General features: G+C 71.0%; 45 protein-coding genes and 2 tRNA genes (1 of these 47 running past the window's edge). 15 read left to right on the plus strand and 32 right to left on the minus strand.

Features of this window, described 5'->3' with window-relative positions:
• Nucleotides 1-41: 41 nt before the first annotated feature.
• From ACFV6V_RS20925 to ACFV6V_RS20935, 3 genes are read right to left on the minus strand one after another with little or no spacing between them, the layout of a single operon-like run.
• Nucleotides 42-1268: a cytochrome P450 gene (locus ACFV6V_RS20925; RefSeq protein WP_385567039.1), complete on the minus strand. Its 1227-nt coding sequence runs from the start codon at nt 1266-1268 to the stop codon at nt 42-44.
• A gap of 28 nt (nt 1269-1296) precedes the next feature.
• Nucleotides 1297-2439: an epoxide hydrolase family protein gene (locus ACFV6V_RS20930; protein WP_385567042.1), complete on the minus strand. Its 1143-nt coding sequence runs from the start codon at nt 2437-2439 to the stop codon at nt 1297-1299.
• On the minus strand, nt 2436-3206 hold the full coding sequence (locus ACFV6V_RS20935) for an SDR family NAD(P)-dependent oxidoreductase (protein ID WP_385567044.1): 771 nt from the start codon (nt 3204-3206) through the stop codon (nt 2436-2438). Before ACFV6V_RS20935 ends, ACFV6V_RS20930 begins: the two co-directional genes overlap by 4 nt.
• 175 nt (nt 3207-3381) lie before the next feature.
• Between ACFV6V_RS20935 and ACFV6V_RS20940 the strand changes: the two genes are divergently transcribed.
• The 6 genes from ACFV6V_RS20940 to ACFV6V_RS20965 all read left to right on the plus strand — a co-directional run bounded on the left by ACFV6V_RS20940 (nt 3382) and on the right by ACFV6V_RS20965 (nt 9514).
• Nucleotides 3382-4680, plus strand: a complete 1299-nt coding sequence (locus tag ACFV6V_RS20940; RefSeq protein WP_385567046.1) for a CaiB/BaiF CoA transferase family protein — start codon at nt 3382-3384, stop codon at nt 4678-4680.
• A gap of 45 nt (nt 4681-4725) precedes the next feature.
• Nucleotides 4726-6348 carry a citramalate synthase gene (gene cimA, locus ACFV6V_RS20945; protein ID WP_385567048.1) on the plus strand — a complete coding sequence of 541 codons (1623 nt, stop codon included), beginning with the start codon at nt 4726-4728 and terminating at the stop codon, nt 6346-6348.
• Nucleotides 6349-6372: 24 nt separating this feature from the next.
• Nucleotides 6373-7404: a ketoacyl-ACP synthase III family protein gene (locus ACFV6V_RS20950; RefSeq protein WP_385567051.1), complete on the plus strand. Its 1032-nt coding sequence runs from the start codon at nt 6373-6375 to the stop codon at nt 7402-7404.
• Between the two features lie 122 nt (nt 7405-7526).
• Entirely contained in the window at nt 7527-8510 is a 984-nt protein-coding gene (locus ACFV6V_RS20955) for an aromatase/cyclase (RefSeq protein ID WP_385567054.1), read from the plus strand.
• The gene (locus ACFV6V_RS20960) at nt 8497-9087 is read left to right on the plus strand and encodes an antibiotic biosynthesis monooxygenase family protein (RefSeq protein WP_385567056.1); all 591 of its coding nucleotides are present in this window, start codon (nt 8497-8499) and stop codon (nt 9085-9087) included. Before ACFV6V_RS20955 ends, ACFV6V_RS20960 begins: the two co-directional genes overlap by 14 nt.
• A gap of 10 nt (nt 9088-9097) precedes the next feature.
• A complete protein-coding gene (locus tag ACFV6V_RS20965) occupies nt 9098-9514 on the plus strand; it encodes a Fur family transcriptional regulator (RefSeq protein WP_385567058.1) in 417 nt (138 codons plus the stop codon).
• A gap of 130 nt (nt 9515-9644) precedes the next feature.
• Here ACFV6V_RS20965 and ACFV6V_RS20970 read toward each other — a convergent pair.
• From ACFV6V_RS20970 to ACFV6V_RS20985, 4 genes are all read right to left on the minus strand, one after another.
• Nucleotides 9645-9718 (minus strand) — tRNA-Met (locus ACFV6V_RS20970).
• A 72-nt stretch (nt 9719-9790) separates the two neighbouring features.
• Nucleotides 9791-11989 (minus strand): tetratricopeptide repeat protein, encoded by a 2199-nt coding sequence (locus tag ACFV6V_RS20975; RefSeq protein ID WP_385567060.1) that lies wholly within the window; start codon nt 11987-11989, stop codon nt 9791-9793.
• A gap of 238 nt (nt 11990-12227) precedes the next feature.
• Nucleotides 12228-12301 (minus strand) — tRNA-Met (locus tag ACFV6V_RS20980).
• Between the two features lie 106 nt (nt 12302-12407).
• On the minus strand, nt 12408-15374 hold the full coding sequence (locus ACFV6V_RS20985; RefSeq protein WP_385567183.1) for a UPF0182 family protein: 2967 nt from the start codon (nt 15372-15374) through the stop codon (nt 12408-12410).
• Between the two features lie 171 nt (nt 15375-15545).
• Here ACFV6V_RS20985 and ACFV6V_RS20990 point away from each other — a divergent pair, with 171 nt between their 5' ends.
• The gene (locus ACFV6V_RS20990) at nt 15546-16142 is read left to right on the plus strand and encodes a PPA1309 family protein (protein ID WP_385567063.1); all 597 of its coding nucleotides are present in this window, start codon (nt 15546-15548) and stop codon (nt 16140-16142) included.
• Between the two features lie 118 nt (nt 16143-16260).
• On the opposite strand, the gene ACFV6V_RS20995 is transcribed toward ACFV6V_RS20990, so the two are convergent.
• The 4 genes from ACFV6V_RS20995 to ACFV6V_RS21010 all read right to left on the minus strand — a co-directional run bounded on the left by ACFV6V_RS20995 (nt 16261) and on the right by ACFV6V_RS21010 (nt 19664).
• Complete coding sequence (locus tag ACFV6V_RS20995; RefSeq protein ID WP_385567066.1) at nt 16261-17349, minus strand: PDZ domain-containing protein; 1089 nt, start codon at nt 17347-17349, stop codon at nt 16261-16263.
• Nucleotides 17350-17481: 132 nt separating this feature from the next.
• A complete protein-coding gene (locus ACFV6V_RS21000; RefSeq protein ID WP_361278963.1) occupies nt 17482-17652 on the minus strand; it encodes a hypothetical protein in 171 nt (56 codons plus the stop codon).
• 341 nt (nt 17653-17993) lie between these two features.
• The gene (locus ACFV6V_RS21005) at nt 17994-18452 is read right to left on the minus strand and encodes a molybdenum cofactor biosynthesis protein MoaE (RefSeq protein ID WP_385567069.1); all 459 of its coding nucleotides are present in this window, start codon (nt 18450-18452) and stop codon (nt 17994-17996) included.
• Nucleotides 18453-18530: 78 nt separating this feature from the next.
• Nucleotides 18531-19664, minus strand: coding sequence for an SDR family oxidoreductase (locus ACFV6V_RS21010; RefSeq protein WP_385567071.1), 1134 nt, complete (start codon nt 19662-19664; stop codon nt 18531-18533).
• A 268-nt stretch (nt 19665-19932) separates the two neighbouring features.
• Between ACFV6V_RS21010 and ACFV6V_RS21015 the strand changes: the two genes are divergently transcribed.
• Both ACFV6V_RS21015 and ACFV6V_RS21020 read left to right on the plus strand, forming a co-directional pair.
• The gene (locus ACFV6V_RS21015) at nt 19933-21381 is read left to right on the plus strand and encodes a zinc-dependent metalloprotease (RefSeq protein ID WP_385567074.1); all 1449 of its coding nucleotides are present in this window, start codon (nt 19933-19935) and stop codon (nt 21379-21381) included.
• Nucleotides 21378-21929, plus strand: coding sequence for an NUDIX hydrolase (locus tag ACFV6V_RS21020; protein WP_385567076.1), 552 nt, complete (start codon nt 21378-21380; stop codon nt 21927-21929). Before ACFV6V_RS21015 ends, ACFV6V_RS21020 begins: the two co-directional genes overlap by 4 nt.
• Before the next feature lie 72 nt (nt 21930-22001).
• On the opposite strand, the gene ACFV6V_RS21025 is transcribed toward ACFV6V_RS21020, so the two are convergent.
• The 4 genes from ACFV6V_RS21025 to ACFV6V_RS21040 all read right to left on the minus strand — a co-directional run bounded on the left by ACFV6V_RS21025 (nt 22002) and on the right by ACFV6V_RS21040 (nt 25867).
• Nucleotides 22002-22757, minus strand: a complete 756-nt coding sequence (locus ACFV6V_RS21025) for an AIM24 family protein (RefSeq protein ID WP_385567078.1) — start codon at nt 22755-22757, stop codon at nt 22002-22004.
• A 19-nt stretch (nt 22758-22776) separates the two neighbouring features.
• Complete coding sequence (locus ACFV6V_RS21030) at nt 22777-23457, minus strand: AIM24 family protein (protein WP_385567081.1); 681 nt, start codon at nt 23455-23457, stop codon at nt 22777-22779.
• A 13-nt stretch (nt 23458-23470) separates the two neighbouring features.
• Nucleotides 23471-25051 carry a TerD family protein gene (locus tag ACFV6V_RS21035; protein ID WP_385567082.1) on the minus strand — a complete coding sequence of 527 codons (1581 nt, stop codon included), beginning with the start codon at nt 25049-25051 and terminating at the stop codon, nt 23471-23473.
• A 177-nt stretch (nt 25052-25228) separates the two neighbouring features.
• Nucleotides 25229-25867 carry a M48 family metallopeptidase gene (locus tag ACFV6V_RS21040; protein WP_385567085.1) on the minus strand — a complete coding sequence of 213 codons (639 nt, stop codon included), beginning with the start codon at nt 25865-25867 and terminating at the stop codon, nt 25229-25231.
• A 254-nt stretch (nt 25868-26121) separates the two neighbouring features.
• Between ACFV6V_RS21040 and ACFV6V_RS21045 the strand changes: the two genes are divergently transcribed.
• Nucleotides 26122-27279, plus strand: a complete 1158-nt coding sequence (locus tag ACFV6V_RS21045; protein WP_385567087.1) for a ThiF family adenylyltransferase — start codon at nt 26122-26124, stop codon at nt 27277-27279.
• 42 nt (nt 27280-27321) lie between these two features.
• Complete coding sequence (locus ACFV6V_RS21050) at nt 27322-28758, plus strand: ABC1 kinase family protein (protein WP_385567089.1); 1437 nt, start codon at nt 27322-27324, stop codon at nt 28756-28758.
• 27 nt (nt 28759-28785) lie between these two features.
• Here the strand turns inward: ACFV6V_RS21050 and ACFV6V_RS21055 are convergent, their stop codons facing one another.
• The 5 genes from ACFV6V_RS21055 to ACFV6V_RS21075 all read right to left on the minus strand — a co-directional run bounded on the left by ACFV6V_RS21055 (nt 28786) and on the right by ACFV6V_RS21075 (nt 32661).
• Nucleotides 28786-28983 (minus strand): hypothetical protein, encoded by a 198-nt coding sequence (locus ACFV6V_RS21055; RefSeq protein ID WP_361278939.1) that lies wholly within the window; start codon nt 28981-28983, stop codon nt 28786-28788.
• Nucleotides 28984-29115: 132 nt separating this feature from the next.
• A complete protein-coding gene (locus ACFV6V_RS21060) occupies nt 29116-29439 on the minus strand; it encodes a hypothetical protein (RefSeq protein ID WP_385567092.1) in 324 nt (107 codons plus the stop codon).
• The gene (locus tag ACFV6V_RS21065) at nt 29436-29804 is read right to left on the minus strand and encodes a WhiB family transcriptional regulator (RefSeq protein WP_385567094.1); all 369 of its coding nucleotides are present in this window, start codon (nt 29802-29804) and stop codon (nt 29436-29438) included. Before ACFV6V_RS21065 ends, ACFV6V_RS21060 begins: the two co-directional genes overlap by 4 nt.
• A gap of 170 nt (nt 29805-29974) precedes the next feature.
• Nucleotides 29975-30304: a hypothetical protein gene (locus ACFV6V_RS21070; RefSeq protein ID WP_385567096.1), complete on the minus strand. Its 330-nt coding sequence runs from the start codon at nt 30302-30304 to the stop codon at nt 29975-29977.
• 176 nt (nt 30305-30480) lie between these two features.
• A complete protein-coding gene (locus ACFV6V_RS21075) occupies nt 30481-32661 on the minus strand; it encodes an ATP-dependent DNA helicase UvrD2 (protein WP_385567098.1) in 2181 nt (726 codons plus the stop codon).
• Between the two features lie 171 nt (nt 32662-32832).
• On the opposite strand from ACFV6V_RS21075, the gene ACFV6V_RS21080 reads away from it, so the two are divergent.
• Complete coding sequence (locus tag ACFV6V_RS21080) at nt 32833-33090, plus strand: mycoredoxin (protein WP_361278929.1); 258 nt, start codon at nt 32833-32835, stop codon at nt 33088-33090.
• A gap of 83 nt (nt 33091-33173) precedes the next feature.
• On the opposite strand, the gene nudC is transcribed toward ACFV6V_RS21080, so the two are convergent.
• The 5 genes from nudC to ACFV6V_RS21105 form a co-directional block, all read right to left on the minus strand.
• The gene (gene nudC, locus ACFV6V_RS21085) at nt 33174-34121 is read right to left on the minus strand and encodes an NAD(+) diphosphatase (RefSeq protein WP_361278927.1); all 948 of its coding nucleotides are present in this window, start codon (nt 34119-34121) and stop codon (nt 33174-33176) included.
• Nucleotides 34122-34170: 49 nt separating this feature from the next.
• Complete coding sequence (locus ACFV6V_RS21090; protein ID WP_385567102.1) at nt 34171-35592, minus strand: dipeptidase; 1422 nt, start codon at nt 35590-35592, stop codon at nt 34171-34173.
• Nucleotides 35593-35602: 10 nt separating this feature from the next.
• Nucleotides 35603-39199, minus strand: coding sequence for a UvrD-helicase domain-containing protein (locus ACFV6V_RS21095; protein ID WP_385567105.1), 3597 nt, complete (start codon nt 39197-39199; stop codon nt 35603-35605).
• 79 nt (nt 39200-39278) lie between these two features.
• Nucleotides 39279-42776: an ATP-dependent helicase gene (locus ACFV6V_RS21100; protein WP_385567107.1), complete on the minus strand. Its 3498-nt coding sequence runs from the start codon at nt 42774-42776 to the stop codon at nt 39279-39281.
• A gap of 200 nt (nt 42777-42976) precedes the next feature.
• On the minus strand, nt 42977-43333 hold the full coding sequence (locus tag ACFV6V_RS21105) for an MGMT family protein (protein WP_385567110.1): 357 nt from the start codon (nt 43331-43333) through the stop codon (nt 42977-42979).
• A 140-nt stretch (nt 43334-43473) separates the two neighbouring features.
• On the opposite strand from ACFV6V_RS21105, the gene ACFV6V_RS21110 reads away from it, so the two are divergent.
• The 3 genes from ACFV6V_RS21110 (at nt 43474) to ACFV6V_RS21120 (ending at nt 49780) form a co-directional block, all read left to right on the plus strand.
• Nucleotides 43474-46386: a lysylphosphatidylglycerol synthase domain-containing protein gene (locus tag ACFV6V_RS21110; protein WP_385567113.1), complete on the plus strand. Its 2913-nt coding sequence runs from the start codon at nt 43474-43476 to the stop codon at nt 46384-46386.
• A gap of 108 nt (nt 46387-46494) precedes the next feature.
• Nucleotides 46495-48054, plus strand: a complete 1560-nt coding sequence (locus ACFV6V_RS21115; protein ID WP_385567116.1) for an alpha/beta hydrolase — start codon at nt 46495-46497, stop codon at nt 48052-48054.
• 181 nt (nt 48055-48235) lie between these two features.
• Nucleotides 48236-49780 carry an alpha/beta hydrolase gene (locus ACFV6V_RS21120; protein WP_385567118.1) on the plus strand — a complete coding sequence of 515 codons (1545 nt, stop codon included), beginning with the start codon at nt 48236-48238 and terminating at the stop codon, nt 49778-49780.
• A gap of 110 nt (nt 49781-49890) precedes the next feature.
• Here the strand turns inward: ACFV6V_RS21120 and moeZ are convergent, their stop codons facing one another.
• The 7 genes from moeZ to ACFV6V_RS21155 form a co-directional block, all read right to left on the minus strand.
• Entirely contained in the window at nt 49891-51069 is a 1179-nt protein-coding gene (gene moeZ, locus ACFV6V_RS21125; RefSeq protein ID WP_385567121.1) for an adenylyltransferase/sulfurtransferase MoeZ, read from the minus strand.
• Between the two features lie 75 nt (nt 51070-51144).
• Nucleotides 51145-51891 carry a spherulation-specific family 4 protein gene (locus ACFV6V_RS21130; protein WP_385567124.1) on the minus strand — a complete coding sequence of 249 codons (747 nt, stop codon included), beginning with the start codon at nt 51889-51891 and terminating at the stop codon, nt 51145-51147.
• Nucleotides 51879-52850 (minus strand): NAD-dependent epimerase/dehydratase family protein, encoded by a 972-nt coding sequence (locus ACFV6V_RS21135; protein ID WP_385567126.1) that lies wholly within the window; start codon nt 52848-52850, stop codon nt 51879-51881. The genes ACFV6V_RS21130 and ACFV6V_RS21135 overlap by 13 nt, the downstream gene beginning before the upstream one ends.
• Before the next feature lie 188 nt (nt 52851-53038).
• A complete protein-coding gene (locus ACFV6V_RS21140; protein ID WP_385567129.1) occupies nt 53039-54214 on the minus strand; it encodes a hypothetical protein in 1176 nt (391 codons plus the stop codon).
• A complete protein-coding gene (gene pelF, locus ACFV6V_RS21145) occupies nt 54207-55862 on the minus strand; it encodes a GT4 family glycosyltransferase PelF (protein WP_385567132.1) in 1656 nt (551 codons plus the stop codon). The genes ACFV6V_RS21140 and pelF overlap by 8 nt, the downstream gene beginning before the upstream one ends.
• Before the next feature lie 194 nt (nt 55863-56056).
• Complete coding sequence (locus ACFV6V_RS21150) at nt 56057-57481, minus strand: DUF3152 domain-containing protein (RefSeq protein ID WP_385567135.1); 1425 nt, start codon at nt 57479-57481, stop codon at nt 56057-56059.
• A gap of 8 nt (nt 57482-57489) precedes the next feature.
• A protein-coding gene (locus tag ACFV6V_RS21155) for an alpha/beta fold hydrolase (protein WP_385567137.1) crosses the window boundary here: on the minus strand, nt 57490-57671 show its 3' portion. 781 nt of this gene lie beyond the right edge of the window; 182 of the gene's 963 nt are visible here — the last part of the coding sequence; its start codon lies off the right edge, out of view; its stop codon occupies nt 57490-57492.

Consider the following 57671-nt stretch of genomic DNA (forward strand, 5'->3'; position numbering starts at 1 on the left):
GCCCTGAAGGGCGGGGCCCGCTTCGTGCGCGGTGCCGGGGATCACCAGCCCTCTACGGGCAGCTCCCACAGCCCGTAGATGACCGCGCCCTCCTTGCGCTCGATCTCCAGGAACGGCTTGGCCAGCTTCAGACCCGGGATCCGGTCGAACAGCCGGCCCCACACGATCTCGAGCTCAAGGCGGGCCAGGTCCGCCCCGATGCAGTGGTGCACCCCGTGGCCGAAGCCCAGGTGCTTGCGGCTGCCGCGGCTGATGATCAGCTTCTCCGGCTCGGGGAACACCTCAGGGTCGCGGTTGGCCGCGAGCCCCAGGCACAGGATGCCGTCGCCCTTCCGGATCACCTTGCCGCCGATCTCGATGTCCTCCAGGGCGACCCGGGGCACGGCCGTGTCCCCGATGGTCGCGATCCGGACGAGCTCCTCGACGGCCGGCTTGACCAGGGACCTGTCGTTCCTGAGCAGTTCGAGCTGGTCGGGGTTCTCCAGCAGGCAGGCGGTACCCAGCGAGATCTGGCTGGCGGTGGTCTCGTGGCCGCCGTTCATCAGCAGCCGGACCATGTTGAACAGATCGCGGTCGGTGTACTCCTCGCCCGACTCCTCGTAGTCCGCCATCGCCCGGCTCAGCAGGTCGTCCCCCGGCTCCCGCTTCTTGAGCTGGATCAGTTCCTCGACATACGCGTTGACCTCGACGATCGCGGCCTGGCGCTCCTCGGTGGAGCTGTGGCCGCCGAGCAGGGCCGTGCCGTGCTCGATGAAGAAGTCGTGCCGGTCCTGTGGGATGCCGAGCAGCTCGCAGATCACGGTCATCGGCACGGCCAGCGAGAACACCCGGTGCATGTCCACGGGTGGTTCCATCGCCAGCATCTTGTCGATGTGCTCGTCGACGATCTCCTCGATGCGCGGACGCAGCCGCTGCACCTGCCGGTTGGTGAAGGTCAGCGCGGCCTTGCGGCGGGTGGAGGAGTGCTCCTTGCCGTCGTAGCCGATGAACGAGGTCTCGGTGCGGTACTCAGGCGGGGCGATGAAGTAGAAGGGGAAGTTCGCGTGCTTGCGGGAGGCGCTGACCCGTGGGTCGGTGAGCAGCTTGCGGATCGTCTCGTAGCCGGTGATGGTCCATATCCGCAGCCCGGAGCCGGTCAGCGTGACCTGGGAGACGTCCTCCTCGACCATCTCCGTGTACTGCGGCGGCGGAGTGAACGGGCATCCGCGGGTGTACGGGAAGGTCGGGGACTGCTGTTCCGGGCCGGACTCGGCGGCGTGTGTGGTCACGGTGGGTCCTTCCTGAAAGGGCGGTGGGTCAGCGCAAGGGGCCGAAGAACGCGCGCATTTCGGCCATCAGCAGTTCGGGCTGTTCGAGTGCGGGAAAGTGCCCGCCGCGGTCATGGTCGGTGAAACGGCGCAGATCGGTGAAGCGCCCCTCGATCCACGGGCGCGGCATCCGCCCGTCCTTGGGGAAGTTGGAGACCGCCGCGGGGATCCCCACCGGCCCGAGCGCCACCTTGTTCTGGCTCTCCCAGTAGATCCGGGCCGACGAGGCGGCGGTGCCGGCCAGCCAGCCCACCGTGACGGCGTCGAGCAGCCGGTCGCGCGGGATGACCTTCTCCAGGTCGCCGTCGTGGTCGCTCCACGCCCAGTACTTCTCCGTCATCCAGGCCAGCTGGCCCGCCGGTGAGTCGGTCAGCCCGTAGCCGAGGGTCTGCGGGCGGGTGGTCTGGATGACCGAGTAGCCGCCCTCGTTCTGCTGGAACTCCTTCATCGCGGCGAGGCCCGCCATGTCCCGCTCGGAGAGCTCCGCGTGCTGCTCGGGCGGCCGGGCGAACGGCATCGTCAGATGGACACCGATGAGCCGGCGGGTGTCGGCGGGCCGAGCGGTGTCGCGTTCGCCCAGGATGGCCGTCACGAACGAGCCCCAGTCGACACCGTGCGCGGCGTAGCGCTCGTAGCCGAGCCGGGACATCAACTCGTCCCAGGCGGCGGCGATGTGCTCGGCGGTCCAGCCGGAGGATGCGGGACGGTCGCTGAATCCGTAGCCGGGCAGCGAGGGGCACACGACGTGGAAGGCGTCGGCCGGGTCCTCGGGATCGGTCAACGGGCCGATGAGGTCGAGGAACTCGACGACCGAGCCGGGCCAGCCGTGGCTGATCAGCAGGGGTACGGCGTTCTCGTGCCGGGAGCGTACGTGCAGGAAGTGGATGCCGAGCCCGTCGATCTCGGTGCGGTACTGGGGAAGGGCGTTCAGCCGGGCCTCGGTGGCCCGCCAGTCGTAGCGGTCCGCCCAGTACGCGCACAGCTCCTGCACGTACCCGAGCGGCGCGCCCTGCGACCAGTCGGACACCGTCTCCCGTTCCGGCCAGCGGGTGCGGGACAGCCGCAGCCGCAGGTCCTCGAGCTCGGACTCGGGGGTCTCGACACGGAAGGGAGTGATTCCGGTGCCGCTCACGACTGGTCACCGCCGACATCCATACCGCCGTCGATGGTGATGATCTGACCGGTCACCAGGTCGCTGGACGGGTCCGCGAGACGGGTGATCCAGGAGCTGACGTCCTCGGCCTCGGCCACCCGCCCGAGCGGGATGCCGTGCGCGACCCCGGCGAACAGCCCCTCCACCTGCTCCGGGCTCAGCCCGTTGGCCGCGTACGCGTCGGTGCGCACGAAGCCGGGTGCGACCGCGTTGACCCGGATGCCCTGACCGGACAGCTCCGCCGCCCAGCTCCTGGTGAAGCTGTGCAGCGCGGCCTTGCTCGCCGAGTAGACGGAGCTGCCGGGGCCCGGGTTGTGGCCGCCCCGGCTGGAGACCAGCACGATGCTGCCGCCGGGGGAGCGCAGCAGCGGCAGCAGCCGATGGGTGAGCACCAGCGGACCCAGGACGTTGATGTCGAAGACCTCACGGGCCACGGCCGCATCGAGCGCGGCGAGCGGGCTGAACCGGAACACCCCGGCGTTGTGCACCAGGACGTCCAGGCTGCCGCCCGCGACGGCCACCGCGTCCGCCACGGCATGCGCGCCCTCGTCGGTGGTGACGTCGGCGGCCACCGGGACCACGGCCGGGCTGAGGGCGGCGGTGGCGTCGAGGCGGTCCTTGCGGCGTCCGGTGACGATCACGGTCCGGGCACCGAGGCCCGCGAAGGCGAGGGCGGTCGCGCGGCCGATGCCGGTGCCGCCTCCGGTGATGACGACGGTGCGGCCGTCGAACGGCTGGTCGGTCATGACGGATTGCCTCTTTCCTCAGGATCCTCGGGGTGGTGGGGGCAGTGGGGGCACGGGTGCGCGGCGGTACGTGCGCCGGGGACACAGATGTGCGAAGTGTCGCCGCTGCCGCTCGGGCCGCCCTTGAGGGCCCGGCTTGAGGCGTTCTGTAGGGTCCGTCCCTACGGTGCCCCGCATGCTGATCACGCATCGTGCGAACGGGCAGCCCGAGCGGCAGCGGCCCGGTGGGCTGCCTGACGAGCGGCCCCGTGGACCGTTGAGCGGACTGCGGGTCATCGAGCTGGCCGGGATCGGCCCCGCCCCCTTCGCCTGCATGCTGCTCGCCGACATGGGCGCCGATGTCGTACGGATCGACCGCGCCGACGGACAGCGGTCGTTCGGCGACTGGCACCGGTATCTGGACCGGGGGCGGCGCTCGCTCGCCCTCGACCTCAAGCACCCCAGGGGCGCCGAGGCCGTGCTGCGGCTCGCGGAGCGCAGCGACGTGCTCGTGGAGGGCTTCCGACCGGGCGTCACCGAGCGCCTCGGGATCGGCCCCGAGCAGTGCGCGGAGCGCAATCCGGCGCTGGTGTACGCGCGGATGACGGGCTGGGGCCAGGACGGTCCGCTGGCGCAGGCCCCCGGCCATGACATCAACTACATCGCGCTGAGCGGTGCGCTGGACGCCATCGGACCCGCGGACGGCCCACCCGTGCCGCCCGTCAACCTGCTCGGCGATTTCGCGGGCGGGGCTCTGTATCTCGTCGCGGGGATACTCGCGGCCGTGCACGAGAGCCGGGGTTCGGGACGCGGTCAGGTGGTCGACACCGCGATCACCGACGGAACGGCATCCCTGCTCGGCATGCTGCTCGGCATGGCCGACGCGGGGGAGTGGGGGCACGGGCGCGGCGGCAACCTGCTGGACGGCGGGGCCCCGTACTACGGGGTCTACCGCTGCGCCGACGGGCGGTATGTGGCGGTGGGGGCGCTGGAGGAGCGTTTCTACCGGGCGCTCACCGACGGGCTGGGCTTCGGCGGGGCGGACGGTGAGCGGCTGCCCGATCGCACGGACCGGGCGAACTGGCCGGCGTTGCGAGCAGAGTTCGGGAAACGTTTCGCCACACGCGACCGGGACGCCTGGGCCGCCGTCTTCGACGGCACCGAGGCGTGCGTCAGCCCGGTCCTGACCGCGGCGGAGGCGGCGCGCCACCCCCATCACCGGGCCCGCGGCACCTACGTCCCGACCGCCGACGGCTCCCAGCCCGCCCCCGCGCCCCGCTTCGGCCGCACGCCCGCCACCCTGCCGCCGCCGGCGCCCCGCCCCGGCGCCGACAGCAGGCACGTACTCGCCGAGTGCGGCTGGTCCCCGGCAGAGGTCGAGCAGCTGCTGCGCACCGGCGCGGCCGCGGACGATCCCGAGGCCGGTCGCGGCACCGGGCGTCGACCACCGCTCCAGGTCTTCCCGAGCACCGCGCCGGACGGTGGGCCGACATAAGCCGCCGTGTGACGGGCATGGGCGGCGCGAGTGAGGAGGGGCGGGATGGCCGAGGAGAGCCTTCAGCTCTACGACACGACCCTGCGCGACGGCAGTCAGCAGGAGGGCATGGTCCTGACGGTCGATGAGAAGCTGGCCGTCGCCCGCCACCTGGACGTCCTCGGTGTGGGCTTCATCGAGGGCGGCTGGCCCGGCGCGGTGCCCAGGGACACCGAGTTCTTCCATCGGGCACAGACCGAACTCCATCTCAAGAACGCCCAGTTGGTGGCCTTCGGCGCCACCCGCAGGGCCGGTGTCCCGGTCTCCCTCGATCCACAGGTGCGCGCCCTGCTGTCGGCCGGCACGCCGGCGATCACTCTCGTCGGCAAGAGCCACACCGGGCATGTGCAACGCGCCCTGCGCACCACACTCGCCGAGAACCTCGCCATGATCGGCAGCACGGTGCGCCACCTCGTGCACGCCGGCCGGCGGGTCTTCCTCGACGCCGAGCACTACTTCGACGGATACCACCTCAACCGCGACTACGCCTTCGCCGTGGTGCGCACCGCCGCCGAGGCCGGGGCGGAGGCCGTGGTGCTGTGCGACACCAACGGCGGCTGCCTGCCCGACGAGGTCGCCGAGATCGTGGCCGAGACCATCGCGATGACGGGTGTCGCCGTCGGCATCCACTGCCATGACGACACCGGCTGCGCCGTCGCCAACACCATGGCCGCCGTGGACGCCGGAGCCATGCACATCCAGGGCACCGCGCACGGCTACGGCGAACGCTGCGGGAACGCCAACCTGTTCACCGTCATCGGCAACCTCGTCCTGAAGAAGCAGCACAAGGCGGTGGACCCGGAACTGCTCGCGGGGATGACCGCCACCAGCAACGCCATCACCGAACTCACCGGCATACCGTCCCGCCCGTCCGCCCCCTACGTCGGCGCGTCCGCCTTCACCCACAAGGCGGGCCTGCACGCATCCGCCCTGCGCATCGACCCCGACCTGTACCAGCACATCGACCCGGCCGGTGTCGGCAACGCCATGCGCACCCTGGTCTCCGACATGGGCGGCCGGTCATCCGTCGAACTCAAGGCGCGCGAACTCGGCTACGACGTGGCCGCGGGCTCCGACGAAGTGGCCCGCGCCGCCGCCCGTATCAAGGAAATGGAGAGCGACGGCTACAGCTTCGAATCCGCCGACGCCTCCTTCGAACTGCTGCTGCGCGAGGAACTGGCGGGCGGGCCCGTCGAGCCGCCGTTCCAGGTCGACTCCTGGCAGGTGTCCGTAGCCCGCGAGGGCGACCACGAGGTACGCACCGAGGCCGCGGTACGGCTGCGGATCGACGGCGTCCCGCTGGCCGCCACCGGGTACGGCAACGGCCCGGTCAACGCCCTGGACCGGGCCCTGCACCAGGCACTCGACCCGTTCTTCCCGCAGCTCGCCCGACTGGAGCTGGTGGACTACCGGGTACGGGTGCTGACCGGCGAGACCGGCAGCGGCGCCCGGGCCCGCGTCCTGATCTCGTACCGCGACGGCGAACGCCGCTGGGGCACCGTCGGGGTGGACCAGAACACGGTCACGGCGAGCTGGCGCGCCCTGCTCGACGCCGTCCACTACGTGCTCCTCGATGACGTACGCCCCGGTGGTGGAGCAGTGCCGCTCGCCGCCGCCTGGGCGGGCTGACAACCTCGAACTCCGGGAGTAGCTGTGCGCGTGGAAGACATCTACATACGGGGGACGTCCGTACGGCTCCCCGGCGTGGCGTCCGTCGCCGACGCCGTCGCACAAGGCGCCTGCCCACCCAAGGTGGCCTCGTCCACCGGCATGGTGTCCGTGGCGTACTCGCCCGACGAGTCCGCCGCCGAGATGGCCGCCGCGGCGGCCCGTACGGCGGTGGAACGCGCCGGCTGCGCCCCCGAGGACATCGACCTGCTGCTGCACGCCGACACCTACCACCAGGGCCAGGACCTGTGGCCGGTCGCCTCGTACATCCAACGGGAGGCACTCGGCAACACCTGCCCGGCCCTGGAGATCCGGCAGATGTCCAACGGGGGCCTGGCCGCGATCGACCTGGCCACCGCCTACCTCAGCGCGGGCCACGGCAGTTGCGAGGCCCTGCTGACCACCGCCGACCGATTCTGCGAACCGGGAATCGACCGCTGGCGCACCGACCCCGGCACCCCCTACGCGGACGGGGCCACCGCCCTGGTGCTCTCCCGCCGCGGCGGCTTCGGGCGGCTGCTGTCGCTCGCCCTGCTCGCCGACCCCGACCTCGAACCCCTGCACCGGGGCGACGAGCCCTTCACCCGTGCTCCGTTCGGCCACCGCATTCCCGTGGACTTCGACGAGGCCAAGCGGGCCTTCATCGGCCGGGTCGGTATGTCGTACGCCATCACCCGTGCCCACAACGGCCAGCAGACGGTCATCAAGCAGGCGCTCGCCGACGCAGGCATGGAGCTGGCCGACGCACGCTGGGTGATCCTGCCCCACTTCGGCCGGCGCAGGCTCCAGTCCATCTACTACCAGCCGTTCGGCATCGACCCCGACCGCACCACCTGGGACTGGAGCCGCACCGTCGGACACCTCGGCGCGGGCGACCAGTTCGCCAGCCTGGACCACCTCGTGGTGTCCGGGCGGGCCAGGCCCGGCGACCGCTGTGTCCTGATCAGCGTCGGCGCCGGATACAGCTGGGGCTGCGCCGTCCTGGAGATCACCGGACAGCCCGCCTGGGCGGCCTGAGTACCGCAGACCACGCCGACCACCGCTGACCCACGATCCACTCCCGCTCGAGCCCGCTTCGAGCCCCCCTCTGTCACTCTGAACCGGCCGCTCTCACGGCCGCACTGAAGGGAAGGTACGCCGTGGCGACCGTTACGCCCGACACGTCGGCACCGCACGTCACCGAGCACTCCGTCACCGTCTCCGCCCCCGTCTCCACCGTCTACGACCTGATCGCGGACGTCTCGGCCTGGCCGCAGGTCTTCGGCCCCACGGTCCATGTCGAGGTCATCGAGGAGGCACCCGAGAGCGGCGGCGAGCAGCTGCTGCGGATCTGGGCCATCGCCAACGAGCAGGTCCGCACCTGGACCTCGCGGCGGGTGCTCGACCCCGAGGCCCGCAGCATCACCTTCCAGCAGGTCGTCCCGGCCGCCCCGGTGGCCTCCATGGGCGGCGCCTGGCGCCTCGAGCCCGTGGACGACGGCACCACGCGCGTGGTGCTGCTGCACGACTACCGCGCCGTCGGCGACGACCCCGCCGCCGAGGAGCTGATCGAGCAGGCCGTCGACCGCAACAGCCGCTCCGAGCTCGCCGCGCTCAAGAACGTCGCCGAGCTGGGCGCGGCGCGCGACGAACTGCACTTCACCTTCTCCGACTCGGAATCCGTCGCGGGCGCAGCCGGCGATGTCTACGCCTTCCTGGACCGGGCCGACCTGTGGCCCGAGAGGCTGCCGCACGTGGCACGCCTCGACCTCACCGAGGACGAGCCGGGTATCCAGCACATGGACATGGACACCCGCAGCCTCGACGGCTCCCTGCACAACACCACCTCCGTGCGGGTCTGCTTCGAGGACCGCCAGATGATCGTCTACAAGCAGCTCCGGGTGCCCGTGGCCATGAGCGGCCACACCGGCCGCTGGGTGATCGAGTCCCTCGGAGACGGCACGGTGAAGGCCACCTCCTGGCACACCGTGACCCTCGACCCCGAGGGCGTACGCAGCGCGCTCGGCCCAGAGGCCACCCTCGCCGAGGCCCGTGCGCTGGTCCGCAAGGCACTCGGCACCAACAGCTCCACCACCCTGCGCCACGCCAAGCAGTTCGCGGAGGACACGCGTGCCGGAACGTGATCCGAACGGACCGGTCACCGTCATCAACCGGTTCGATGTCAAGGGCGACGTCGCGGAGTTCGAGCGGGAGTTCCGGCGCCACGCGCAGTTCCTGCGGCGCCGTCCCGGCTTCGACTTCCTGGTGACCGTCCAACTGGTCGACCGGCCGCGGGTGTACGTACACCTCGGCCACTGGCGCAGGCTGAGCGGCTTCCTGGACACCGTGCACGACGACACCTTCGTCGCGCACGTCCAGCGGCTCGGCCCGCTGGTGCACACCGAGGCCGACCAGGCCCTCAGCGTCGGGCGGACGCTGAAGGAGAACGCGGCCGTGGGCGACGCCGCCGTGGTCCTCATCTCCGCCCATGTGCACCACGACCCGGCCGGGTTCGAGAAGCGGTACGCCGCGCTCGGCGAGGCCTGCGCGGCGATCGGCGGGTTCGGCGGCAGCGACCTGCTCCGCTCGACGGTCCGGCCGCTGTCCTACACGGGGGTCCACTGGTGGCGGGGGGGGGGCCCCCCCGGGGGGGCCCGGCCCTCTCCTGACTGTGCTCGATCCTACAATGGACATCGTCTAAGTACCGCCACTGACTGTTAGGCTGATACGTATGAGTGACCTGTTGGAACGACTGCGCGGACGCGGTTGGCGTATGACCGCGCAGCGGCGCGTCGTGGCCGAGGTCCTCGACGGTGAGCACGTCCATCTGACCGCCGACGAGGTGCACGCGCGCGCTGTCGACCGGCTTCCCGAGATCTCGCGGGCGACCGTGTACAACACGCTGGGTGAGCTCGTCTCGCTCGGCGAGGTCCTCGAGGTGTCCACGGACCGGCGGGCCAAACGCTACGACCCGAACGCGCACCACCCGCACCAGCACCTGGTCTGCTCGCGGTGCGGCACGATCCGCGACGTCCACCCGACGGACAACCCGCTCACCGCTCTCCCCGACACGGAGCGCTTCGGCTTCACCATTTCCGACGTCGAGGTCACCTACCGCGGCCTCTGCCCGAACTGCGCCGCGGCGTAGCACCGCCAGTCCCCGCCCGCCCGGCTCCCGCCCCCGTCCGGACGCCCTGGACAGGGCGAGCAGGCAACCACATGCGCCGGAACACACCGAAGACCCAGAAGCAGATGCTTCTGGGCCTTCGGTCTATCAGTAGCGGGGACAGGATTTGAACCTGCGACCTCTGGGTTATGAGCCCAGCGAGCTACCGAGCTGCTCCACCCCGCGTCGGTGAACCCAACAGTACGGGATACCGACGACCAGCGCAAAATCCCTTTCACCCGGCCCCGAGCCCGCCCCTCAGGCCGTCAGCTCCTGACGCAGGGCGTCCCGCAGCCGGGCGGCCCGCTCGGCGACCTCAGCAGGGCCCAGCGCCACCGCCCGGCCGCACCAGTGCTGTGCCTCCACCAGCTCACCGCGCCGCGCACAGAGCAGCGCCAACCGCAGTGCAGCCCGCCCGTGGCCGGCGTCGGCGGCGCGCTGCCACCACAGCGCAGCCTCCTGCTCCTCGCCCTCACGGGCGAGCAGCAGCCCGAGGTTGAACGCCCCGTTCCGGCTACCCGAGTCGGCCGCCTCCCGGTACCACCGCACCGCGTCGGACAGGTCACCCCGGGCGGCGGCCAGCATGCCGACCCGCACCTGCGCCCGCCGGTGCCCTTGCTCGGCGGCCCGCTCGTACCACTCCTCGCACTCGGTCTTCTCGGCGACCGGCTCCCCGAGCACCGGCGCGCCGGGCGGCGGCTGGCGCGCGTCGAGTACGGTCGCGAGCCGGAACGCGGCCTCCGGACTACCGCTGCCCGCCGCGCAGCGCAGATAGCGCTCCGCCTCACCGTGCTCACCGTCGCGCAGCCGGGCCATCCCCACCTGGAGCGCCGCCTCGGTGTGCCCGGCCGCTGCCGCGCGTTCGTACCAGCACAGGGCGGTGCGGTCGTCGTCCCGCCCGGCGTACAGGATGCCGAGGTTGAAGGCGGCGTCCACGCTGCCCGCTTCCGCGGCCTTGGAGAACCACGGCTCAGCACCCGTCGGGTCGCCCGCCTGGAGGAGCAGGACCGCGAGCGCGTTGGCCGCCTCACGGTGCCCGGCGTACGCCGCGCGCCGGTACCACTGCTCTGCCTGGGACGTGCGGTCCTGGGCCGCGCAGAGCAGACCCAGGTTGTACGCGCCGTTGACGTCGCCCGCGTCCATCGCGGCGCGGTACCAGCGTTCGGCGGTCTGCTGCTCACCCCGTGCAGCGTGCAGTGCACCGAGCGCATTGGCAGCGTTGCCATCGCCGTCCTTGGCGGCCCGCAGCCACCACACGGCGGCGCTGTCCTCGTCGCCCGCGTCCCGCAGCAGGAACCCCAGCGCACAGGCGGCGCGGGGCTCTCCGTCCTTGGCGGAGGTGAGGTACCAGCGTCCGGCCTCCTTCAGCTCGCCCCGCCGCTCGAGGATGGCCCCGAGCTGGAGTGCCGCTCGCCGGTGTCCGCGCGCGGCGGCCTGGCGGTGCCACTGCTCGGCTTCACGCCAGAGCTCTTCGGCGGTGCGGCCCCCGGCCGGGGACTCGTCCGCCGGAGCGGTGTCACCGGAGGCACCACGGTCAGGATCCCGGGGCTCGCAGCCCGCGGCGGCGAACCGTGTGCCGGTGCTGCCGCCCACGGACACCATCGCGTCGTCTCCGTCCCCGTATCGCGGGTGGTCCTGTGCCGTGCCGAGGACCAGTCCCGCAGCCGCCGGCCCGTCGCCTGCCCGGACCGCGACACGGGCGCAGCGCTCGAGCGCGCATGCCAGCCGGTACGCCGCCTCACGGTGCCCCTGCTCGGCCGCCGCGCGCAGCCAGCGCTCCGCGCCCGGTTCGCTGCGGTGTTCCAGCAGATCGGCGAGGGCGTAGGCGCCGAGGGCGTGGCCCTGCTCGGCGGACTGGCGCAGCCAGTACTCGGCCGCGGGGTCGTCGCCGCGCTCGCGGTAGTGCCGGCCCAGCGCATGTGCGGCGGCGGCGGAACCCGCGACGGCGGCGATACGCCACCAGCCCGCCGCCTCGTCCGGGTATCCGCGCTGATGGAGCAACACACCCAGGTTGTTCGCGGCAGCGCGGTCCCCCTCGGCGGTCGCTGCCCGTAGCTGCGGCTCGGCAGCATCGAGGTCGCCGCGGCGCAGCAGCATGGCTCCGAGGACGCTCATGGAGGCGATGTCCCCGGCCTCTGCGGCACGGCGATGCCGGGCCTCGGTCTCCGCCTCGGCCGCCTCGGCCGCCTCGACGGTGTCACCCGCGTCTGCCGCGTCTTCGGCATCGGCGGCGTCTGCCGTGTCTGCGGCGTCAAGACTGACGAGCGAGGCGGGGTCGGCGGGTGCGGCGGGCCCGGCCTGGTCAGGGTGCGTGGGGGCGTCAAATATCGCGGCAAGCCGAAGAGCGCTCCCTGCCACCACAGCATCGACTCCGACCGCTGCCATCGCGGTCCCGGTATGCCCCTGCGCAAACCGCCCTGTTCCCAACAGAGTTGCCCTGTCCCCCATAAATCCCATCGTCGCACCACCCGCAACCCGCGTACACCTGGTATATCGCAGCCAGTGAGGTCACTTCAGCGTTTTGTCGACATGCCCACAGAGAGACAAGTCAAACACGTCGCACCCCAACTCGGGCCCCTCGGCACGCGCTTCTCCCCCCGCGTGTTTCCTACACGCGCCAACTCGCATGAAAAGGCAGGAACATGCATGCATGAAGAAGGCCCGGATCCTGATGGATCCGGGCCCTCGACTTCAGTAGCGGGGACAGGATTTGAACCTGCGACCTCTGGGTTATGAGCCCAGCGAGCTACCGAGCTGCTCCACCCCGCGCCGTTGTGCGACTACCGTACCACGCCGCGTGGTGTGCCCTGGTCGGCGGCCGTGCGGGGCCTTCGACCCCCGACCAGGGCATGGTGCCGGTGTCCGTTCAGCCCCGCTAAGGAGCCTGTGACGGGGCTGCCGAAGGCGCTGTGGAAGCAGCTGGCGGGGGTGCTGACGACGCGGGCGGTGACTGCGGCGGCTGCGCCCCGGACGACTGGGCCGCGGCAGCGCGCTCCAGCGCCGACTGAAGGTCCGCCTGGGCGCGGCCGTACGCCGTCCAGTCGTTCTTCTTGAGCGCCGCCTGGCCCTCCTCGTACGCCTTCTGGGCGTCCGCGATGGCCTGCTTCAGCGCCGCGTCACCGGTGGCCGGCGGCTTGGTCGTGTCGCCGGGCGGCGGCGGAGTCGTCGGCGGCTGCTCGACGCCGCCTTCGACGCCGAACACGGCGTTGAGCGCCTCCGCCAGGCTGTCCTTGAAGACGGGCTTCCCCCCGTACGAAACCGCGACCTTCTTCAGCAGCGGGTAGTTCGCGCTGCCGCCGCGTGCGTAGACCGGCTCGATGTAGAGGAAGCCGCCGTCCAGCGGGACCGTCAGCAGATTGCCGTACTCGATGTCCGAGTCCGTGCCTCTGAGGTCGCGCACGAACGTGGCGACCTCCGGTACGCCGTTCAGCTCGGACTGGACCTGCTGAGGGCCCTGCACGGTCGAGGTGACTCTCAACAGCCTTATCGACCCGTACTTGTCACTCGTCGCATCCGCGTCCACCGCCATGAACGCACCCAGGTTGGGCCGTCCGCTCGGAGTGAAGGTCGTGGTGAGCGAGAACTTCTGGTCCGTTTCCCCGGGCATCTTGAGGCTCAGGTAGTACGGGGGGACCGTCCGGGCGTTCTTGTTGGTCGGGTCGTCCGGCACCTGCCAGGCGTCGCTGCCGCTGTAGAACTGGTCGGGGTCGGTCACGTGGTACCGGGTCAGCAGCTCGCGCTGGACCTTGAACATGTCCTGCGGATAGCGCAGATGGGCCTTGAGCGCCGGGGCGATGTCGCTCTTCGGCTTCACCGTGTCCGGGAAGGCCTTCATCCAGGTCTTGAGGACCGGGTCCTCGGTGTCCCACTGGTAGAGGTCGACGGTGCCGTCGTACGCGTCGACGGTCGCCTTCACCGAGTTGCGGATGTAGTTGACCTGGTTCTGCTGCGCGACCACGGCCCGCTGGCTGTCGGTCAAGGAGTCGGCCGTGGTGTCGCCCAGCGTCGTACGCGAGGCATAGGGGTAGCCGTTGGTGGTGGTGTAGGCGTCGACGATCCACTTGATGCGGCCGTCGACCACCGCCGGATAGGCGTCGCCGTCGATGGTGAGCCAGGGAGCCACCGCCTCGACGCGCTCCTTGGGCGTGCGGTTGTACAGGATCCTCGAACCCTCGCCGATCGCTCCCGAGTAGAGGATCTGCGGCTCACTGAACGCCACGGCGTACGCGGCGCGGTTGAACGCGTTGGAGAGGTCGACCCCGCTCTTGCCCTTGTAGCTGGTGGTCGCCTCACCCTCGCCCTTGCGCTCGTAGTCGAGCTCCTTCTGCGGGCCGCCGACGATCGAGTACTGCGCGGTCTTCTCGCCGTAGTAGATCCGCTGCTCGTACGTCCCGAACTGGCCGGTCGTGGGCAGTCCGGACTCGGTGAAGTCGGGCGAGCCGACCGTCCCCTGGTCCTCGTTGGTGATCGTGTTGGTGCCCTTGGCCGCGATCGCGCCGTAACCATGGGTGTAGGTGAAGTGGTCGTTGATCCAGTTGTGCTTCGGAATGCCCTGGACGTTGAGCTCGCGCAGACCGATCACCGTGTCCTGCGGCTTGCCGTCCGTACCCCGGTACCGGTCGACATCCAGCGTGGCCGGGAACTGGTAGTACTTACGCTCCTGCTGGAGCTGCTGGAAGGCCGGCGAGACGACATTGGAGTCGACGAGCCGGTAGCTGGCGGCGGTCGCCGCCTGCTCCCGCTGCTGCGCCTTGCGCTTGGGGTCGCCCTTGCCTGCGTAGTCCTCGGCCTTGGTCCGGTCGATGCCGTACGCCTTGCGCGTGGCCTCGATGTTCTTCTGGATGTACGCGGCTTCCTTGGCCTGCTCGTTCGGCTGGACCTGGAACTTCTGGACGATCGCCGGGTAGAGGCCACCGATCAGGATCGCCGACAGCACCATGAGCCCGAAGCCGATCACGGGGAGCTGCCAGGTGCGGCGCCACAAGGTCGCGAAGAACAGCGCGGCGCAGATCACGGCGATGCAGAAGAGGATCGTCTTCGCCGGAAGATAGGCGTTGGCGTCGACGTAGCGCAGCCCCGTCCAGTTGCCGGCCGCCTTGAAGTCACTGGACTTGACCGCCAGACCGTACCGGTCGAGCCAGTACGCGACGGCCTTCAGCGCGACGAAGAACCCGATCAGCACCGACAGATGACCAGTGGCCGCCGCGGTGGCCCGCGCACCGGGGCTGGTGATGCGCAGCCCGCCGTACAGGTAGTGGGTGAGGGCGGCGGCGATCACCGAGAGCACGGCCGCGGCGAAGCCGAAACCGAGCAGGAAGCGGTACCACGGCAGATCGAACGCGAAGAAGGACACGTCGAGCCCGAACTGCGGGTCCTTCTGCCCGAACGGGACGCCGTTGACCCACATCAGCCAGGTGCGCCACTGCGTGGAGGCGGAGGCTCCGGCGATCAGCCCGACCAGCGCGGTGATCGCGAGCAGCACCCACTTCCTGTAGGGAGCGATCCCCATCCGGTACCGGTCGAGGCTCTGCTGCTCCAGCGACATCGCGCTGAGCGGCGGGCGCAGGCGATAGGCCAGCCAGATGTTCGCTCCGACCGCCACGGCCATCAGCAGACCGAAGACCGCGAAGAGACCGACCTTGGTCCAGAGGGTGGTCGTGAACACGGACGAGTACTTCACCGAGCGGTACCAGAGCCAGTCGGTCCAGAACCCGGAGAACATGACAAAGGCCATGGCCAGCACGGCCAGCACGCCGAGTGTCATCAGCAGGGTGCGGACGCGCCGGGACGGCCGACCGACTCTGATCCGTGGCCCGCTTGGGCCTCCGCCGCGGTCCGGCATCTGGAAAGCCAACGTGCGCCCCTCGAAGTTCGCGGTTGTGTGAAACGTACAAGCATATCCGCGTGGCGCGGATGTACCTCGGGCCCTGGCGATCGTAGAGCCCACTCATGGAACTTACTGAGGCTTTACCTAGTTCCCGACGGCGGGGGCGGAGGAGGCAGGATATTGGCCATGTCCAACGTTTCCTCTTCATCGTCCCCCTCATCTCCTGACGATCAGCCGTCCCGGGCGGCCACCCCGCTGGCCGGGAACCCCCTGACCCGGGCGGTGCTCGAGATCGACGAGTACGCGTCCGGCCTCGGCTGGGACCAGCCCGCGCGGCTGTTCGCGCTGGTCGACACCGCCAAACTGCGCACCCAGGAACCGGGTCTCGCCGACCAGCTCGGGCTGGCCGAAGGCGAGACGTCCGGTGCGCTCACCCCGGTCGAGCAGGACGAGATCCCGCCCGGGACCCCGCTGGACGAGTTCCTCGGGACGATCGCCTGGCCCGGCGCCGTCGCGGGCTGCGCGCTGACGGTGGAGCGGCTGATGCTGCCGCCGTCGGCGGAGGCGTCCGTACCGAAGGGCCTCGACGAGGCCGGCCTGACCGCCTGGGTGGCCGCGCATCCGGACCGCCAGGAGGTACGGATGACTGTGGCGGTGCTCCGCAACGGCGCGCGGGAGTCGGCGCTGCGGCTGCGCGAGAAGGACTCGCCGAGGGAGGTCGTCACCGGCGCGGACCTGGTGCCGGGGTTGGCCGAGGCCCTGTCGGCGACGTTCGAGGCATAACTGCGCCACGGGGGACGGCGGGGGATGGCGCCGGGGGTGCGCTCCGCGTGGGCGCACCCGCTGCCCTGCCGAACCCGCTGGTCTCCTGGCCCGGCGGACGGCCGCCGCTTACGGGCGGTCAGCCCTTCGAGCAGCTCGGCAGGCTCTTGGTGTCCCCGCTGCGGATCTTCTCCAGGGACTTCACGGCGTCGCCGATGGCCTTGACCTTGACCAGGGTGAGCCCGGCCGGGATGTCGGAAGCCGCGGCGGCGCAGTTGGCTTCGGGCGTCAGGAAGTACTCGGCGCCCGCGTCCCGTGCGCCGACCAGCTTCATCTCGATCCCGCCGATCGGGCCGACCGTCCCCTTCTCGTCGATCGTGCCGGTGCCCGCGACGAACTTGCCGCCGGTCAGATCCTCCGGAGTGAGCTTGTCGACAATGCCGAGGGAGAACATCAGCCCCGCGCTGGGGCCGCCCACGTCGGCGAGCTTGATGTCGATGGTGAAGGGGAAGGTGTGGTCGGTTCCCGCAGTGATACCGACGACTGCCCGGTCGCCTTCATCGGACTTCACCGTGTTCACCGGCACGTCCTGGGTGGCCGACGGCTCCTTGCCCGCCTTCTCCGCAGCCGCCGCCTCCTTCGCGGGCACGATCGTGAAGACGGTCTTCTGCCCGGGGCGGTGCTTGGTGACTGCTTTGGCCACCTCGTCCGGTGCCTTGACCGCCGCACCGTCCACGGCCCTGATCACATCCCCCGCGTGCAGGGTGCCCTCAGCCGGGCTTCCCTTGCGGATGGATGAGACCACCACCCGGGTGCTCACCGGAACACCCAGCTGCTTCAGTGCCGCGACCTTGGCGCTCTCCTGGGACTGGCTGAACTCCTCGGCGTTCTCCTGGTTGGACTGCTCCTCGGTCTTGCCGTCCGGGTAGAGGGTGTCGTGCGGCACCACCACGTTGTCGTGGGCCAGCCAGCCGTAGATGACTTCAGCGAGGTTCATCCGGTAGGCCGCGCCGGTGACCCTGACCGTCGTCATGTTGAGGTTGCCGGAGGTGGGGTAGCTCTTGCGCCCGGAGATCTGCAGCACTGGCTCGCCGCCCGCCTCGCCCAGCGTGTTCACCGTCGGGCCGGGCGTCATCTCGGCGTAGGGCGGTGCCAGGTACACGCCGACGCAGAGCAGCACGATGAGGACGAGGGTGGAGGCGAGCATCGTCGCTGTGCGGCGTGGCATGGAACGACAGTACGGGACTGGTCCGCCAGTGCACTCGCCGGGCCAGTCCGTACGGGCGCGAGAAGCCGGCACGCGCCCCCCTGCGAGGGCACGCGCCGGCCAAAGCCTCTGAGCGACGTCAGCGCGGGAACATCAGGCAGCGTCCGAACCGGAATGGGACTTCTCCATCGCGTTCCGGAACCGCGCATAACCGTCCAGCTCGGCGATGTCCCCGGTGGCTCGGCTGCGCGAGGCCCAGCTTCCCCAGATCGCCGCACCGACGGCGGCGAAGAGCGGAATCAGCAACCAGGCAAGTGCCGCCATTCCTACCTCCCGACCCTTGGGCTGGAACAACCACTGCTACAGCTAGCCGATCAGCAGATTAACCATCCGTCTGTTCAACGCTGGTGGCAGGGTGACAGTTACGCAAATCGGTTTCCCTGCCCGGCGACCGGGTTGCCGCCAGTCCTTCCACGGGTACCCGTGACGCACACCTGCACGCGCCCTAAAGAGGTGCCTAAGGGTGCATATAACGCACCAGCACCCACCCAGGGGCGCTACGCGCCCACCCGCCCTCCCGTCGCCCGGCCACCACCCCTCGAACGGGGGCGCTACGCGCCCACCCGCCCTCCCGTCGCCCGGCCACCACCCCTCGAACGGGGGCGCTACGCGCCCACCCATTCCTCCGTCCCGTCCGAGAAGCTCTGGTGCTTCCAGATGGGGACCTCGTGCTTCAGGTCGTCGATCAGCTTCCGGCAGGCTTCGAACGCCTCGCCGCGGTGCGGGCACGAGACGGCGACCACGACGGCGAGGTCACCGACCTCGAGATCACCCACTCGGTGGATGGCCGCCAGAGCCCGGACCGGATACTCGGCGACGATCTTCTCCGCGATACGCCGCATCTCCACCTCGGCCGTGGGATGGCACGAATAGCCCAGCGCATCGACATCGGCGCCGCCGTCGTGATTGCGCACGGTGCCCACGAAAAGCGCTGTACCGCCTGCCGCGGCGTCGCCGACCGCGCGGAAGACCTCGTCCACGGAGAGCGGGGACTCGCGGATCTCCAGCAGCCGGATCGGATCCGCTGCCGCCTGCTCGCCGGGGTGATCGCTCATGTGTGCCATGACTCCATCGTGCCGCACCGCCCCGACCTCCCGGAACCGCGCTTTCGCCCGGGCGCGGACGGCGGCTTTTGGAGTCTCCTACAGTCCGCGCCGCTTACGTGCCCGCCGTACCAGGGCGGCCGTACCCAGCAGCGCGACGGTCGCACCCGCCGCACCCGCCGCCGCCGTCGCATCCTTGCGGCCCAGGCGGCGACCCGCGACGGTGTGCTGGCCCTCGACCTCTTGCAGCAACGCGGCGAGCACCTCCTCGTTGGTCCACTCGGGCCGCCATCCGGCGTCGTGCAGTCTGCCCACGCTGACCACCCAGGGGTGCATCGTGTACGCGAGGTCCCCCGCGGGGGACGGAGTGAGGCCGATCCGGTGCAGCCGGGCCGCCGCGCCGAGCGCGACCGCGGACGGCAGCTCCATCCGGCGGATGCCGCTGAGCTCCTCGACCTCCTCCTGCTCGAGCCAGCCGTCGCAGCCGACCGCGAACTCGCCGTCGACCTTCTCCAGGGCCGCGTACTCCAGGGCGCTCACCAGGTCCTCGACATGGCAGAACTGCCAGGTCGGCCGGGATCCGGCGACGACGAGCAGCCGCGGTGACTCGAAGTAGCGGGTGAGGGCCGTGTCCGTGCCGCCCACCAGCACCGCGGGCCTGACCACCGTGACGTTCAGTCCGGGGTGGGCACGCGGAGCACGGCGGCCCAGGCGCTCGATCTCCAGCAGGTCGCCGACCCCGGTGGCCTCGGCCGTCGCCCGCAGCTCGGCGTCCTCGGACAGCGGGATGTCGTTGTCGGGCAGAGCCCCGTAGACCATCGCCGAGGTGCACAAAACGACCCGGTGGACACCCGCGGCAGCGGCGGCGGTGAGCACGGTCTGCGTACCGCGCACGTTGTACGCGGAACGGGCCGCGGGGTCCGTCTCCAGATCCAGATCGAGCGCCAGGTGCACGACGACGTCGGCGCCGCGCAGCTTCTCGGCGATCGCCGGGTCCCGGACGTCGAGGATGTGCCAGTGGGCCTCCGGGATCTCACCGCGCCGCTCGTCGATGGCGATGACCTGCTTGATCTCGTCGGATGCGACGAGGCGCCTCGCCAGCAGGTCGCCGATACCCGAAGCGGCGCCGGTCACCGCGACCACGGGGCCGCGCCCCGCGGCGGGGCTGAGGGGGTTTCGCGCTGCGCGAACCTGCGGATCTGCTGCACGAACCTGCGGATCTGGGGAACTCACCAGGCGTCTCCAGCGGTTGTCTTCAGTACGTGCGCGAAAGCCGCGCACGCACCAGGTGGCGTCCATCCTGCCGCAGGCCGCGGGTCGGCGGAGCACCCAGCCCTCGTCCGGTCCGGATCAGCCACGGTCAGGTCCGGAACCGCCGTGGTCTTACGAGAGCAGTCGGCCGATGACGCCACCGCGGCCAGGCGGGCCACGCTTAGGCTGGTGGTGTAGTCGGGCAGCCGCCGCCGGCAGAAGCCGACGGCCCTACGAGCCGAGGAAACCTGTGAGTGACTCTCCATTCGGATTCGGCCTTCCGCCGGAGGAGCCGGAGAACGGCGACGAGGGCAAGAAGAAGGACCCCGCTGGAGGTGGGCAGGGTTCCGGTGGCGGCCAAGGCGGCCCGGCCAACCCCTTCGGGTTCGGGTTCCCGGGAGCGGGTGCCGGAGGGCCTGGCGGAGCGGACAATCCGTTTGCCGCGATGTTCGGCTCGCTGAACCCCAACGACCTCGGCGCGGCCTTCCAGCAGCTCGGCCAGATGTTGAGCTACGAGGGCGGCCCGGTGAACTGGGACATGGCCAAGCAGATCGCCCGCCAGACGGTCTCCCAGGGCACCCAGGACGGCACCAAGGACGCGAGCGTGGGCCCGGCCGAGCGATCGGCGGTCGAGGAGGCCATGCGGCTCGCCGACCTGTGGCTCGACGGATCGACGTCGCTGCCGTCCGGTGCCACGAGCGCCGTGGCGTGGAGCCGCGCGGAGTGGGTCGAGGCGACGCTGCCCGCGTGGCAGCAGCTCGTCGACCCGGTGGCCGAGCGCGTCGGTACCGCCATGGGCGATGTGCTCCCCGATGAGATGCAGGCGATGGCGGGTCCCCTGATCGGCATGATGCGCTCCATGGGCGGCGCCATGTTCGGCCAGCAGATCGGGCAGGCCATCGGCGTGCTGGCGGGAGAGGTCGTGGGTTCGACGGACATCGGGCTGCCGCTCGGTCCCGCGGGCAAGGCCGCGCTGCTCCCGCTGAACGTGGAAGCGTTCGGCAAGGACCTGGGGGTCTCCAAGGACGAGATCCGGCTCTATCTGGCCCTGCGCGAGGCCGCTCACCAGCGGCTTTTCGCCCACGTGCCGTGGCTGCGTTCACATCTGTTCGGCGCGGTCGAGGGCTATGCGCGGGGCATCAAGGTCGACACGACCAAGCTGGAGGACGTGGTCGGGCAGTTCGACCCGACGCATCCCGAGCAGTTGCAGGAGGCGCTCCAGCAGGGGATGTTCCAGCCCGAGGACACCCCGGAGCAGAAGGCGGCCCTGGCCCGGCTGGAGACGGCGCTGGCGCTGGTCGAGGGCTGGGTGGACGCCGTGGTGCACGACGCCGCCAAGAACCGGCTGACCTCGGCGGACGCCCTTCGCGAGACCCTGCGACGGCGGCGCGCCTCCGGCGGTCCGGCCGAGCAGACCTTCGCGACGCTCATCGGTCTCGAACTGAGGCCTCGGCGGCTGCGGGACGCCTCACGGCTGTGGGCGTCGCTGACCGACGCACGCGGGCTGGACGGGCGCGACGGTCTGTGGGAGCACCCGGACATGCTGCCGACGGCTTCCGACCTCGATGACCCCGACGGCTTCGTCCACCATGAGCAGCTCGACTTCTCCGAGTGGGACAAGATGCTCGGCGAGGCCGCAGAGGGCCGCCGCGAAGGCAATGGCGACAGCGACAGCGGTAAGGACGACACCGACAAGTGAGCCTGTACGACGACGCCGTACGCGTACTGAAGGACTACCCACACAGCGGGGACAGCGCCGATCGGGGCACCGGCCAGGAGTCCCTGTGCCAGGAGTACCTCGACCATCTGACCGGGCACCCGGACGGGATGTGGAAGGCCTGCGGGGCGGGACACCTGACGGCCAGTGCGCTGGTGGTCGACCCGTACCGCGGCCGGGTGCTGCTGACCCTGCACAAGAAGCTGGGCATGTGGCTCCAGATGGGGGGCCACTGCGAGCCGGGCGACGCCACCCTCGAGGAAGCGGCACTGCGTGAGGCGGCCGAGGAGTCGGGTATCCCCGGTCTTGAGCTGCTGTCCGGCGGTCCGGTGCGGCTGGACCGGCATCCGATTCCCGCGCCCTGTCACTGGCACTTCGACGTGCAGTACGCCGCCGTGGCACAGCCGGACGCCGTAGCGGCGATCAGCGACGAGTCACTGGACCTGCGCTGGTTCGGGTACGACGAGGTGGCGGGTGTCGCCGACGAGTCGGTCGTACGGCTGCTGGAGCACACCCGGGCCAGGCTGTAGACACTGCCCGGGAGGGGCGAGCGGCCTCGGGATTCCTCCCAAGGCTGCTGCCCACCCCTCCCCCGAGGCACCTCAGCTCCAGACGTTGCCCTGGTTCTGAGCGTGGGACCCTTGCTGGCCCATGCCGTACTGCGCGCGCATCCCCTGCCCGATCTGGGCGTTCTGCGGCGGCAGCAGCTCGCTTGGCTGCACGAGGGCGAAACCCTGGCCGAGGAAGCTGAGCTCCCAGCCCTCGCCCGTGTTGCCCCGGCGCCGCCAGACACCCGTTGAATGGGTCTGGGCCTGCATCTGGACCCGCAGCGACGACGACCAGGCGACGATCGCATCCGCGTCCGCGTTGACGTACTTGTCCGGGGTGACCTGCATCATCAGCGGCTGTCCCGAGGTCATGAGGGCGACCTTGCCCCGCCCGGAGATGTTGAGCTGGTACTTCCCGGAGCCGGAGATCCCGTACTGACTGTCCACGGCAATGACCTCGGTGTGCAGACCGGAGTCGAGCGCCAGCACATAGGCGCTGTCGACGGTCATGCCCTCCTGGTCGACGTCCACGACATGGATGTACTGGGCGAGGTTGGCGAAGTAGACCGTGCCCTGGCCGGAACAGCGCATCAGGTCAAGGCCCTCGCCTGTGCGGGCACGGGCGCGCCGCTGTCCCCCCGACTGGTACTCGCCGTCGAAGTCGATGAGCCCCTGGTAGGCGACCATGGCGCCCTTGCGGGCGAGGACGTCGTCGTGCCCGGTGAGCGCCACCCTCAGGAGCTGCGGGTTCTGGACGGCGTACCGTTCCTGGGACTGCTGTTCGGCGTAGCTGAAAAGTGGGCTCTGCATGGTGTGTTCTCGCTCCCCCTCAGCCCCGGACCCGCAGGCGGTCGGTGCTGTCCTCACTCGGCTGTACGACGACGATGCCCTGGCCCGAGAAGGCCATCTGATATGCCTCGCCGCTGCCCCGGCCGATCAGGGACGAGGCCTTGAAGCTGCGCTTGCCCTTCACCTTCAGGTTCGGCGACCAGGCGACGAGGGCGTCCGGGTCCACGTAGGTCTCGTCGTCTCCGCGCCCGCAGTCCACCACGATGGGCGTGCCCCGCGAGGTCAGGGCGACCCAGCCGGTGCCGGCCACCGTGACGTTCCACAGGCCCTGCCCGGCGAACTTGGCGAGGCCCTTGACGCGTTCGACACCCCACTGAAGGTGTGCGTCGAAGGCGAGGAGATTGGTGCCGTTGACCGAGAGCGAGTCGTTGTTGAGGTTGATGACGACGACATCGGCGCCGTAGTCGGCCAGATAGAGCAGTCCGTCGCCGGAGCACTTCATGATGGGCGCCCCCTCGCCGGTCACCCATTGCGAGGCGACCTGACGGACAGCGGGCGGGTTGGGCTCGTACTGGATGAAACCCTCGTACGCGACCATCGAGCCGGCGCGGGCGAACAGGTCCTGGCCCGAGGCCATGGCGACCTTGAGCATCGTGCGGCCGTGGTTCTCCATCCTGGCCACCACGGGGGTCGGGGCGTAGCCCGCGAGTTGCTGGTTCATTCTCCGGGCTCCCTCAGACCTCGTAGGGCTGGACGACGATGAAGTTGCCGGGGGCGCCCCGGAACTGCAGGTTCACGGTTTCTCCGCTGTGGCCCGGGTAGGCGTTGCGGCGCAGCCTGACCTGGCTGGACAGGATCACCTGGGAGGCTGCCGACCAGGCCACGATGGCATTGGAGTCGGCGAAGGTGGTCGGGGTGACCGGGAGTACCACCGGGATGCCGCGGGTCTTCACGACGACCGTGCCGGTGCCCTGGAACATCATGGTGAACAGTGCCCCACCCGGGATGCCGTGGCCCTCGATGCGGCGCACCTCGTGCTGGAGCGACTCGTCGAAGGCGAGGACGTTCTCGGCGGAGACGCAGATTCCGTCGCCCTGGAGCTCGATCGGGTGCAGATGTGCGCCCTCTTCGGCGAAGAAGACCTGGCCCCTGCCGGTGCAGCGCATGAGCTGCATCTCCTGGCCGGTCGCGTTGCCGACGATCCGCCCGGCGAATCCGGCACCCTTGTAGCTGAAGTCGATCTTGCCCTGGTACATCACCATGCTGCCCTGCCGAGCGAGCACGGGCGCGCCGCCCATCGCCAGGTCGACCCGCATGAGCTGCTGGTTCTGCGGGGTCCAGCGCTGGCCCGTGGGCAGTTCCTTGTAGGGCTGGAGCGCCGCCTGGAGACCGGCACCGCCCTGAGGCGCGCCTTGCGGGACGCCCTGAGGCACGCCGGGCTGGCCGAACGGGGCCGGCTGCTGGCCGAACGGCGGCTGCGGCGGCTGGTGCTGAGGCTGCTGGCCGTACGGAGACGGCTGGACCTGAGGCGGGACCGTGCCCGTGGGCGGGGTCATGGGCGCGGCGATCGTGGGTGCCGAGTGGATCTGCGGCTGGGCAGGGGCGGGGGCCGGGGCCTGCGTCTGGGGCGCGCCGAACGCCGGCGCGGGCTGTGGGGCCATGGGGGCCTGCGGCGCCTGGGGCGCTGGCGGAGCGCCGAAGGACGGCGCCTGCACGGGCGGGGCCGTCTGCGCGGGCGGGGCGAAGCCGGGCACAGCCTGCTGCGGCTGCTGCGCGGCGGGCTCCTCCTCGGCCACCTCGCCGCCGAAGTTCTTCAGCAGCGCGTCCAGTCCACCGTCGAAGCCCTGGCCCACGGCGGCGAACCGCCAGACGTCCTTCAGGTAGAAGTCGCCGAGCATCAGAGCGCGTTCGGAGGAGAACTCCGAGCCGGTGAAGGCGTATCTGACGACTTCCTCGCCGCCCGCCACGATCCGGATGTGTCCAGGGCCGATCTGCGACATCTGCCCGGCACCGTCGACCGTCGCGGTGAACGACAGCTTGTGGATGTTCGCCGGAATACGGTCCAGCGTGACCCGGAACGACTCGGTGTCGCCGGCTTGGGCGCCGAGCAGCTGAATGGACTCCTCGGGCGACTTGGGCTGGTTGAAGAAGATGAAATACCGGTCGTCCGAGAGCTGCTCATGGGCATCGAGACCGAAGCAGCTGATGTCGAAGGACAGGCCGGGCGCCGCGATCTGCACTCCTACGTACAGATCCGTCCCCGGAGTCAGATCACTGATCTTGGCCTTGTGGCCCCGTTGGAATTCCCTTGCCATGCGTAACGACCGTCCCCCATCCCGACGACTTGTGTCTATGCCGCGCCAGGCTAACCGCTAGGGACGACATTGAACGGAGCCGGGACACATTCGGTACAGGATCGGTGAGGCTCGCGCATGGATCCCTGCTGGTGATCCGGCGTCAGGCAACAGCGGTCAACGGTCAGTCGTCGGCTGTCAGCCGTCAGTGAGCTGACCGTCTGGATCGACCGGGTCGGTGGGATCATCGGGATCGGCGGGCGGGCTCGGAAGCCGGCCCGCAGCCGCTACGCCCTCGAGGTAGCCGCGGGCCCGCTCGGTACGCGGATAGGCCTCGAGGAGCTTCCAGAAACGAGGCCCGTGGCCAGGCACGAGCAGGTGCGCCAACTCGTGGACGAGTACGTAGTCGACGACGTACTCGGGCATGCCCTGGAGCCGGTGGGACAGCCGGATGCTGCCTTCCGCAGGGGTGCAGGAGCCCCAGCGGGTGTTCTGGTTGGTCACCCAGCGGACGGACGCGGGTCTGGCCCGCCCGCCGAAGTACTGCGCGGACAGCCGCCGGGCCCGCTCCGCGAGCTCCGCGTCGCCGAGGGTCCGCTTGCTTTCCTGGGCGGCGAGCTTGTCGAGCATGACCGTCACCCAGCGCTGCTCCTCCGCCTCCGACATCCGGGCAGGGATGAGCACGATCGTCCGGTCGCCCTCGCGGTAGGCGGAGACCGTTCTCCTGCGCCGGGCGCTCCTGCGGACCTCGACAGCGCTCGTCACGGTGGACCGGGACGCATATCGGGGCACACTGCGCTGCCGGCTTTCGGCGCTGTGCGGTGGGTCGGCGGACACGCCCCGACGTTACCCGCTGCGAGTCGCGTAAGTCCCGCCCGCGGGTCGTATGGACCTTGATCCATTCGGCGGTCTTCGACGGCGCGCACGATTTGAACGACTAATACGCACCACCTGTGGATAACTTTCCGCACCCATCGCCGGGCTCCTGCATTCTGATGCCCGGAAGACTCGTCCGGAAAGCCGGACGGGTGGACGGCGGGTGGACGCGGTCCTGACATTGCGGTCCGTTTGCCGCAGAGGACGGGGGAGTTATGCATCCGATGGTGAAGCGGGGACTTCGGCGCGCCTGGCGGGATCTGCGGTATGTGCAGTTCGGTGCCACGTCCGCACATGCGGTGGTCGTCGGACCGGTGGACACGGCGACCGGGAGTCTGATCTCGCTGCTCGACGGCACGCGCGGGCTGCCCAGGCTGCGAGACGAGGCCAAGGCGATGGGGCTCCCCGCGAGTCAGGTGGACGCGCTTCTGGCACGGTTGGCCACAGCGGGACTGGTCGATGACACGACAGGGGGCGGACCGGAGGCCGACGCCCTGCGCGAGCGGGCAGGTGCCGCGCTGGACCGGCTGCGGCCCGATCTCGCCTCGCTCTCGGTCGTCCATCCGGAACCGGGTGCGGCGATGGCCCGGTTGGCCGCCCGGGGCGCCATGCGTGTCCAGGTGCGCGGCGCCGGACGGGTCGGGGCGGCGATCGCGGCAATGCTGTCCGCCTCCGGTGTGGGCCGGGTGGACGTCCTGGACTCGGGACACGCGGCGCCCTGGGACGTGGCACCCGGCGGCCTGGCAGCCGATGCGGTCGGCGAGCGCCGGGACACCGCGGCGGGCCGACTGGTGCGGCAGTGCGCCACGGTGAGGCTGCCGCGCGGGGCGCGTCGTCCCCCACCCGCCGGCCCGCCGCGGGACGAGCCACCGCTCTCCTTGGTGGTCATCGCGCCGCGGGACGGTCTCGCTGCGTACGCCCCGGATCCCGCCGTCGCCGAACAGTGGCTCGGCACCGGCACCCCGCATCTCTACGCGGGGGTGCTGGAGGCCACTGGGGTTGTTGGGCCGCTGGTGCTACCGGGTGGCAGCGCCTGCGCGGGATGCATGCAAGGAGCGAGGACCGACCGTGATCCCGCATGGTCGCGGATGCTTGCGCAGTGGCGTTCGGGCCGTGACGCGTCCCTGGCCGGACCCTGCGATCTCGCGCTCGCCACCGCGGTGGCGGGGCTCGCCACGGCACATGCGCTGGCGTTCCTCGACGGAGATCTACCGGCGAGCACCGGGGCTCGCTGGGAGGTGTCGCTGCCTCTCTTGGAGTGGCGGTCGGAGTGGTTCAGAGGCCATCCGGACTGCTCGTGCGGCGCGGTTGGGCACACTGTGGGGGAGCGCGCACAGGGGGCCGGGGAACCGCACGACACAATGACCGGGTAACCACCGCACGCGGCACGGCAGTCTGGGATCTGGAGGGGCGCAATGTCTGATCTTCCCCGGAAGGCGGTCACCCGCACCGCCAAGTTGGCCGCTCTGCCCCTGGGCATCGCCGGTCGCGCGACATGGGGGCTGGGCAAGCGGCTCGGCGGCAAGTCCGCGGAGATCGTGGCCAGGGAGCTGCAACAGCGCACGGCGGAGCAGCTGTTCAAAGTGCTGGGCGAGCTCAAGGGCGGCGCCATGAAGGTCGGGCAGGCGCTGTCCGTCTTCGAGTCCGCGCTGCCCGAGGAGGTCGCGGGCCCCTATCGGGCCGCCCTGACCAAACTCCAGGATGCCGCTCCCCCGATGCCGGCACGCACGGTCCACCAGGTGCTGGCAGAGCGTCTCGGCGAGGACTGGCGAGATTCGTTCCGGGAGTTCGACGACAGTCCGGCCGCCGCGGCGTCGATCGGCCAGGTCCATCGCGCCGTCTGGCATGACGGGCGCGAAGTCGCGGTGAAGGTGCAGTACCCGGGGGCCGGTGAGGCGCTGCTCTCGGATCTGACCCAGTTGAGCAGGTTCGCCCGTCTGCTGGGTCCGCTGATTCCGGGGATGGACATCAAGCCGCTGATCACCGAGCTTCGGGACCGCATCTCGGAGGAGCTGGACTACGGGCTGGAGGCCCGGGCACAGCAGAAGCACGCCGCGGAGTTCAGCGGCGATCCGGACGTGGTGGTCCCGGATGTGGTCCACCAGGGTGACCAGGTACTGGTGACCGAATGGATCGGTGGCATACCGCTTGCCCAGGTGATCAGCGCCGGCCCCCAGGAGCAGCGCGACCGTGCGGGCCAGTTGCTTGCCCGCTTCCTGTTCTCGGGACCGGCTCGCACGGGTCTATTGCATGCGGATCCGCATCCGGGGAACTTCCGGCTGCTCCCGGCGGACGATCGGGACGATGACGACCAGGGGCCCGGCGCATGGCGACTGGGAGTGCTGGACTTCGGTACGGTCGACCGGCTCCCGGGCGGGCTGCCCGCCACCATAGGCGAGTCGCTGCGGATGACCCTCGAGGGTGAGGCCGAGGCCGTCTACGAGTTGCTCCGCGAGGAAGGCTTCGTCAAGGAGTCAATCGATCTGGACCCCGACGCGGTCCTCGACTATCTGCTGCCGATCATCGAGCCGGCCGAGTCCGACACATTCACCTTCACCCGCGCCTGGATGCGCAGCCAGGCGGCCCGGATCGCCGATCCGCGTTCCCCCGCACACCAGTTGGGCAAGCAGCTCAATCTCCCGCCCGCGTATCTGCTGATCCACCGGGTGACGCTGAGCACCATCGGAGTGCTGTGCCAGCTGAACGCGACCGTGCGGTTGCGAGACGAACTGGAGGAGTGGCTGCCTGGCTTCCTGCCGGATGACGCGGTGATGGCCGGGCACGAGGACGGAGGCAGGGCCGGTGAGCTGAGTGCGGTGACCGACGGGGATGAACTGGTCGCGGGAGCCTGAGGTAGGCAGGGATGGTCCCGACCACCGTCACCACCACGATGAGTCGAGCCGCCCCTCGATGGCTCTGATATTGGCCCGGGCGCAGTCCTCGCAGAAGTAGCGGCGACGGCCGTTCTCCACGGAGCAGATCCAGGTCGGCGGGGTGCCCTCGGCGACCTTGCCGCACCGGGAACACACGACGTTCTCGGCACCCGGCTGGACTGGGTGATGAGTGTGCTGGTCCACCACGTGACGATAACCCCGGACGGCCCGGTCGGCGGGGACAACGCACCGGAGGGGCAACGCACCGCGGGGGCCGGCCCTGTCGGACCGGCCCCCGCGGGGGAGCTCATGCTCGGGTGGCTACCGGGCTGGAGGTCAGTGCATGACCGCCATGGCCAGCGCGCGGCGGGCGCGCAGTGACACGCGCTCGGCACGGCGCTGCATCCGCCGGGCGGCGATCAGGCGCACGGCCTGACGTTCCGCATCGGCTTCCCGCAGGCGGTCGTGCATATGCGCACGAGCCAGGGCTTCTGGGATGAGTTGCATCTCACGGGTCCTGTTCTGGCGCGAGACATTCGCGCCGGTGGAGCTGAAGGCTGGGGTCACGGAGCCGGACGGCTCGCTGGTGGAAGAGGTCATCGGGGCCTGCTTCTGGGGATCGTGCGTGAGGGGACGGTCGATGGTGCCGGCGGCGTTCATACGGCGACCGGGTTCTTGCGCGGACGGCCACGGGGCCGCTTGCGGGCCACGACCACGCCCTGGACGAAGAGCTCGCCGCCCCAGACGCCCCACGGCTCACGCCGCTCCTTGGCGCCCGCGAGGCAGGCCGCCATAAGCGGGCAGGTCCGGCACAGCGACTTGGCGTACTCGACATCGGCCGGCGACTCGGCGAAGAAGACTTCCGGGTCGTAGGAACGGCAGGGGACGGGTACGCCGAGGTTCTCGATGGCGTCATCGAGCGCGGTCAGCGCGGTGAGGGGGGTCAAGGTGGGGTCCTCCGTGAGGCCGGGCGGGGGGATCGTTTCGGAAGGCGGTACGGACGGGGCGTGCGCTTCGAGTTGCACGGTGGTGTATTCCTCGTCTGTTCGTTCCGGTCTGTGGACCGGGCTTCGGCTGGTACCGGGTCTTGCTGGTCCCGAGGCTCCTTCGCTCTGCTTCCTCATCGGGGAAAACAGAAGGGCCGCGGATCCCTGGTGGGGTTCCGCGGCCCTGAAGGCGCCGGCCTGATCCTGGATCAGGCTGGATCACTCCAGGGTTCGAGCCCACGGAAGGCCCACATCGTGTGGTGCTGCTTCGTCTGCTTCATTCCGGCACTGGCGGCCGCAAAGGCATAGGTCTTGACCTCTGTCTTTGCTACTCCCGCTGCCAGTGCCTTGGTCGGTCGCTCATTGCGCTCCCGGACGGGCAGAGCCGCGCGCAGGGAGGCCGGAAGTTCGGCTGCGAAGCCGGACAGACCGGTGCCAATGAACGCCGAGCCGGAGAGGCCGAGCGAGCAGACGGAGACGACCGAGCGATCGGTCATTTTGGCGGTGGTGCGGATGGAGCTGGCGTAGATGCTGATCACTGGAATCGCCTCCTCTCGGCGTCTCTGGGACCGGCCGGGGCCGATCGCGCGTATATGGGATAGGTACAGCTAAGTACAGCACGAGGACAGGGCTTCAGAGAAGCCGCTGTTCTCGTGGTTAAGAACCTATGGGGATGACCATGGCGGGCGCAAACTATTTTTTCGACGAGTTTGCATCAGTCCTCCTCGCCCTCGTCCTCAACTCCCTGACCTGCACAGATGGTCAGGACATCGGCTCCGAAACGCTCCAGCTTGCGGCCGCCGACACCGGAGATCGCGGCCAGCTCGCCCTCGCTGCCGGGGACGGCCTCCGCGATCGCCATCAGGGTCTTGTCCGTGAAGACGCAGTACGCGGGCTGGCCGAGCTCCCTGGCCTGCCCGGAGCGCCACTCCCGCAGCCGCTCGTACAGCGCCTCGTCCATGTCCGACGGACACTCCTCACAGCGCATCAGCTTCATCTCACCGGCGTCGGTCAGCGTCTTGCCACAGACCCGGCACAGCGCCGGTCCGCGCCGCCTGCGCCGGGCGGCGGAGCCGCCGCCCCGCTCGATGCCCCCCGCACCGCCCGCCCCACCGCCACCGGGCGCCGACGAGCCGGGGCGCAGCCCGGCGAGGAAGCGGGTGGGACGACGTGAGGCCCGGCCACCGGGCGACCGGGACAGCGCCCAGGAGAGCGACAGATGGAGCCGCGCACGGGTGACACCCACATAGAGCAGCCGGCGTTCTTCCTCGATCTGCTCGTCGGTCTTGGCGTAGGTGATGGGCATCATGCCCTCCGTCAGACCGACCAGGAACACGGCGTCCCACTCGAGGCCCTTGGCCGAGTGGAGCGAGGCAAGGGTGACGCCCTGCACGGTCGGGGCATGCTGGGCGGCGGCCCGCTCATCGAGCTCCGCGACCAGATCGGACAGGGTCGCCTCCGGCTTCGCCCGGGCGAAGTCCTCGGCCAGCCGGACCAGCGCGGCCAGGGACTCCCAGCGGTCGCGAACGGCGCCGGAGCCGGCCGGGGGCTCGGTGGTCCAGCCCTTGGTGGACAGCACCGCCCGCACCTGGGAGACCAGGCCCTCGGCGTCGTCCAGCAGGGAATCGTTCCCCCCTGCCCTGGCGGCGCCGCGCAGGGCGACCCCGGCCTCCCGGACCTCGGCCCGCTCGAAGAACCGCTCGGCGCCCCGCAGCTGGTAGGGCACCCCGGCGTCGGAGAGGGCCTGCTCATAGACCTCTGACTGGGCGTTGACCCGGAACAGCACGGCGATCTCGCCCGCGGGGACTCCCGCGGCGATCAGCTCACGGATTCGGCGGGCGGTGCCCTCGGCCTCCGCCGGCTCGTCCCCGTACTCCGTGTACGCGGGCTCGGGGCCCGGATCACGCTGCGAGACGAGCTCGAGGCGGTGCTCGGCGGCACGTCCGCTGGCCTGCCGCAACAGACCGTTGGCCAGGTGCACCACCTGGGGGGTCGAGCGGTAGTCGCGGACCAGCTTGACCACCGTGGCGTGCGGGTGGCGGGTCCGGAAGTTCAGCAGGTGGTCCGGGGTGGCTCCGGTGAAGGAGTAGATCGTCTGGCTGGCGTCGCCGACGACACAGAGGCTGTCCCGGTCGCCCAGCCACAGGTCCAGCAACCGCTGCTGGAGCGGCGACACGTCCTGGTACTCGTCCACCACGAAGTGCTGGTACTGACGGCGGACCTGGTCGGCGATGTCATGGCGGTCCTGCAGAATGCCCACCGTCAGCAGCAGGACGTCCTCGAAGTCGATGGCGGAGCGGTCCCGCTTCAGCTGCTCGTACATGGCATAGATCTGGCCGACCTCGGCCGGGTCGCGGGGGGCGTCCCTGAGCGACTTGGCGACGGCCGCCGGGTAGTCGGCGGGCACCGTCTGGGTGACCTTGGCCCACTCGATCTCGCTGGTCACATCCCGGAGCTCATTGCGGTCCAGCCTGATCCGGCAGCGCGCCGCCGCCTCGGCGACGAGCTGGACCTTGCGCTCGAGCAGCCTGGGCAGCTCCCCCCCGACGACTTTCGGCCAGAAGTACTGGAGCTGGCGCAGGGCGGCCGAGTGGAAGGTGCGGGCCTGCACTCCCCCTGCCCCGAGCTGACGCAGCCGGCCCCGCATCTCCCCCGCGGCGCGATTGGTGAAGGTGACCGCCAGCACACTCGACGGCTGGAGTATCCCCGCCCGCACCCCGTAGGCGATGCGATGGGTGATCGCCCGTGTCTTGCCCGTGCCGGCACCGGCCAGCACGCACACCGGCCCGGCCAGGGCGGTCGCGACCTCGCGCTGCTCGGGGTCGAGCCCGTCGAGCACCGCGTCCGCCGACTCGGGGACCTGAGGGAAGAGTGTGGAGTGCGTTGCTGCTGTCACGCCGCCATGCTGCCAGGTCCGGGGAGATCACCGGGACGGTTGTCCACAGGCGGAGCCGACCAGTCGTACGAATCAGGTGTGAGGCGCCTGACGGACGCGACGGGAATGACGGCGGCATGTCGTACGTTCGAGTAGCCGGACGGCCCACGACCTGGAGCAGCGGGAGAAGACATGCAGGGATCTCTGACGATGTACAGCACGACCTGGTGCGGGTACTGCCGTCGGCTGAAGAGCCAGCTCGACCGGGAAGGCATCTCATACGTCGAGGTCAACATCGAGGAGGACCCGGAGTCGGCGGCGTTCGTGGAGAAGGCGAACGGCGGCAACCAGACCGTCCCCACCGTTCTCGTGGTCCCGCCGAGCGGCGGGGAGAACGTCGTCATGACGAACCCGAGTCTGGCCCAGGTCAAGCAGGCTCTCGCGAGCTGAACGGCTGCGCCCTCGCGCACCACGCCCCTCCGGCACATCGTGATCGGAGGGGCGTTCTTGTGTGCCGGTGCCCTGTACGCCCCTCAGCCGGCCGCTCCGGGCTTCGGCAGGGGCTTGCCGTACCACATCTCGACGAGGTGGGACGCGATCGAGATGCCGTACGGAGGCAGCACCTCCCCCGACTCGAAGGCGGCACACAGCTCCTCCCTGGAGAACCAGCGGGCCTCATGGATTTCCTCGCCGTCGACCCTGATCTCCGACGAGGTGGCACGGGCCATGAAGCCCAGCATCAGGCTCGAAGGGAAGGGCCAGGGCTGGCTGGCGACGTACTCGACCTCGCCGATCGTGACGCCTGCCTCCTCGTGGACCTCGCGCGCCACCGCCTGCTCGATCGACTCGCCCGGCTCGACGAACCCGGCCAGGGTCGAGAAGCGTCCCTCCGGCCAGTGCACCTGCCGCCCCAGCAGGGCGCGGTCCTCCTCGTCAGTGACCAGCATGATCACGGCCGGGTCGGTTCGCGGGTAGTGCTCGGCACCACAGGCCGGGCAGCGGCGGACATGCCCCGCTGCCGCGATGATCGTGCGCTCCCCGCAGCGCGAGCAGAAACGGTGCAGGCGCTGCCAGTTCTCCAGCGCCACGGCGTGCACCATCAGGCCCGCGTCGCGCGGCGACAGCAGCAGTCCGGCCTCACGCAGTCCCGCGGGACGCGCCGACTGGTCGATACGTCCGGGCAGGGCGTCCTTCTGGAGGGCGAAGTAGCTGACGCCGTCCTGGTCGGTGCCGAGGAAGTACCGGTGGGTCTCGGTGACGGGGGCTTCGAAGGCTGGGGTCATCACCAGTTCGGTGCCGCCGTCGGGTCTGTCGTCGACGAGTACCTGGCCGCCGGAGACCACGAAGACCCGGGTGGAGGGATGGCTCCACGCCGCCGCCAGCCAGGCCTCATCCAGGCGGTGATGGGCGGCGCGGTCGATACCGCTCGGCGCGGTCAGACCGATCGGCCGGCCGCCGACAACGTGATGGAAGGTGCTCACGGTACGTTCCACTCCCCCTGGTCGTTCGGGTCGTTCGGTGTACTGACGTTCAGCGGTGGGCGGTGGCCAGCTCTCCCCACAGGTAAGCGCTGGCCTCCACGCCCTTGAGCAGCAGATCGAGCTCGACCTTCTCGTTGGGCGCGTGCCATCCGTCGGACGGCACGGAGATGCCCAGAAAGAGGACGGGCGCAGCGAGCACGTCCTGGAGATCGGCCGCCGGGCCCGAGCCCCCCTCCCGCGTGAAGCGGATCTTCTCGCCGTCGAAGGCCCGGCTCATGGAGCGGACGACCGCCTGGAGGGCGGGGTGGTCCAGCGGGGTCAGGCAGGGGCGGGTCGAGGCGCCGAAGGTGATCTCGTGGCGGATGCCGGCCGGGATCCGGGAGGCGACCCAGTCCCGCACCGCCTCCTCCACGCGGTCCGGATCCTGGCCCGCGACAAGCCGGAAGGACAGCTTCAGCATGGCGGACGACGGGATGATCGTCTTTCCACCGGGGCCCTGGTAGCCGCCTCCGATGCCGTTGACCTCGGCGGTCGGCCTGGCCCAGACGCGCTCCAGGGTGGAATAGCCGGCCTCGCCGAGCGTCGCGCGGGACCTGGCCGTGCGCAGCCACTCGTCCTCGTCGAACGGCAGCTCGGCGAACAGCTCGCGCTCGGCGTCGGTCAGCTCCGCGATGCCGTCGTAGAAGCCGGGGACGGCCACCCGCTCGTGCTCGTCGTGGAGCGCCGCGACCAGCCGGGCGGCGACCGTGGCCGGGTTGGGCACCGCACCGCCGAAGGAACCGGAGTGGATGTCCTGCCCGGGGCCGTACAGCTCGATCTCACAGTCGGCGAGACCGCGCATCCCGGTGCACACCGTGGGGGTGGTCTCCGACCACATCCCGGTGTCGGAGACGATCACCACATCGGCGGCAAGACGGTCCCGGTGCCGCTCCACGAGGGCGCGGAAGTGCGGGGAGCCCGACTCCTCCTCGCCTTCGACGAGCAGTTTGAGATGGACGGCCGGGGCGGTGCGGCCCGTGGCGGCGAGATGGGCGCGCACACCCAGGGTGTGGAAGAAGACCTGGCCCTTGTCGTCGGCCGCGCCGCGCGCGTACATCCGGCCGTCCTTGACGACCGGCTCGAACGGATCGGTGTGCCAGCCGTCCTCGCGGGCCGCCGGCTGCACGTCATGGTGGCCGTAGACCAGCACGGTCGGCGCATTCGGATCATCGGACGGCCACTCGGCGAACACGGCAGGGGCGCCCGGGGCGGCCTCCGGCGTGGCCGGCGGTACCTCCCACACCTCGGCGGCCGGGAAGCCGGTCTCCTTGAGCTTGGCGGCGAGCCACTCGGCACTGCGCCGTACGTCCCCGTCGTGCTCGGGCTGCGCCGAGACCGACGGGATGCGCAGCCACTCGGCAAGGTCGTCGAGGAAGGCCTCGCGGTGCCGGTGTATGTGGGTGCGGACGACGTTGTCCTGGGTCTCGCTCATGCCCCTGAGCCTATCCGGCGCCCGGGGCGGGCTCGTCTGCGCGGTGGTGCGCCGGTTCCTCCGCTGCCGACCGGCCTGCGAGCAGCCGTTCGAGCCCGCTGCGGTCGGGCAGCGCATCGGGGCGTACGACCTCACCGGTGCGGACATAGACGAAGGACGCGGCCACGGACTCCGGTGCGAGACCGTGCTGCTCCGCCCAGCCGAGCCGGTACACGGCGAGCTGCAACGGATCGGCGTCGTGCTCCCGGCCGGTCTTCCAGTCCACGATCTCGAACGCCCCGGTGGCGGCGTCGCGGTAGACGGCGTCGATGCGCCCCCTGACGATCCGGCCCGCAAGGGTGAGCTGTACCGGCACCTCCACGCGATACGGGGTGCGGCGGGCGTAGGGGGTGCGCTCGAAGGCCTCCTTGAGCACGGCGAGGTCCCGCTCATCGGCGATCTCCGCCCCGTCCGGATCGTCCGGGTCGCGGCCAGGAAGCTCATCGGGCCCGAGCATGGGGAGCGGCAGCTCCTCGAACCGCGACTGCACCCAGGCGTGGAACCGGGTGCCCCTGCGGGCCGCCCGCTGGGGCCGGCGCGGCATGGGGCGGGCGAGCTCCTGGGCGAAGCCGTCCGGATCGGCGGCGAGGTGCAGCAGTTGGGAAGCCGAGAGGGAAGGGGGGACGGGGACCTCTCGCACCGTGGCACGGGCGCGGCGGAGTTCGCCGGTGAGCGCTTCGAGGTCGCGGTCCCAGGAGGCGATGGTGCGAGCGTCCTCGATGGTGAGGGGCTCAGAGGCCGGGGCACCGGGGCTGCGCTGGCCGGGGAGCCGGGCGTGTGCGTGGTCCTCCAAGTCGTGGTCGTCCCCGTCCCACTGCGCCGGATCGGGGTCCTCTTCCGTTCCCGCGTCCGCGTCGTCGCTCGCGTAGTCGTGTGTGTCGACGCAGTCCTGCGGCCATGGCTCGTCGTCGGGCTCCATGGGTTCCTCGGGCCAGAAGTCCTCGTGGTCCTCGTGGTCCTCGTGAGGGCCATGACCGGAAGGACCCTCGTCGGAGGCCGCGGTCCCGTCTGCCCTCACCGACATCGCCGACAGATGGCTCAGTACCGTGTCGGCGGCCCGGCGCCGGCGGCGCATCGCCTCGGGATCCAGGGGAAGCGGCCAGGCCCGCTGATCGGTCTCCCCGGCCTCGCGGTGCAGGGCCGGGTTCTCCGCGTCCTCGTCCGGCTCGTCCGTCCAGACCTCGATCTCTCCGTAGCCGGCCGCGCAGTGGTCGTACAGCGCGTGCAGAAAGGCGGATGGGCCACGGCGCCGCTTCTGGGTCGGGCCCCACCAGTGGCCGGAGCCGAGCAGCAGGGAGCGGGGGCGGGTGAAGGTCACATAGCCGAGGCGCAGCTCCTCGATGTGCTGGTGGTCCTTCATGTCCGCTTTGAATGCCTTGAGGCCATGGGCGTCCCACGCCGCCATGTCCGGAAGGGTGTCGGCGTCGCCCCGCAGCGCATGCGGCAGGACCTTGGCCTGGGCGGTCCAGGACTCACGGGAGCGGGTGCTCGGGAACTGGTCGGCGACGAGCCCCGGCACGGCGACCACATCCCACTCCAGTCCCTTGGCCTTGTGGGCGGTGAGGACCTTCACCGTGTTCTCGCCGCCTGGCAGTGCGTTGTCCAGGCCCTTCTCGTACTGCTCCGCGGTGCGCAGGAAGCCCAGAAACGCGAGCAGGCTCGCCTCGCCGTCCAGCGAGGCGAAGGAGGCGGCTGTGTCGAGGAAGTTGGAGAGGGTCTCGCGCCGGCGGGCCGCAAGGGCGTGCGGGGACGCGGAGAGCTCGACCTCCAGACCGGTGGTGGCGAGGACACGGTGCAGCACTTCCATCAGCGGGTCGGCGAGAGAACGCCTCAGCTCCCGCAGTTCCTGGGCGAGGTGGGCGAAGCGAACACGGGCCTCACCCGAGAACGGCAGCCCGTCGTCGGGCTCGCCGGACTCCAGGAAGGTGTCGAGTGCGTCCGCGAGCGAGACCACTTCGGCGGGGTCGGTGCCCTCGACGGCCTCGGCGAGCCGCTGGTCCACGTCGGCGGCGGAGGCGTCGTCATCGCGTGCGCGGTGGACGAGGATACGGGCGCGGCGGCCGAGCAGGGCGAGGTCACGGAGCCCGATGCGCCAGCGAGGGCCGGTCAGGATCCGGACCAGCGAGGCGTTCGCCCCCGGGTCCTGGAGCACTTCGCAGACGGCGACGAGGTCGGCGACCTCGGGCAGGTGCAGCAGTCCCGAGAGGCCGACGACCTCCACGGGGACGTCCCGTGCGACGAGAGCGCCCTGAATCGCGGCAAAGTCCCCCGCCGTGCGGCACAGCACCGCGATCTCCCCCGGCTCCTTGCCCGTGCGGACCAGATGGGCGATCGAGTCGGCGAGCCACTGGATCTCCTCCGCGTGGCCGGGCAGCAGGGCGATGCGCACGGACCCCTCGCGTTCGGCGCCAGTCGCGGGACGCAGTGCCTCGACCCCTTCGTGCATGGCCCGCAGCGGCTCGGCGAGGCCGTTGGCCAGGCTGAGCAGACGGCCGCCGCTGCGGCGGTTCTCGCTGAGGGAGTACCGCGCGGCGGGGCGGCCGTCGGCGAACGGGAAGTGCTCGGGAAAGTCGTCCAGGTTGGCCACGGAGGCACCGCGCCAGCCGTAGATCGCCTGGCAGGGGTCGCCGACCGCGGTGACCGCGTGGCCCGTACCCGTACCGAACAGGCCCGAGAGCAGCAGCCGCTGGGCCACGGAGGTGTCCTGGTACTCGTCGAGCAGGACCACCCGGAACTCGTTCCGCAGAATCCGGCCCACCTCGGGGCGGGTGCGCGCGAGCTCGGCGGAGAGAGCTATCTGATCGGCGAAGTCCAGCAGATCGCGGGCCTGCTTCGCCGCGCGGTAGCGCACGACCAGCTCCAGCAGTTCACGACGGGCGGCCGCGGCCTCGGGGATCTTGCGCAGCTCTGCGTTGGTCAGTCTGGCGGACTCCAGGTCCCGCAGCAGCGCGGAATCGTACGCCAGCAGCCGATCGGGAGGTACGAGGTGCTCGGACAGCTCGGCGTCGAGCGCGAGCAGATCGCTGACCAGGGAGGGGAAGGACTTGGTCAGCGCCGGATACGGCCCGGGGGCTTCCCTCAGCACACGCGCGGCGAGCTGGAAACGGGTGGCGTCCGCGAGGAGCCGGGAGGTCGGCTCCAGACCGATCCGCAGTCCGTGGTCGGTGAGCAGTTGCCCGGCGAAGGCGTGGTACGTGGAGATACGGGGCTCGCCGGACGGATGGGCTCCGGTCACGGAGCCGGGGCTGCCGGACTCCTCGGGAACCGCCCCCGGGATCGCCTCACCGTCGGTCACCCTGGCCCGTACCAGCGCTGTGCGGACCCGCTCGGCGAGCTCGCCGGCAGCCTTGTTGGTGAACGTCAGGCCGAGCACCTGCTCGGGTGCGACCTGTCCCGTGCCCACCAGCCAGACCACGCGGGCCGCCATCACCGTCGTCTTGCCCGAACCGGCCCCGGCCACGATGACCTGCGGGGCGGGCGGCGCCGTGATGCAGGCCATCTGCTCCGGGGTGAACGGGATACCCAGGAGCTCCTTGAGCTGCTCGGGGTCGGTGATACGCGCGGACACCCGAGAGAGGCTAACGGCCCCCACTGACATCGGCCGCCGATGCCCGGTATCGGTCATCGGCATCGGCAGTGCCGTCGGCTCACTCCACGATGTGCCGGCCCTCGGGCTGGGCACTGCACGAGGCCCGGAACGCGCACTGACCGCAGTGCGAGCCGGTGGTGGGCGTGAAACGTTCGTCCAGAACCCTGCCCGCGGCGGTGGCGAGCAGCTCGCCCACCCATGCTCCGGACAGCGCCTCCTGAGCCTGGATCTTCGGCAGGGCGTCACCCCCCTCCTTCTTGAGGGCGGGCTGGCGCAGCTGGACGAGTTCGGCGCCGCCGGGCTCGGGCCTGCGCCCGTCGAAGACCTCGTCCACCGCACCTTCGCGTACCGCGAGCTGGTAGACCGCGAGCTGGGGATGGTGGGCGACCTCGTCCCTGGTGGGTGCCTGCTTGCCGGTCTTGAAGTCGACCACGTAGGCCCGGCCGTGCTCGTCCTGTTCGACGCGGTCCATCGAGCCGCGGATCCGCACCTCGTACTCCCCCGCCTCCAGAGTGACGTCGAAGGCGTGCTCGGTGGCGGCGGGGCTGCGCCCACCGCGGTCCATGACATGCCAGCGCAGGAAGCGTTCCAGGGCGGCCCGCGCCTGTTCCTTCTCCTGCGTGGACTTCCACGGGGCGTCGAAGGCGAGTGCGTCCCAGACCGCGTCGAGACGTTCCACGAGGACGGCGAGGTCGGCCGGCGTGCGGCCCGAGGCGACATCGTCGGCGAGCACGTGGACGACATTGCCGAAGCCCTGTGCCGCGCTCGCGGGGGCGTCGGCGCGCACCTCGCGCCCGAGGAACCACTGGAGCGCGCAGGTGCTGGTCAGCTTCTCGAGGGAGCTCGGGGACAGGGCCACGGGGCCGTCCCGGTCACGCAGCGGGACACCGCTGTGCGTCGGTTCGTTCAGCCCCCACCAGCGGTACGGATGCGCGGCGGGCACGAGCGGCTGGCCCTCGTCGTCGGTGAGCGCCGCGAGCCGGGCGAGACGGCGGGCGGCGGCGTCGCGGATCTCATCGGACGCGTCCGGGTCGACGGTGGTGGCGCGCAGCTCGGCGACCAGCGGAGCCACGGCGAGGGGACGCCGCGGGCGGCCCGTGATGTCGCGCGGTTCGATGCCGAGCTCGGCGAGGAACCGCGAGGGCTGGTCCCCGTCCTCAGCCGGAGCCTTGACGGCGGTGACGACCAGCCGCTCGCGGGCGCGGGTGGCTGCGACGTAGAACAAGCGCCGCTCCTCGGCGAGCAGTGCGCCGGGGGGCAGGGGTTCGGCGATGCCGTCGCGGCCGATGCGGTCGGCTTCGAGCAGGGAACCGCGGCGGCGCAGATCGGGCCACAGCCCCTCCTGTACACCGGCCACGACGACAAGGCCCCACTCGAGGCCCTTGGCGCGGTGTGCCGTCATCAGGCGTACGGCGGCTGGCCGGGCACCGCGCCGGGTGAGGGTGTCGGCGGCGATGTCCTGGGCTTCCAGCTCCTCCAGGAAGTTGTGGGCGCCACGGCCACCGGTGCGCTCCTCGGCCCGCGCGGCGGTTTCGAAGAGGGCACAGATGGCGTCGAGGTCGCGATCGGCGTTGCGCCCGGCGGCGCCGCCGCGCAGCGAGGCCCGCTGGAGGCGCTGTGGCCAGCTGGTGCCGTTCCAGAGCTCCCAGAGCGCCTCCTCGGCGGTGCCCCCGCCTTCGAGGAGCTCGCGCGCCTTGCGCAGCAGCGCGCCGAGCTGCTGAGCGCCGCGGGCGTACGCGGGATCGTGGGCGGTGAGCCGCTCAGGCTCGGCGAGTGCACGTGCGATGAGCGTGTGGGAGGGCGCGGGCACCCTGTGTCCCGCGGCGCGCTCCTCATCGCGCAGGGCGCGGCCGAGGCGGCGCAGGTCCGCGGTGTCCATGCCGCCGAGCGGAGAGGTGAGAAGGGTGTGGGCGGTTTCGGGGTCGAGCGGGTCCAGCGGGGCGACCGGGGCGACGGCCGGGGAGGCCCCCTCCTCGGTGACCGTGTTCCCGGCGTCCTGAACGTCCTTGGCGTCCTCGGTGTTCTGCTCGGTGTCCCCGGCGACCTCGGTGCCCGGCCCGGCACCGGACCGGGTGGCCGCCGCACCGAACGCCACCCGGTCCGGTGCGGCGGCCACTGCCCGCAGCGCGGTGAGCAGCGGAACGACCGCGGGTTCATGGCGCAGCGGAATGTCGTCGCCGTCCGTCTCGACGGGAACCCCCGCGGCCGTGAGGGCACGCCGCGCCGATGGCAGGGTCCGCGTACCGGCACGCACCAGGACGGCCATGTCGTTCCAGGGCACGCCGTCCTCGAGGTGGGCGCGGCGCAGGATGTCCGCGATGTTGTCCAGCTCGGTCGAGCCCGTGGGATACGTATAGGTCTCGACCCGGCCGCCCGGACGGACCGCGGTCAGCGCGCGGTGGGCCCGGACCGCCCCGGCCGGCAGCCGGGGCAGCGGCATGCGCTGGGTCAGCAACCGGGTCGCGGACAGCAGTGCCGCACCCGAGCGCCGGGATGTGGTGAGCACGGCGACGGGTGCCGGGCGGCCGTCCGACCGCGGGAAGGCGCTCGGGAAGTCGAGGATGCCGTTCACGTCGGCGCCCCGGAAGGTGTAGATCGACTGGTCGGGGTCGCCGAACGCGATCACTGTCCGGCCGCCTCCGGCGAGCGCCCGCAGCAGCCGCACCTGCGCCGGGTCCGTGTCCTGGTACTCGTCCACGAACACGGCGTCGTAGCCGGGCAGCACGGTGGTCTCGGCGAGCAACGCTGCCCGGTGGACAAGCTCCGCGTAGTCGAGCACCCCCTGCATGTCGAGCACGTCCAGGTACTCGGCGAGGAACGCGGCAGCCGCGCCCCAGTCCCTGCGGCCCGCGCGTGCCGCGAAACCGGCCAGTGAGCGGGGGCCGAGGCCCAGCTCACGGGTGCGGGCCAGCACGGCGCGCACCTCGTCCGCGAACCCGCGTGTGGTCAGGCAGGCCCGCAGCTCGTCGGGCCAGCGGACTCTGGCCGGCAGCCCCTCGCCCTCCAGGTCCAGCTGGCCGGCCAGCAGATCCCGTACCGCCACGTCCTGCTCGGGGCCCGACAGCAGCCTCAGCGGCTCGGCGAAAAGGTCCGCCTCCTGGTGGGCGCGAACCAGCGCGTAGCAGTACGAGTGGAAGGTCGTCGCCTGTGGTGCCCGGACGACCCCGCGCCCGCCCCGTCCGCCGCCCAGCTCACCTTGCCGGCCGTCGATCCGCAGCGCCATCCGGTCGCGCAGCTCGACAGCCGCCTTGCGGCTGAAGGTGAGCACCAGCAGCCGCTCCGGATCGGCACCGGCCGCGATCCGCGCCGCGACCGCCTCCACCAGGGTCGTGGTCTTCCCGGTGCCCGGTCCGGCGAGGACGAGCAGCGGCCCCCGCTCGTGGTCAACCACCGCGCGCTGGGCGGCGTCCAGGAGAGGGGGATGCACCGGACCCGGCGTGGTACGCACCAGTCGGTACGCGCCCGGGGTCCGCCCCCTGGCCCCTTGCGGGCGCGGGGGGACCCCTTGCCGTACCCGACGGTGCGGTGTACGCCCGGTGGAAGGGGAGGAACTCACGTGGGTCGCCGGTCCTGGTGGGTGTGCTGGTGGTGAGGTGTGCGCGTCGCCGCGGTGGCTGCGAGGGTGCGGGCGCCGCGAACGGCTCCGACGACGCTACGCCACGCGCCGCCCGGTCCGCAGGGAGTCCGGCCCGGGACCTCGCGGGTACCTCGTACGGGGACCGGGGCGCCCATCGCGCCGTCGAATGGCGGAAGCTGTCAGTTGTGAGCCTCTGTGTCCGTGACGCCGTCCCAGCGCGCCCGCCGTATGTCCAGGCGGGGCATGTGCCCCTGCGCACCGCGGGCGGCCTCGCGCAGCGGCGTCCCCTCGGCGCGGTAGTGGTCCAGCGCGCTGAGCTCATGGCCCGGCAGCAGGGCTCCGTCCGCACGCACCACGCGCCACCAGGGCACCGCGCTGCCGTACAGCGCCATGACGCGGCCGACCTGGCGAGGGCCGCCCTCGTCCAGCCACTCCGCCACGTCTCCGTAGGTCATGACACGACCTGGCGGGATACGTTCAGCGGCGTCGAGCACCCGCTCCACATATTCCGGCAGCCCCGGCACCTCGTCGCTCATCCGGCCCATCCTGCACCATGGCACCGACAGCGACCGGGCACCCTGATGCCCCCGTCCGTCGGCGCGGCATGCCACCATCATCCGGGCGGTGACTGGTGATACGAGATCAAGAAGAGACCGACACGACGAAGGAGCGGGGCGTGCAGCCTGCGACAGCGGCGAGCACATCCGGCTCCGAGTCGCGCCCGGAAGAGGCCGGTCAGCGATCCGGTGAAGGCACGGGTCCGGGTGAGCGCGCGAAGCCGGGCGAGAGCGCGGTCCCCGAAGCCGGGCATGACATCGAGGCGACGGGTGCTGCGGAATCGCGGGGGGTGACCCCCGAGGGAGAAGGCACGGAGCCCGCCCCCGAGGACAACCGGGACGGCCGGCCCGAGGCTGCGGAGAGTGCCCGATCCGACCACGGTGACGACCCCGCCGGCGACTCCCCGGCGCACGAGACCCCGTCGGCCACCGAGCCGGTGTTCGGCGACGAACCCCTGCTCCCCGCCCGGGTGCACCGCCCGTCCGACCTCACCCGGCTGCTGACCGGCATCCTGCTGATCGCGGCGCTCCTCGCCATCGCCGCCTTCGCCCACGGCACCACGTCCGGCCTGGAGTCGGACATCTCCAAGCGCACGGGGCAGGCCCCCGACCTGCTGGTCAAGCTCGCCGGCCTGCTCGCCAGCATTGCGGTGCTGCTCGTCCCCGTGGCGTTCGCCATCGAGCGTCTGATCAAGCGGGACGGACTGCGGATCGCGGACGGCGTGCTCGCCGCCGTGCTCGCCCACGGTGTGACGCTTGCCACCGATCTGTGGGTCGCCGACGCCGCGCCCAGCCAGATCCAGGACGCGCTGACCCAGCCGCAGACGGGCGGGGGCCTGACGGATCCCGTCCACGGCTACCTGGCGCCGGTGATCGCCTATATGACGGCCGTCGGCATGGCCAAACGCCCGCGCTGGCGGGTGGCGCTGTGGGGGGTGCTGCTGCTCGACGCGTTCGCGATGCTGGTGGCGGGCTACACCACCCCGTTCTCGATCATCCTGACGGTGCTGATCGGCTGGACGGTCGCGTACGGCACGATCTACGCGGTCGGCTCACCGAACGTCCAGCCCACCGGGCAGACCCTGCTGGCGGGTCTGCGCCGGGTGGGCTTCCGTCCGGTCACGGCCATGCGCGCGGAGGACGCCCCCGAGTCGCCCGAGAACGGCGACCGGGGCCGCCGCTATCTCGTCACCCTGGAGGACGGCCCACCGCTGGACGTCACCGTCGTCGACCGTGAGCAGCAGGCGCAGGGCTACTTCTACCGGGTGTGGCGCCGGCTCACCCTGCGCGGCATCTTCACGCGCCGTTCGATCCAGTCACTGCGCCAGGCGCTGGAGCAGGAGGCGCTCCTCGCGTATGCCGCCATCGCCGCGGGTGCGCATGCCCCCAAGCTGATCGCCACGTCGGAGCTGGGGCCCGACGCCGTGATGCTGGTGTACGAGCACCTCGGCGGACGTTCGCTGGACTCGCTGCCCGACGAGGAGATCACCGACGGGGTCGTGCGGGGTGCCTTCGAGCAGGTGAAGGCGCTCCAGTCGCGCCGCATCGCCCACCGCAGGCTGACCGGCGACGCGATTCTGGTGGATCGTTCCAGCAAGGTGCTGCTGACCGATCTGCGCGGCGGCGAGATCGCCGCCGGCGACATCGTGCTGCGTATGGACATCGCCCAGCTGCTGGCCACGCTGGGCCTGCGGGTCGGGGCCGAGCGCGCGGTGGCGGCGGCCGTCGACGTCCTGGGCCCCGACGCGGTCGCCGACTGCCTGCCCTTGCTCCAGCCGATCGCCCTGAGCCGCTCCACGCGGGCCACCCTGCGGAGGCTCGCGCGGGAGCGTTCACAGCGCGAGCGCGAGGCCGTGCTCGCGACGGCCGAGGCGGCCAAGCAGGCCAAAGCACAGGCATCCGTCGCGGACGACGGCGAGCAGGGCGAGTCCGACAAGGCCGTCAGAAAGGCCGCCCGGAAGTCACAGCGCGCCGAGAAGCAGGCCGAGAAGCGCGCCATGGACGAGGCGCTGGACGAGGCCCGCGAGGAGGATCTGCTGGCCCAGATCCGGCGGCAGGTGCTGCTGATCCGGCCGCAGGCACCGGTCGAGCCGGTCCGGCTGGAGCGGATCAAGCCGCGCACGCTGGTCTCGCTGATCGCCGGGGCCATCGGCGCGTACTTCCTGCTGTCGCAGCTGACCAAGACGGACCTCACCGTGGTCGCCGAGGCCCACTGGGGCTGGGTGTCGGCGGCGGTGCTCTTCTCGGCCGTGAGCTATGTCGCGGCGGCGATGAGCCTGCTGGGCTTCGTACCCGAGCGGGTGCCGTTCCTGCGGACCGTCACGGCACAGGTCGCCGGCTCGTTCGTGAAGATCGTCGCCCCGGCCGCGGTCGGCGGAGTAGCCCTCAACACCCGCTTCCTCCAGCGCTCCGGTGTACGCCCCGGGCTCGCCGTGGCGAGTGTGGGCGCCTCCCAGCTCTTCGGGCTCGGCGCACACATCATGCTGCTGCTGGCCTTCGGCTATCTGACGGGTACGGAGAAGACCTCGCCGGTGACCCCGTCCAGGACCGTCATCGCCGGTCTGCTGACCGTGGCCGTGCTGGTGCTGGTGGTGACCGCGATCCCGTTCATGCGCAAATTCGTGTCGACGCGGCTGCGCTCGCTGTTCGTCGGTGTCGTCCCGCGCATGCTGGACGTGCTCCAGCGGCCGGTGAAACTGCTCACCGGAATCAGCGGCATGCTGATGCTGACCGGTGCCTTCGTGATGTGCCTGGACGCCTCGATCCGGGCCTTCGACAACGGCAACCAGCAGCTCAGCTACGCCAGCATCGCCGTGGTGTTCCTCGCGGGCAATGCCCTCGGATCCGCGGCGCCGACGCCAGGCGGTATCGGCGCGGTCGAGGGCGCGCTGACCGTCGGCCTGGTCGCTGTGGGGCTGCCGTGGGAGGTCGCGGCCCCCGCTGTGCTGCTCTACCGGCTGCTGACGCTCTGGATCCCGGTGCTGCCGGGATGGGTGTCCTTCACCCACCTCACCCGAAAGGGTGCACTCTGAGGAACGCGTCACTGACGTACGGCCCCTGCTGCTTCCGCCCGTGTTTCACGCCACCGGTCCGCAAGAGCCCGACAGGCGGGCCGTGGCGGAACGCCGCAGGATGGGCTCATGCCGACCTCCACCCCCCTCCTCGCCGCGGCGACCGCGGCGGTGCTCCTGGTGACCGCAGGATGTTCTGACGGCGGAGGGGGCAGCGGCGCCCGGACGACGCAGGACACACGGGGCCTCGGCGTCCAGAAGCTCGACTGGCAGCCGTGCCCGGCCCCGTCGGAGGCGGAAGGCGGCGGGCCCGCGCCGTCACCGCTGCCCGGCGGCGCGACGTGGGAGTGCTCGTTCATGGAGGTCCCGCGCGACTACGCGGAACCGGACGGCGACACGTTCGAGATCGCACTCATACGTGCGAAGGCCAAGGACCAGTCCAAGCGAATAGGCTCCCTGCTCTTCAACTTCGGCGGTCCGGGAGGTTCCGGAATCAGCGCGCTGCCCTCGATGGCCAAGGACTACGAGAAGCTACGCGAGCGCTACGACCTGGTGAGCTTCGACCCGCGCGGCGTCGGCCGCAGCGAGCCCGTCGAATGCGCGGACAACAGGCAGCTCGACGAGTACTACGCCCAGGACGCCACGCCCGACGACGCCAAGGAGGAGGCGGCGTACACGGACCGGCTTCGCTGGTACGCCTCGGGCTGTGAGAAGAACTCCGGCGACTACCTGCCCTATGTCGGTACCACCAACGCCGCCCGCGACATGGATCTGATGCGCCAGGCGCTCGGCGACGACAAGCTCCACTACCTTGGCTTCTCCTACGGCACCGAGCTCGGCGGCGTCTACGCGCACCTGTTCCCCAAGAACGTGGGCAGGGCCGTCTTCGACGCCGTCGTCGATCCCAACAGCACCTCGGAGCAGGGATCGCTGGGCCAGGCCAAGGGCTTCCAGCTGGCGCTGGACAATTTCGCCGCTGACTGTGTCGCCCGCGGCGACGAGTGCCAGTTGCCGGGCAGCACGGCGCAGGAGGTGGAGCAGTTCATCATCGGTCTGCTCGCACGCCTGGAGAAGAAGCCCATCCCGGCCAGCGGCGACCGTGAACTCACCCAGACCCAGGCGACGAACGGCATGGCGCAGGCCCTGTACTCCAAGGAGTACTGGCCGCTCCTGGAGCAGGGCCTGGACGAGGCGGACGGGGGAAACGGAGCGCTGCTGCTCGCCCTCTCCGACGCGATGAACGGACGCAATCAGGAGGGTCAGTACAGCAACATCCAGGCAGCCAATTCCGCGGTCAACTGCGTCGACTCCAAGGAACGCTTCTCGTTGGAGCAGACGAAGGCCAAACTGCCCGAATTCCGCAAGGCATCGCCGGTCTTCGGCGACTATCTCGGCTGGGGCCTGATGAGTTGCACCGAATGGCCTGTGCCCGGGCAGTCGGAGCACCCGGACGTCTCGGCACCGGGCGCCGCGCCGATCCTGGTCATCGGCAACACCGGTGACCCGGCGACACCGTACGCGGGCGCCAAGGCCATGGCCGAGCAGCTCGGCAAGGGGGTCGGCATCGAGATGACCTACCGCGGCCAGGGGCACGGGGCCTACGGCAGCGGAAGCGCCTGCGTGCAGTCCGCCGTCGACAAGTACCTGTTGGACGGGGTTGTTCCGGCCGCCGGGACGGTATGCGAGTGACATCCGCAGCGGTCCTCCGGACGGCGTTCCGGGGCCGTTCCCGGTGGTGTGCCCCGAGGTTGACAGTGATCACGGCTGTGACGTTCTGTCATCGGACTCCCCGGTTGTCCACAGGCGTGGTCACTGTCGGTGGCGGAGCCTAGGATGGCGGAGCAGTCGATCACATGGACGGGGGCCCTGAATGACGTGGCGCACGAGGGCGGGGGCGATGGCGTTCGCGCTGGCGTTGTCGCTGACCTGCGGGGGGCTGGCGGCCTGCGACACCATCGGCGGGACGAGCGGCGGCCACGGGCGAGGGGCGCCCGCGCCGCTGCCCGTGCGGAAGGGCGATGCGGCGAGCGGACTGCCGGATGTCCTGGTCAAGCAGCGACCGGACTGGCGGTCCTGCGAAGGCGACGGCTGGACCTGCGCCGAGGTGAAGGTTCCGCTCGACTACGCCGATCCGGACGGCGAGACGATCTCGCTCGCCCTGATCCGTCGCGAGGCACGCGACCAGGACAAGCGCCTCGGCTCGCTGCTGTTCAACTTCGGTGGGCCGGGAGGTTCGGGAGTGGAGAGCCTGCCGGGCTTCGCTCCGGAGTTCGAGACGCTCGGCGCCCGCTACGACCTGGTGAGTTTCGATCCGCGCGGAGTAGCGAAGAGCTCCGGTGTGGTGTGCCGCAGCGACCCGGAGCAGGAGGAGGCGACCACCCGCGTCGACCTCACTCCCGACACCCCGGCCGAGGAGGCGGCGTACTTCCGGGACGCCGAGACCTTCGGCGCGGGCTGCGCCGCCCGCTCGGGCGAGGTGCTCGCCCATGTCGGCACGACGGATGCCGCCCGCGATCTGGATCTGATCCGGCATGTGCTGGGCGACCGCAAGCTCAACTACTTCGGCATCTCCTACGGCACGGAGCTCGGCGGCACCTACGCCCATCTGTTCCCGGGGAATGTGGGGCGGACGGTGCTGGACGCCGTGGTCGATCCCACGGCAGACGCCACGGGCCACGCCCGCAATCAGGCCACCGGTTTCCAGCGTGCCCTGGACAACTACCTGACCGGCAGAGGGGAGAATCCGGCTGCCGGGTCGCAGCGGATAGCGCGGCTGCTGGAGCGCATCGACCAGAAGCCGCTGCCCGCCGACAACGGACGCGAGCTCAACCAGAGCCTCGCCCTCACCGGTATCGTCATGGCGCTCTACTCCGAGAGCCTGTGGCCGAAGCTCACCGACGGCCTGAGTGAGGCCGAGCAGCGTGGCCGCGGCACAAAGCTGCTGACGCTCGCCGACCTCTACAACGACCGTGACGCCAGCGGTCATTACAGCACCCAGAGCCATTCACAGCGGGCGATATCGTGCGCCGACAGCAAGCGGCGGCCGAGCCCCACGGATGCGAAGGCGCTGCTGCCGGAATTCCGGAAGATATCCCCAGTGTTCGGCGAGTTCCTGGCCTGGGACACGGCGGGCTGGTGCGCGAAGTGGCCGGTGCCCGGCGAGCGGCTGACTCCGGAGGCGAGCGCCCCGGGAGCGGGGCCCATCCTGGTGGTCGGCACGACCGGGGACCCGGCGACACCGTACGAGGGCTCCCGCCGGATGGCGGACGAGCTGGGTGTGGGCGTCGGGGTACTGCTGACCAACAAGGGCGAGGGTCACGGGGGCTATAGCCCACAGAACCGCTGCGTGACCCGGATCGTGGACGACTATCTGCTGAACGGCACGGTTCCGCAGGACGGAAGGACCTGCGGCTGAGGGCTGTCCCAGCGCAGCGCCGTGATCCGGAAGCGATCGGGGAAGAGCTGCGGGCAGGCACCGGCCCGGAGGCCGGGCCTGCCCGCTGAGCCCGAAAGGCGACCTGAGGTCTAGTAGATCGGCTTGCCCGGCTCGATCTGGTTGACCCAGCCGATCACGCCGCCGCCGACGTGCACCGCGTCCGCGAAGCCCGCGGACTTGAGCACGGCGAGGACCTCCGCACTGCGGACACCCGTCTTGCAGTGCAGGACGATCTTCTTGTCCTGCGGGAGATCCTGGAGGGCGTTGCCCATCAGGAACTCGTTCTTCGGGATCAGCCGTGCGCCGGGGATGGAGACGATCTCGAACTCGTTCGGCTCGCGGACGTCGATGATGTCGATGTTCTCGCCGTCGTCGATCCACTCCTTGAGCTGCTTGGGAGTGATCGTCGAGCCGAGCGCCGCCTCCTGGGCCTCCTCGGACACGACGCCGCAGAAGGCCTCGTAGTCGATGAGCTCGGTGACGGTCGGGTTGTCACTGCAGACCGCGCAGTTCGGGTCCTTGCGGACCTTGACCTGGCGGTACTGCATCTCCAGGGCGTCGTAGATCATCAGGCGGCCGACCAGCGGCTCACCGATACCGGCGAGCAGCTTGATCGCCTCGTTCACCTGGATGGATCCGATGGACGCGCAGAGCACGCCCAGCACCCCGCCCTCGGCGCAGGAGGGCACCATCCCGGGCGGCGGGGGCTCCGGGTAGAGGCAGCGGTAGCAGGGACCGTGCTCGGACCAGAAGACGGAGGCCTGACCATCGAAACGGTAGATCGAACCCCATACGTACGGCTTGTTGAGCAGCACGCACGCGTCGTTCACCAGATAACGGGTGGCGAAGTTGTCCGTGCCGTCGACGATCAGGTCGTACTGGCTGAAGATGTCCATCACGTTCTCGGCCTCGAGCCGTTCCTCGTGAAGGACCACGTTCACATAGGGGTTGATGCCCTTGACGCTGTCACGCGCGGACTCGGCCTTGGAGCGGCCGATGTCCGCCTGGCTGTGGATGATCTGGCGCTGCAGATTCGACTCGTCGACCTCGTCGAACTCCACGATTCCGAGCGTGCCGACCCCGGCTGCGGCCAGGTACATGAGGGCCGGCGAGCCGAGCCCGCCCGCGCCCACGCAGAGCACCTTGGCGTTCTTCAGCCGCTTCTGCCCGTCCATCCCGACATCCGGGATGATCAGGTGGCGGGAGTACCTGCGGACCTCGTCTACGGTGAGCTCGGCAGCCGGCTCGACCAGGGGTGGCAGCGACACGGAGACCTCATCAATACAGCTGGTGGTCGTTACGTCAGTACGGTTGTTCTGGCTGTAACAGTGCCACGCGCCCTCTCATTCCGAGACACCCGGTCCAATACGCGAGACAATTTCGTCCCAGTAGCCGGGCAAGGAGTCGAACGCCCCGGTTCGTCCCGTTCGGTCGGTGAAGAAGATCGTGCCCGCCCCCTGCCAGCGGGCGATGCGCATGGCCTCCTCCAGATGCGTCCGCGGCACCCCGTGCACGAAGTGGACGAACCGTTCGGGCGGATGGTTCGCGGTCCACTCGGCGACCTGGGACCAGCGGTAGTCGGACCAGGCTCCGGAGAAGGTGACGAGCTGATCGGCGACCTCCGCATAGCCCTGGTAGGGATGCGTGCCCTGGCCGAGGACCAGGTGTCCCCCGTCCAGGACGGCATCCAGGGTGGCCGTCAGGCGCCGTACGCCGGGCAGGTCCGCGCGGTCCACCGGGCAGCGGTCCAGCAGGAACCCGCGGACCCGGTACCAGTCGAGGTAGCGCTGGGCGTCTGTGACGAGCTCGGCGAAGGGGCGGGCGCCATGGGCCAGGTCGAGATGGCCGAGCACCCGCATCCCGACGTTGTTCAGCCTGCCCGCGGCCTCCAGGCAGTGCGGGTCCGGCTGGATGCCGGGGCCGCCGCCGGCGACATTGAGCACCGCCCAGTGCAACGGGGTTCCGGGGCGGGTCAGCTCCGCCCATTCCACGGGAGCCACCAGCGGATGGGCATAGCCGGGGACGCCGAAACCGAGCCGGTCGGCGCCGGGGGCGGAGAGCACGGGGCCGGTGGAGGTCAGATACGGCACGCCGCCTCCATCCAGATGTCCGCGAGGGACTCCTCCAGATTGATCCGGGGCCGCCAGCCCAGCCGGTCACGGGCCGTGCGCACATCCGCCTGCTGCCAGCTTCCGCAACCGTCGGGGTACGGGAACGGGGTCGCGCCAAGCTGCTCCGCGAGGGACTCGGGGCCGCGCGGGGCACCGATGTGACCATGGCCGGGACGCACGGGGGGTGCGTCCACCTCGTGGAGCGCCCCGGTGAACCCGGCGACCCTGGCGAGCACGGCGGCGGCGTCCCTCAGGCGCACGGCGCGGCCGGTGCCGATGTTGACGACTCCCTGCGCGGCGGACAGCGAGGCGGCGTGCACGGCGCGCGCCACGTCCCGTACGTCCACGAAGTCCCGCTGTACGCCGAGGCCGCTCAGCTTCAGCTCGCCGTCGCCGGACTGCATGGCCCGGCGCATCGCCTCCGCCAACCGCCCCAGGGGGGATCCGGCGGGGGTGCCGGGACCCACGGGCGAGAAGACCCGGAGCACCACGGCATCCAGTCCCGAGCCCAGCACCAGCTCGGTCGCGGCGAGCTTGGAGACCCCGTACGGGCCGCCCGGGCGCGGGACGCTGTCCTCGGCCGTGGACGAACCGGCCTGGGACGGCCCGTACTCGGACGCGCAGCCGAGTTGGACGAGCCGGGCGTCACAGCCGCTGCGGCGCAGGGCCTCGCAGACGGTGGCGACGGCCACGGTGTTGTGCCGGGTGAGGTCGCGGGCTCCGCCGCGGGTCGCCCCGGCGCAGTTGATCACCACGCCGGGATGGACGGCGTCCAGGAAGCGGGTGAGCGCACCCGGGCTGCCGCCCGAGAGGTCGAACCGTACGTCGGCGTCATCGCCGCGCCCCAGGGCCGTGAGGTGCACGGCCGGGTCGGCCAGCAGCCGTTCGGCGACGAAGCGGCCCAGGAATCCATTGGCTCCGAGCAGCAGCACCCTCATCGCGCGGCTCCTCGCTGCCGACGGGCCACGCCGGCGCGGACAGCCGATGCTGGATGGGACGGGTTCATGTCGTGCGTCTCCTCAGGGATGTTGCTCGGTGATCGGTCCGGTGCGCCCGCGGCGTCGGCTCCGCGGGAACGTGGGGGGTGTGGGGGGCTCGGAAGGGCCTCAGCAGGTCCTCCGGAGAGTCAGGTGGAGTGCGCGGAGGCCCGGGAAAGTGCGGCGGTGGCACGGAGCAGCAGGCCGAGGGCAGCCACTCCGCAGGCGAACGCCGGGACGGCACCCTGGCCCCAGCCAAGGACGACGGACTCCACCGGCAGAGCCACGGCGGCACACCCGGGAAGCCGGCCGACGAGCACGGAGGCCAGGGCGAGTGCCTCCAGGGCGACGGCGGCAACCAGCCCTGCGGCGGCGGACCGGGCGCATCCATGCACCGTGAGCAGCCGTGCCAGGAACAGCAGCAGGCCCAGGGTGACGGCGGGCGCCGCGTCCACCTGCTGCACGAGTCCGGTCAGCGCCACCACCGCGATCAGGACGGCGGCATACAGCGCGACGGTCGCCAGCAGCAGGGGGCGCACCGCGGCGGCGAACTCCTCGAGACTGCGACTGCCGCCCAGCTTGCGCCGCGCCGCGCCGGCGAACATCCGGGCGCTGAACGCCGCGGGAGCGACACCGAGGGCGAGAACAACGAGCAGCCCCGCCATCGGCGGCCAGGGCCAGCCGGGCGCTGCTGACGAGGGGACAGCGCCATCCAGGAGCCGTCCCACGAGGCCACCGCCCGCCAGGGAGAAGGCAAGCAGCCAGCCCACCCACAGCCGACCCGACCGAACCCTGCGCCCCGATGCCCGCAGAGAGCCGCGCCGGAGGCTGTGGGCCAAGGCCGCGGCCAGGACCATCGCCCCGGTCGCCGCCGCGCCGATGCGCATCCCGCCACTTGTGAGGTTCACGGCGGTCACGGCAGCGACGGCGACGGCACCCGGCAGCAGCGCGGGCAGCAACAGCACCGTCGCGTGTGCCGCGGGTGCCCGCCCTGCCCAATCGGCGGTCCCCGCGCCTTCGGCGGGCGCGCTCGCGGTGGCGGCCTCGCCCCGGGGCACCCGGGCGTACATCTCCTCGGCCAGCGAGAACACGTCGCGGTGTCGGAACCGGGCCGCGGTGCGGTCGGTCAGCCCGTGGGCCTCCAACCCAGCCGCGATCTCCAGGGGGTCTACGGCCCGCTGGCACAGCTCGCGGTGCCGGTGTATCAGCGTCTTCACCGGGTCGGCGGGTCCCCGGCGGGCGGCGGTCTGCCCAAGAGAGGCCCCGGGGAGCACAGTGGTCTGGATCGCCGGGATCGCCGGGATCTCTGAGGTGGTGTCAGGCATCGGGGGCTCCTGCGGTGACCGCCTCGGCCAGTGGGCCGTCCGCCCACGTGGGGCGGGTACGGGCCCCGGTCCAGTGGCCCGGGACATGGGCCTCGGCGGGGGTGGTGAAAGGGAGGGAGGGGGCACCGGTGTCGCGGTGCGGGCAGCTGTGGGACAGGAGCTCCAGGTAGATGCCGCGGAAAGCGGCGAGGTTCTGCTCGACGGTGAAGAGCTCAAGTGCCCTGGCCCGCGCCGCCGCCCCGAGCCGTGCACGGCGTTCCGGGTCGCGCAGCAGCGCGATACAGGCGTCCGCCAGCGCCTTCGGGTTGCGCGGAGGCACCACGAGACCGGTACCGCCGATGACCTCGACGACGGCCCCGGCGTCCGTGGACACGGTGGCGCACCCGCAGAACATCGCTTCGACGAGGCTGACGGGGAAGCCTTCGACGACGCTCGAAAGCACGACGACGGCGCCTGCGGTGTAGGCATCGGCCGGCTCCGGTGCCTCGGGGCCACCGATCTCCTCGAACGAGACGGGGTTGTCCCCGACCGTGTGCGCACCGGCCGCCTCGTCCGGGAACAGCTGCGCGGCCAGCGCCCGGCAGTGCCCGAGGTAGGCGAGTCCCTCGGGCTCCTGCACCGGGGCGGCCAGGATCCGGAGCTTGGCATCCGGCTCCGCCGTGCGCACCTGCGCGAAGGCGTGGAGCAACGCGACCAGGTCCTTGGCCGGTTCGATCCGGCCGACCCAGACCAGAGTGTGCGGGTCGCCCCGGAACTCCCCTTCACGCACCTCGGCGAAGCGGTCACCGTCCATCCCGGGGTAGACCGTGCGCAGCCGTGCGGGGTCGGCACCGCAGCGCTCCTGCCAGCGGCGGGCATGGGTGTTGCCGGGGGTGATGAGGGACGCCTGGCGGTACAACTCGGTGGCCAGCAGCCCCTGGAAGCGCGCCAGCAGCGCCCGCACGGGCACGCTGGCACCTTCGCCCGCGGCTCCGCCCGCGCCCGCGGCGAGATAGTGCGCCCGCAGCTGTACGCCGTATTCGGTGACCAGCAGCGGCACCCCGAAGAAGCGTTTGGCCAGAAGCCCGGGCAGCGCCGCCGATCCGCCGGAGGTGGCATGGCAGAGGTCGACGGCGCCCAGCGAGTCGCTCCCGTACCAGTCGAGGCTCAGCGGGCGCAGCGCCCTCTCCAACTGGTCGGCGAAGGCGAGCAGGTCGGGCACCGTCGCGGTGTGCGCGGCGCGGGTGGCGCCGGGCGCACGGCAGGCGGATTCCATGGCGCGCGCGGCCGGATCGGAACGGAGGGCGGTGTGGAGACCACCGTGCTCCCGCGCGAGCTCGGCGAGTCCGTAGAGCCCCTCGGCGAAGCGGTGCTCGTCGCCGCCGCAGACCCCTGCGGCCAGCTCCCCGAAGTGTTCGGCGAACTGCTTGCGCGCGCGCCGCCCGTGGCTGCGGCCGTCGTCCTCCGGCGCCCAGAGCGGCGCGGTGCGCACCCGCTCGACCTGCGGCGGAAGGTCGACCCAGCCGGCGTCCTCCTGCTCGGCGCTCCGGCTCAGGGCGTAGACATCGAATTCGTGCTGTGTGAGCCCGCGCACGAGCCGGTCGCACCAGAGCCTGGACTCACCCGTCGCATACGGATAGCCACCTTCCGTGAGCAGTCCGATCCGCACGAGTGCACCCCCGATCTCTTCTGTGGACGGCCGCCGTTGGTCCCGGCGGCTTGCGGCGGGACGACGTTATGCGGACAAGACGGTGGCGCGACGGACGGTTGTCCATCGCGCCACCGGAAGGGGTGAATACACGTAACTTTCCCGGGCTCGCGGCGTTCGATAGCGCTACGAACCGCCCGGGCGGCGACTCCGCGTCAGCCGGTGGGGTAGGCCCAGGGGTTGGGGCGGCAGCGGACTCCGTCGATGTCGAGCGACTTGGTCTGCTGCTGCATCACGGGCGCCAGGGCGCCGGGCGTCTCGCAGTTCACATGACCGTGCCCGAGCCGGTGGCCGACCTCGTGGTTGATCAGCATCTGGCGGTACGGGAGCATCGCCTTGGACCCGTACGTCGGGGAGCCCTGGGCCCAGCGGTAGGCGTTGATCATCACGCGGTTCGTGCTGGGGGAATTGCAGGAGACGTTGCTGACGGTGACGTCCAGATCGGACTTCGCACACCAGACCCCGGTGGTCCCGGGGCTGGCCAGGGTGACCACGAACTCGGGTTCTCCGGAGGAGATGCGCTCGAACGTCATGTCCCCGTCGTGAGCCCAGCTCCGCTTGTCGTTGAGGGTCTGCTGGACGGCCTTGGCGAAGAGCTTGCCGTCCAGAGCGAGGCCCTTCTCGACGTCGACCCGGTAGCGGATCTTCTTGCCGGCGCCCGGTGCCTTGTCGGATCCGGGCACCGCTTCGAAGCTCCCCTGCCCCTTGAGCTTGGGGTCCAGCGGGAACTGCTTGGTCATCAGCTGCGCGTAGCCGAGCGGGGCGGCCGGAGCCTGGGGGGCCTGACGCGGCGGGGCGAGGCGGTCGTCGGAGCGGGATGCGGAGCCGTCCGCGCTGCCCCGGTCCGCTTCAGCCGCCGCCTGCGGATCCGGCTCGTCCGCACCGCCGCCGGCGACCTGTCCGGCGACGACCACCGCGAGGACGGTGGTCACAGCGGCGGCGGCGATCCCGGTGAGCGTGCGGCCCTTGATGGTCCTGGCTGCCGGCGCTTCGGGCGCCTCGTCACCTGATGTGCCGTCAGGAGCGGTAGGCGTCTGAGGCCCTGGCGCGCTTGGCTCGTCGTCGAAGGCATCGACGAACTCCCGCCGCGGGCCGGGGATCCGGGCTCCGGCGCCGATCGGCGAGCTCTGCCGCGCGGGTCCCGGCGGGGCCACGACCGGGTGCGCTCCCGTCGCGGTGGCCGTCTGTCCGCGCGGGACGCCCTGCCAGTCCCCGTACCGGGTGCCGTTCTGCGGCACCCCCCAGGCTCCGCCGGGCTCGTGCTGTTCCGGGTGGCCGCCGCGCACCCGGGGCACGCCGTGCGCCGGGGTGCCATCGACGGAGATGCCGTGCGCCGGGGTGCCGTACACCGGTGATCCATGTGCGGGCGTGCCGTAAGCCGGAGTTCCGTGGGCGGGTGTGCCGCACACCGGTGACCCGTGTGCGGGCGTCCCATGAGCGGGCATGCCGTGTGCCGGGCTCGGATATCCCCCCTGGCCCCCGTACTGCTCGGCCTCCCCCGCGCTCGCCGCCGTGGCGTTCCCCGCGGTCCTGCTGTCCGCGGCCTTGGGTGCGGGGCCCTTGCGGCTGTGTCGTCCCACGCCCCGGATCAGCTCCTGCCGCTGTTGTCGTCGAGAAGTGACCTGACGGCCGCAGCGACCGTCTCCGGATACTCCATCATGGCGACGTGTCCGGCGTCCGGCAGAGTGAGCAGGCGCGAGTCACGGAACGCCGCGGCCGCCCTGCGCGCCATCCGGTACGAGACGAGCTGGTCCCGGCACCCGTAGACGA

Source organism: Streptomyces sp. NPDC059828 (assembly GCF_042731955.1).
In the GTDB taxonomy this organism is placed as follows: domain Bacteria; phylum Actinomycetota; class Actinomycetes; order Streptomycetales; family Streptomycetaceae; genus Streptomyces.

Coding starts and splice junctions, on each gene's coding strand:
- ACFV6V_RS20935 (WP_385567044.1), bottom strand. CDS start 3,206: ATGACCGACCAGCCGTTCGACGGCCGCACCGTCGTCATCACCGGAGGC.
- ACFV6V_RS20940 (WP_385567046.1), top strand. CDS start 3,382: ATGCTGATCACGCATCGTGCGAACGGGCAGCCCGAGCGGCAGCGGCCC.
- cimA (WP_385567048.1), top strand. CDS start 4,726: ATGGCCGAGGAGAGCCTTCAGCTCTACGACACGACCCTGCGCGACGGC.
- ACFV6V_RS20965 (WP_385567058.1), top strand. CDS start 9,098: ATGAGTGACCTGTTGGAACGACTGCGCGGACGCGGTTGGCGTATGACC.
- ACFV6V_RS20975 (WP_385567060.1), bottom strand. CDS start 11,989: ATGGGATTTATGGGGGACAGGGCAACTCTGTTGGGAACAGGGCGGTTT.
- ACFV6V_RS20985 (WP_385567183.1), bottom strand. CDS start 15,374: ATGCCGGACCGCGGCGGAGGCCCAAGCGGGCCACGGATCAGAGTCGGT.
- ACFV6V_RS20990 (WP_385567063.1), top strand. CDS start 15,546: ATGTCCAACGTTTCCTCTTCATCGTCCCCCTCATCTCCTGACGATCAG.
- ACFV6V_RS20995 (WP_385567066.1), bottom strand. CDS start 17,349: ATGCCACGCCGCACAGCGACGATGCTCGCCTCCACCCTCGTCCTCATC.
- ACFV6V_RS21000 (WP_361278963.1), bottom strand. CDS start 17,652: ATGGCGGCACTTGCCTGGTTGCTGATTCCGCTCTTCGCCGCCGTCGGT.
- ACFV6V_RS21005 (WP_385567069.1), bottom strand. CDS start 18,452: ATGGCACACATGAGCGATCACCCCGGCGAGCAGGCGGCAGCGGATCCG.
- ACFV6V_RS21025 (WP_385567078.1), bottom strand. CDS start 22,757: ATGCAGAGCCCACTTTTCAGCTACGCCGAACAGCAGTCCCAGGAACGG.
- ACFV6V_RS21030 (WP_385567081.1), bottom strand. CDS start 23,457: ATGAACCAGCAACTCGCGGGCTACGCCCCGACCCCCGTGGTGGCCAGG.
- ACFV6V_RS21035 (WP_385567082.1), bottom strand. CDS start 25,051: ATGGCAAGGGAATTCCAACGGGGCCACAAGGCCAAGATCAGTGATCTG.
- ACFV6V_RS21045 (WP_385567087.1), top strand. CDS start 26,122: ATGCATCCGATGGTGAAGCGGGGACTTCGGCGCGCCTGGCGGGATCTG.
- ACFV6V_RS21050 (WP_385567089.1), top strand. CDS start 27,322: ATGTCTGATCTTCCCCGGAAGGCGGTCACCCGCACCGCCAAGTTGGCC.
- ACFV6V_RS21060 (WP_385567092.1), bottom strand. CDS start 29,439: ATGAACGCCGCCGGCACCATCGACCGTCCCCTCACGCACGATCCCCAG.
- ACFV6V_RS21080 (WP_361278929.1), top strand. CDS start 32,833: ATGCAGGGATCTCTGACGATGTACAGCACGACCTGGTGCGGGTACTGC.
- ACFV6V_RS21090 (WP_385567102.1), bottom strand. CDS start 35,592: ATGAGCGAGACCCAGGACAACGTCGTCCGCACCCACATACACCGGCAC.
- ACFV6V_RS21105 (WP_385567110.1), bottom strand. CDS start 43,333: ATGAGCGACGAGGTGCCGGGGCTGCCGGAATATGTGGAGCGGGTGCTC.
- ACFV6V_RS21115 (WP_385567116.1), top strand. CDS start 46,495: ATGCCGACCTCCACCCCCCTCCTCGCCGCGGCGACCGCGGCGGTGCTC.
- ACFV6V_RS21120 (WP_385567118.1), top strand. CDS start 48,236: ATGACGTGGCGCACGAGGGCGGGGGCGATGGCGTTCGCGCTGGCGTTG.
- ACFV6V_RS21135 (WP_385567126.1), bottom strand. CDS start 52,850: ATGAGGGTGCTGCTGCTCGGAGCCAATGGATTCCTGGGCCGCTTCGTC.
- ACFV6V_RS21140 (WP_385567129.1), bottom strand. CDS start 54,214: ATGCCTGACACCACCTCAGAGATCCCGGCGATCCCGGCGATCCAGACC.